The 45,725-nt window shown below is 61.0% G+C and carries 41 protein-coding genes (1 of these 41 cut by a window edge); 25 read left to right on the plus strand and 16 right to left on the minus strand.

All coding sequences use genetic code 11. The features are described 5' to 3' along the window. Together recR and htpG are read left to right on the plus strand one after the other, a co-directional pair. Positions 1-429: the 3' portion of a recombination mediator RecR gene (recR, locus tag NOM67_RS01860; protein ID WP_041210366.1), read on the plus strand. The gene continues 174 nt to the left of window position 1, outside the view; 429 of the gene's 603 nt are visible here — the last part of the coding sequence; its start codon lies beyond the left edge, outside the window; its stop codon occupies positions 427-429. A 170-nt stretch (positions 430-599) separates the two neighbouring features. Continuing rightward, the gene (htpG, locus tag NOM67_RS01865; protein WP_156852979.1) at positions 600-2,513 is read left to right on the plus strand and encodes a molecular chaperone HtpG; all 1,914 of its coding nucleotides are present in this window, start codon (positions 600-602) and stop codon (positions 2,511-2,513) included. A 105-nt stretch (positions 2,514-2,618) separates the two neighbouring features. Here the strand turns inward: htpG and NOM67_RS01870 are convergent, their stop codons facing one another. From NOM67_RS01870 to pspF, 6 genes are all read right to left on the minus strand, one after another. Next, the gene (locus NOM67_RS01870) at positions 2,619-3,404 is read right to left on the minus strand and encodes an ATP-binding cassette domain-containing protein (RefSeq protein ID WP_033114706.1); all 786 of its coding nucleotides are present in this window, start codon (positions 3,402-3,404) and stop codon (positions 2,619-2,621) included. 32 nt (positions 3,405-3,436) lie between these two features. Then, on the minus strand, positions 3,437-4,435 hold the full coding sequence (locus NOM67_RS01875; RefSeq protein WP_041210364.1) for an oligopeptide/dipeptide ABC transporter ATP-binding protein: 999 nt from the start codon (positions 4,433-4,435) through the stop codon (positions 3,437-3,439). Then, on the minus strand, positions 4,435-5,328 hold the full coding sequence (locus NOM67_RS01880; RefSeq protein ID WP_033114661.1) for an ABC transporter permease subunit: 894 nt from the start codon (positions 5,326-5,328) through the stop codon (positions 4,435-4,437). Before NOM67_RS01880 ends, NOM67_RS01875 begins: the two co-directional genes overlap by 1 nt. 35 nt (positions 5,329-5,363) lie before the next feature. Further along, positions 5,364-6,323: an ABC transporter permease subunit gene (locus NOM67_RS01885; protein ID WP_216994273.1), complete on the minus strand. Its 960-nt coding sequence runs from the start codon at positions 6,321-6,323 to the stop codon at positions 5,364-5,366. Positions 6,324-6,325: 2 nt separating this feature from the next. Continuing rightward, positions 6,326-7,921: an ABC transporter substrate-binding protein SapA gene (gene sapA / locus NOM67_RS01890; protein ID WP_255935102.1), complete on the minus strand. Its 1,596-nt coding sequence runs from the start codon at positions 7,919-7,921 to the stop codon at positions 6,326-6,328. An 83-nt stretch (positions 7,922-8,004) separates the two neighbouring features. Further along, positions 8,005-9,045: a phage shock protein operon transcriptional activator gene (pspF, locus tag NOM67_RS01895; RefSeq protein WP_182925618.1), complete on the minus strand. Its 1,041-nt coding sequence runs from the start codon at positions 9,043-9,045 to the stop codon at positions 8,005-8,007. 196 nt (positions 9,046-9,241) lie between these two features. Here pspF and pspA point away from each other — a divergent pair, with 196 nt between their 5' ends. The 12 genes from pspA to NOM67_RS01955 all read left to right on the plus strand — a co-directional run bounded on the left by pspA (position 9,242) and on the right by NOM67_RS01955 (position 19,101). After that, positions 9,242-9,916 (plus strand): phage shock protein PspA, encoded by a 675-nt coding sequence (gene pspA / locus NOM67_RS01900; RefSeq protein ID WP_071914337.1) that lies wholly within the window; start codon positions 9,242-9,244, stop codon positions 9,914-9,916. A gap of 3 nt (positions 9,917-9,919) precedes the next feature. Continuing rightward, on the plus strand, positions 9,920-10,156 hold the full coding sequence (pspB, locus tag NOM67_RS01905) for an envelope stress response membrane protein PspB (protein WP_041210358.1): 237 nt from the start codon (positions 9,920-9,922) through the stop codon (positions 10,154-10,156). After that, the gene (gene pspC, locus NOM67_RS01910; RefSeq protein ID WP_041210357.1) at positions 10,153-10,557 is read left to right on the plus strand and encodes an envelope stress response membrane protein PspC; all 405 of its coding nucleotides are present in this window, start codon (positions 10,153-10,155) and stop codon (positions 10,555-10,557) included. The genes pspB and pspC overlap by 4 nt, the downstream gene beginning before the upstream one ends. Before the next feature lie 172 nt (positions 10,558-10,729). Continuing rightward, entirely contained in the window at positions 10,730-12,136 is a 1,407-nt protein-coding gene (locus NOM67_RS01915; RefSeq protein WP_255933455.1) for a YcjX family protein, read from the plus strand. Between the two features lie 53 nt (positions 12,137-12,189). Further along, positions 12,190-13,224, plus strand: coding sequence for a YcjF family protein (locus tag NOM67_RS01920; protein WP_255933458.1), 1,035 nt, complete (start codon positions 12,190-12,192; stop codon positions 13,222-13,224). A 391-nt stretch (positions 13,225-13,615) separates the two neighbouring features. Further along, positions 13,616-14,410, plus strand: coding sequence for a phenylalanine 4-monooxygenase (gene phhA, locus NOM67_RS01925; protein WP_255933460.1), 795 nt, complete (start codon positions 13,616-13,618; stop codon positions 14,408-14,410). A 53-nt stretch (positions 14,411-14,463) separates the two neighbouring features. Next, positions 14,464-14,802 carry a 4a-hydroxytetrahydrobiopterin dehydratase gene (locus NOM67_RS01930; protein ID WP_255933462.1) on the plus strand — a complete coding sequence of 113 codons (339 nt, stop codon included), beginning with the start codon at positions 14,464-14,466 and terminating at the stop codon, positions 14,800-14,802. A 28-nt stretch (positions 14,803-14,830) separates the two neighbouring features. Beyond that, positions 14,831-14,923, plus strand: a complete 93-nt coding sequence (locus tag NOM67_RS01935; RefSeq protein WP_268884775.1) for a 4a-hydroxytetrahydrobiopterin dehydratase — start codon at positions 14,831-14,833, stop codon at positions 14,921-14,923. A gap of 134 nt (positions 14,924-15,057) precedes the next feature. After that, on the plus strand, positions 15,058-16,605 hold the full coding sequence (gene tyrR, locus NOM67_RS01940; protein WP_042032033.1) for a transcriptional regulator TyrR: 1,548 nt from the start codon (positions 15,058-15,060) through the stop codon (positions 16,603-16,605). A gap of 182 nt (positions 16,606-16,787) precedes the next feature. Further along, complete coding sequence (locus tag NOM67_RS01945; RefSeq protein WP_203975964.1) at positions 16,788-17,348, plus strand: YfiR family protein; 561 nt, start codon at positions 16,788-16,790, stop codon at positions 17,346-17,348. After that, positions 17,345-18,586, plus strand: coding sequence for a diguanylate cyclase domain-containing protein (locus NOM67_RS01950; RefSeq protein ID WP_209298388.1), 1,242 nt, complete (start codon positions 17,345-17,347; stop codon positions 18,584-18,586). The genes NOM67_RS01945 and NOM67_RS01950 overlap by 4 nt, the downstream gene beginning before the upstream one ends. A gap of 26 nt (positions 18,587-18,612) precedes the next feature. Further along, on the plus strand, positions 18,613-19,101 hold the full coding sequence (locus NOM67_RS01955) for an OmpA family protein (RefSeq protein ID WP_255933477.1): 489 nt from the start codon (positions 18,613-18,615) through the stop codon (positions 19,099-19,101). Between the two features lie 78 nt (positions 19,102-19,179). Here NOM67_RS01955 and NOM67_RS01960 read toward each other — a convergent pair whose 3' ends face one another. Beyond that, positions 19,180-19,914: a TerC family protein gene (locus NOM67_RS01960; RefSeq protein ID WP_255933480.1), complete on the minus strand. Its 735-nt coding sequence runs from the start codon at positions 19,912-19,914 to the stop codon at positions 19,180-19,182. Positions 19,915-20,022: 108 nt separating this feature from the next. Between NOM67_RS01960 and NOM67_RS01965 the strand changes: the two genes are divergently transcribed. The 3 genes from NOM67_RS01965 to NOM67_RS01975 all read left to right on the plus strand — a co-directional run bounded on the left by NOM67_RS01965 (position 20,023) and on the right by NOM67_RS01975 (position 23,278). Then, on the plus strand, positions 20,023-21,138 hold the full coding sequence (locus NOM67_RS01965; RefSeq protein ID WP_255933483.1) for an ATP-NAD kinase family protein: 1,116 nt from the start codon (positions 20,023-20,025) through the stop codon (positions 21,136-21,138). A 99-nt stretch (positions 21,139-21,237) separates the two neighbouring features. Next, on the plus strand, positions 21,238-21,516 hold the full coding sequence (locus NOM67_RS01970) for a YfcL family protein (RefSeq protein ID WP_041210342.1): 279 nt from the start codon (positions 21,238-21,240) through the stop codon (positions 21,514-21,516). Between the two features lie 97 nt (positions 21,517-21,613). Then, complete coding sequence (locus NOM67_RS01975; protein ID WP_042032040.1) at positions 21,614-23,278, plus strand: AMP-binding protein; 1,665 nt, start codon at positions 21,614-21,616, stop codon at positions 23,276-23,278. A gap of 87 nt (positions 23,279-23,365) precedes the next feature. Here NOM67_RS01975 and NOM67_RS01980 read toward each other — a convergent pair whose 3' ends face one another. The 3 genes from NOM67_RS01980 to NOM67_RS01990 form a co-directional block, all read right to left on the minus strand. After that, positions 23,366-24,529, minus strand: a complete 1,164-nt coding sequence (locus NOM67_RS01980; RefSeq protein WP_255933487.1) for a PLP-dependent aspartate aminotransferase family protein — start codon at positions 24,527-24,529, stop codon at positions 23,366-23,368. 139 nt (positions 24,530-24,668) lie between these two features. Next, positions 24,669-25,712, minus strand: coding sequence for an isopenicillin N synthase family oxygenase (locus NOM67_RS01985; protein ID WP_255933490.1), 1,044 nt, complete (start codon positions 25,710-25,712; stop codon positions 24,669-24,671). 444 nt (positions 25,713-26,156) lie between these two features. Next, positions 26,157-26,795: an NAD(P)-dependent oxidoreductase gene (locus tag NOM67_RS01990; protein ID WP_255933492.1), complete on the minus strand. Its 639-nt coding sequence runs from the start codon at positions 26,793-26,795 to the stop codon at positions 26,157-26,159. 101 nt (positions 26,796-26,896) lie between these two features. On the opposite strand from NOM67_RS01990, the gene NOM67_RS01995 reads away from it, so the two are divergent. After that, on the plus strand, positions 26,897-27,781 hold the full coding sequence (locus NOM67_RS01995; RefSeq protein WP_255933494.1) for a LysR family transcriptional regulator: 885 nt from the start codon (positions 26,897-26,899) through the stop codon (positions 27,779-27,781). A 28-nt stretch (positions 27,782-27,809) separates the two neighbouring features. Here NOM67_RS01995 and NOM67_RS02000 read toward each other — a convergent pair whose 3' ends face one another. From NOM67_RS02000 to NOM67_RS02010, 3 genes are read right to left on the minus strand one after another with little or no spacing between them, the layout of a single operon-like run. Next, complete coding sequence (locus NOM67_RS02000; protein WP_255933497.1) at positions 27,810-29,036, minus strand: CynX/NimT family MFS transporter; 1,227 nt, start codon at positions 29,034-29,036, stop codon at positions 27,810-27,812. Beyond that, a complete protein-coding gene (locus NOM67_RS02005) occupies positions 29,033-29,932 on the minus strand; it encodes a pirin family protein (protein ID WP_255933500.1) in 900 nt (299 codons plus the stop codon). The genes NOM67_RS02000 and NOM67_RS02005 overlap by 4 nt, the downstream gene beginning before the upstream one ends. Before the next feature lie 59 nt (positions 29,933-29,991). Beyond that, entirely contained in the window at positions 29,992-30,729 is a 738-nt protein-coding gene (locus NOM67_RS02010) for an isochorismatase family protein (RefSeq protein ID WP_201933720.1), read from the minus strand. Between the two features lie 192 nt (positions 30,730-30,921). On the opposite strand from NOM67_RS02010, the gene NOM67_RS02015 reads away from it, so the two are divergent. Then, positions 30,922-31,857, plus strand: a complete 936-nt coding sequence (locus NOM67_RS02015; RefSeq protein WP_255933504.1) for a LysR substrate-binding domain-containing protein — start codon at positions 30,922-30,924, stop codon at positions 31,855-31,857. Positions 31,858-31,862: 5 nt separating this feature from the next. Here NOM67_RS02015 and NOM67_RS02020 read toward each other — a convergent pair whose 3' ends face one another. Beyond that, the gene (locus tag NOM67_RS02020; protein WP_255933506.1) at positions 31,863-32,771 is read right to left on the minus strand and encodes a LysR substrate-binding domain-containing protein; all 909 of its coding nucleotides are present in this window, start codon (positions 32,769-32,771) and stop codon (positions 31,863-31,865) included. 292 nt (positions 32,772-33,063) lie between these two features. Here NOM67_RS02020 and metE point away from each other — a divergent pair, with 292 nt between their 5' ends. Together metE and NOM67_RS02030 are read left to right on the plus strand one after the other, a co-directional pair. Next, the gene (metE, locus tag NOM67_RS02025; RefSeq protein WP_255933507.1) at positions 33,064-35,328 is read left to right on the plus strand and encodes a 5-methyltetrahydropteroyltriglutamate--homocysteine S-methyltransferase; all 2,265 of its coding nucleotides are present in this window, start codon (positions 33,064-33,066) and stop codon (positions 35,326-35,328) included. Positions 35,329-35,503: 175 nt separating this feature from the next. Beyond that, positions 35,504-36,253 carry an ABC transporter substrate-binding protein gene (locus NOM67_RS02030; RefSeq protein ID WP_255933508.1) on the plus strand — a complete coding sequence of 250 codons (750 nt, stop codon included), beginning with the start codon at positions 35,504-35,506 and terminating at the stop codon, positions 36,251-36,253. 98 nt (positions 36,254-36,351) lie between these two features. Here NOM67_RS02030 and NOM67_RS02035 read toward each other — a convergent pair whose 3' ends face one another. Then, on the minus strand, positions 36,352-37,467 hold the full coding sequence (locus tag NOM67_RS02035; protein WP_255933509.1) for a glycosyltransferase family 9 protein: 1,116 nt from the start codon (positions 37,465-37,467) through the stop codon (positions 36,352-36,354). Positions 37,468-37,537: 70 nt separating this feature from the next. Then, on the minus strand, positions 37,538-38,419 hold the full coding sequence (locus tag NOM67_RS02040) for a LysR family transcriptional regulator (protein ID WP_255933510.1): 882 nt from the start codon (positions 38,417-38,419) through the stop codon (positions 37,538-37,540). 157 nt (positions 38,420-38,576) lie between these two features. On the opposite strand from NOM67_RS02040, the gene NOM67_RS02045 reads away from it, so the two are divergent. From NOM67_RS02045 to pflB, 4 genes are all read left to right on the plus strand, one after another. Further along, complete coding sequence (locus NOM67_RS02045) at positions 38,577-40,010, plus strand: glycoside hydrolase family 1 protein (RefSeq protein WP_255933511.1); 1,434 nt, start codon at positions 38,577-38,579, stop codon at positions 40,008-40,010. 217 nt (positions 40,011-40,227) lie between these two features. Further along, positions 40,228-41,988 (plus strand): 30S ribosomal protein S12 methylthiotransferase accessory factor YcaO, encoded by a 1,761-nt coding sequence (gene ycaO, locus NOM67_RS02050; protein ID WP_255933512.1) that lies wholly within the window; start codon positions 40,228-40,230, stop codon positions 41,986-41,988. A gap of 392 nt (positions 41,989-42,380) precedes the next feature. Next, entirely contained in the window at positions 42,381-43,229 is an 849-nt protein-coding gene (gene focA / locus NOM67_RS02055) for a formate transporter FocA (protein ID WP_041210327.1), read from the plus strand. 46 nt (positions 43,230-43,275) lie between these two features. Then, on the plus strand, positions 43,276-45,558 hold the full coding sequence (pflB, locus tag NOM67_RS02060) for a formate C-acetyltransferase (protein ID WP_033114694.1): 2,283 nt from the start codon (positions 43,276-43,278) through the stop codon (positions 45,556-45,558). Positions 45,559-45,725 lie beyond the last annotated feature (167 nt).

Consider the following 45,725-nt stretch of genomic DNA (forward strand, 5'->3'; position numbering starts at 1 on the left):
CACTGCCGCACCTTTACCGAGAACGATCGCTGCGATATCTGCGCCAATCCCAAGCGGGAAGAGAACGGCCTGCTCTGCGTGGTGGAGAGCCCGGCGGACGTTGCCGCCATCGAGCAGACCGGCCAGTTTTCCGGTCGTTACTTTGTGCTGATGGGCCATCTTTCCCCGCTCGATGGTATTGGCCCGGAGGAGTTGGGGCTCGATATTCTGGAGCGTCGCCTGAAGGATGAGGCGATCAACGAACTGATCCTCGCCACCAACCCCACCATCGAGGGGGATGCCACCGCCTGGTATATCGCCGATATGGCCCGTGCCGCCGGGGTGGAGGTGAGCCGCATCGCCCATGGCGTACCGGTGGGGGGCGAGCTGGAGCTGGTGGATGGCACCACGCTCTCCCACTCCCTGATGGGGCGCCAGCGCCTCAAATAAGGGGAGGGGCGGGATAGGGCTGTATCATTGCGGCTTGATCAGAAAATCGGCAGTTGAATGGAAAAAGGGGGCGAATGAGCAGGATTGCGCATTCGCCCCCTTGATATTTGGATCCCTGTCCCCATCTAGGTTGGGCGTATGTTCAACCCGATGTTTCTGAGGATTGGTCCATGACCCAAAGTGTTCATGCCGAAACCCACGGCTTTCAAACTGAAGTCAAACAACTGCTGAGCCTGATGGCTCACAGCCTCTACTCCAACAAAGAAGTATTCCTGCGCGAGCTGATCTCCAACGCATCTGATGCGGCGGACAAGCTGCGCTTCAAGGCGCTTTCCGATGCCTCTTTGTTCGAAAACGACGGCCAGTTGCGTGTGCGCCTGGTGGTGGACAAAGAGAAGCGTACCCTGACCATCTCCGATAACGGGATCGGTATGACCCGCGATCAGGTGATCGAGCACCTAGGTACCATCGCCAAGTCCGGCACCGCAGAATTCTTCAAAAACCTCTCCGGCGATCAGGGACGTGACTCCCAGCTGATCGGCCAGTTCGGGGTCGGTTTCTACTCCGCCTTTATCGTTGCCGACAAGGTGACCGTGGTTTCCCGCGCCGCCGGTACCGCTCCGGAGCAGGGCGTGCAGTGGGAATCGGAAGGGGAAGGCTCCTTCACCGTGGCTGATGTGACCAAAGCCGGTCGCGGCACTGACGTTATCCTGCACCTGCGTGCCGAAGAGGACGAGTTCCTCGACGACTGGCGTTTGCGCTCCGTGGTGAGCAAATACTCCGACCACATCAGTGTGCCGGTGGAAATGTACAAAGAGGGCACCCCGGATCGCGAAGAGGATGGTGAAACCATCGTCGGCACCCCAGGCGAGTGGGAGCAGGTCAACCGCGCGACTGCACTGTGGACCCGCAACCCGAAAGATATCAAGGACGAGGAGTATCAGGAGTTCTACAAGCACGTCGCCCACGACTTTGAAGATCCGCTGCTCTGGGGTCACAACCGGGTGGAAGGGGCGCAGGAGTACACCAGCCTGCTCTACGTACCGGCCCGCGCACCGTTCGACCTCTACAATCGCGAGCAGAAGCACGGTCTGAAGCTCTACGTACAGCGCGTCTTCATCATGGACGACGCCGAGCAGTTTATGCCGACCTACCTGCGCTTCGTCAAAGGGGTGCTGGACTCCAACGATTTGCCGCTCAACGTCAGCCGTGAAATCCTGCAGGACAACAAGGTGACCGCTTCTCTGCGCAAGGCTTGCTCCAAGCGCGTGCTGACCATGCTCTCCAAGCTGGCGAAAGACGATGCCGAGAAGTATGCCAAGTTCTGGAGCGAGTTCGGCAATGTGCTCAAAGAGGGCCCAGCCGAGGATTACGCCAACCGCGAAGAGATTGCCAAGCTGCTGCGCTTTGCCAGCACCGCTGGCGAGGGCGAAGCCCAGACCGTCTCTCTCGAGGATTACGTTGGTCGCATGAAAGAAGGTCAGCAGAAGATTTACTACATCACTGCCGACTCTTATGCCGCTGCCAAGAACAGCCCGCACCTCGAGATCTTCCGCAAGAAGGGTGTCGAAGTGCTGCTGATGTGGGAGCGGGTGGACGAGTGGCTGATGAGCCACCTGACCGAGTTCGACGGCAAGCAGCTCATCTCCGTCACCCGTGGCGAACTGGATCTCGGCGATCTGGAAGATGAAGCATCCAAGCAGGCGCAGGAAGAGGCCGAAAAAGCCAATGCAGGTCTGGTTGAGCGGGTCAAGAAGAGCCTCGGCGAAGCGGTTAAAGAGGTGCGTGTCACCCATCGTCTGACCGACTCCCCCTCCTGCATCGTGACCGACGCCTACGGCATGAGCACCCAGATGATCAAGCTGATGCGCGCCGCCGGTCAGCCGGTACCGGAGCAGAAGTACATTCTGGAGCTCAACCCCGACCATGCGCTGGTGAAGAAGCTCGACACCATTCAGGATGAAGCTCTGTTCGGCGAGTGGGTCACCCTGCTGCACGAACAGGCCCAGCTGGCCGAACAGGGCGGGCTCAACGATCCGGCGAGCTTCGTCTCCCGCATCAACCGCCTGTTGCTGCAAGCCTAAGCCGCGACTCCGATAACAAAAAGCCCACTGCATGCAGTGGGCTTTTTTGATCCCGCCGTGTGAGAACGATGAAACACCGCGGCAGGGGAGGCGGCCAGCGCCTCTCTATTTGCGATATTCGTTGTTGTAGTTCTGAATGAGGCGGCGGGTCACCTCGTGCTGGGGATCGGCAAACACCTTGAGGGTCTTGCCGCGCTCCACCACGCGCCCTTCATGCATTACCAGCACCTCGTCGCTGATATGGCTGACGATGCCCAGATCGTTGGCCACCAGCACATAGCTCAGCCCCATGGTCTCCTGCATCTCCAGCAGCAGGTTGATGATCTGGGAGCGTACCGAGATATCCAGGGTGGTGAGTGCTTCGTCGGCCACCACGATTTTGGGGTTGAGGATCAGAGCCCTCGCCAGTGCGACCCGCTGCTGCTGACCGGAGGAGAGCATCTGCGGGTAGAAGAGGGCGTGATCGGGCAGCATACCCACCATGCGCAGGGTCTGCACCACCTTCTCGCGGCGCTCCTCTTCGGTCATTTCGGTGTTGAGGCGTAGCGGCGTCTCCAGAATTTGACCAACCCGGATCTTGCGGTTCAGCGAGGTATTGGGATCCTGAAAGATCATCCGCAGCAGCTTGCAGCGGGTCTGGTAATCGCCATGCACCATCAGCTGGCCGTCGATGGCGATGTCACCGCTGGTGGGCTCAATCATGCCGGCCAGAATGCGGGCCAGGGTGCTCTTGCCGGAGCCCGCTTCACCGACGATTGCCAGGGTCTGGCCCACTTCAAGGTCAAACGAGAGGGGCTTGATCGCCTCCACCGCCTGACGACGGAACAGGCCGGTACGGTTCTGGTAGGTTTTGCTCAGACCCCTCACTTGCAGCAGGGAGGGCTCAATCACATGCTCCTCTCTGGCGGGGGCGTTGCTGGTCATCATTTTTTCGGCTCCTCCATGTTCAGCGGGAAGTGGCAGCTGAACTGGTGTCCCTTCACCTTGTTCATCACCGGGGTCTGCACGCACTGCTTCTGGGCATAGGGGCAGCGCGGGCCGAGCCGGCAGCCGATGGGCAGATGTTGCAGCGGCGGGATGACGCCGGGCAGGGTTTCGAGGCGCGACTTGTGGCGCACCAGCTTGTCAAAGTCGGGGATCGACTTGAGCAGCGCATCGGTATAGGGGTGATGCGGCGTCTCGAGGATCTGCTCGCGGGTACCTACTTCCACCATCTGGCCGCAGTACATCACGTTGATGGTGTCGGTCAGGTTGGCAATGGCGGCGATATCGTTGCTGATGATGAGGATGGTGGTGTTGCCCAGCTTGTTCATCTTGTCCAGCAGCCGCAGGATCTGGGAGTGGGTGGTGGACTCCATGGCGCTGGTGGGTTCGTCAGCCACCAGCAGGCGCGGCTGGTTGGCAATCGCCATAGCGATCATCACCTTCTGGCACATGCCATCTGACAGCTCATGGGGATAGGCGCGCATCACCTTGCGGTGATCCTTGACCCCGACCCGGTGCAGCAGGGCAATCGCCCGCTTCTTGCGCCACTGGAAGCGCTGCCAGAACTGCCCCTCGAACGAATCGGTCGGGATCGCCTCTTCCAGCTGGGTGCCAATCTCCTCGGAGGGGTCGAGGCAGCTGATGGGATCCTGAAAGATCATGGCGATCTCGCGGCCCATGATGCGGCGCCGCTCGCGGGGCGCCATGGTCAGCAGATCCATGTCATTGAAGCGCATCCGGTCGGCGCGCACTGTCCAGTTATCCTTTTCGATGCCGACGATCACTTTGGCGATCAGGCTCTTGCCCGAGCCGGATTCGCCGACCAGTCCGCGGATCTCCCCCTCGTTGAGGGTGAGGCTCACCTTGTCTACCGCCTTCACCTTGCCCTGCGGGGTGTCGATCTCGATGGTGAGATTGCGTATATCTAGCAACGGCATCAGTCATTCCCCTCTTTGAGCGCTTCGCGGATGCCCTCACCAACCAGGTTGGTCACCAGCACGCTGAACAGAATGGCGATGCCGGGCAGGGTGACGGTCCAGGGGGCGAGATAGATAAGATCGCTCGAGTCAGCCAGCATGGCGCCCCACTCCGACTGGGGCGTCTGGGCGCCAAGGCCGAGAAAACCGACCGCGGAGATATCGAGGATGGCGGCCGAGAGGGTGCGGGTGGTCTGGGCCACCAGGGTCTCGACGATATTGGGCAAAATGGCCAGCCGCATGATCCGCAAGGGGGGCGAACCATCGAGTCGGCTGGCGATGATGTACTCCTTCTGCATCTCGGCATGCACTGCGTTGTAGGTAGCCCGGATAAACGGCGGGATCAACGCGAGGGTGATGGCGATCAGGGTGTTGCCAAGGCCCGGCCCCATGATTGCGACCATGATGATGGCCATCAGCAGGGAGGGGATGGAGAGCAGGGTATCGAGCAGATGGTGCAATACGCTCGATTTGAGCCCCTTGCTCATGCCGCCGAGGATGCCGATGGCAGAACCGACCACCATGGCGATCACCACCACGATGAGGGCGCAGCCGAAGGTGAGCCGCGCGCCGACCACCAGCCGGGAGAGGATATCCCGTCCCAGATCGTCAGTGCCGAGGAAGAAGTCGATATTGCCGTTGTTGGCCCAGGAGGGGGCCAGCAGCAGATGCTCTGCGTGCTGCTCATCGATGCCGTAGGGCACCACCAGCGGGCCGAACAGGGTGATGATCAGCAGCAGCAAAAAGCCCCACAGGCCTGCCATGGCAAGCGGATTGCGGCTGTAGGAGGCCCACGTCTGCTCCAGCGGCGAGAGGATCTTGAGCTCGGGATAGATGTTCGATTTATCTTGCATAGGGTACCTGGCTCCTGGTCACGCCATGAGCGCGTTCAATCTTGTTTGGCATAGAGCTCTTTGCGCCGTGCCGGATAGATAAGGGTGGTGAGCAGCTCGGTGCTGACACTGATCAGGATGACGAAACTGGCGATGACCAGGGTCGCGCCGCGAATGGCGGCATAATCCTGCAGGGCGATGCTGCTGACCAGCCAGCGGCCGATGCCATGCCACTCGAACACCACCTCGGTGATCATGGCGGAGGTGAGCACACTGCCCAGCTGCAGACCGAGCAATGGCAGTACCGGGGGCAGAGCGTTTTTCAGGCCATGGCGCCAGACAATCTGCCACTTGGAGAGGCCACGGCTGGCTGCCGCTCTGATGTAGTTCTGCTTCATCACGTCGATGAGCGAGCTGCGCACATGGCGGATCACCTCGGTCGTGGGCACCACCGCCAGCACCAGCGAGGGGAGGATGAGGTGGCGCAGGGCATCGTGCAGCGCCGCCTGACGCCAAGGCTCCTGACTCAGCAGCACGTCGATGACGGCGATGCCGGTGATGGGGGGCACGTCATAGAGCAGGCTGATCTGGCCTGACGCCGGCAGCCAGCCGAGATCGAGGGAAAAGAGCATCACCACCAGCAACGCTAGCCAGAACACCGGCACCGCATAGCCGATAAGGCCGGCGGTCATGATGGAGAGATCCAGCGGCTTGCCCTGTGACAGGGCGGCCAGGGTACCGAGCGGGATCCCCACCAGCAGCGAGATGGTGAAAGCGGCCAGACAGAGGATCAGGGTCGCCGGGAAGTAGTGGCGAATTTCGTCCAGCACCGGCAGGCCGGAGACGCTGGAGAGGCCGAGATCCCCGGCCAGAATATGGCGCAGGAAGTCGGGATAGCCGCTCCAGAAACTCAGCTGATGGCCGAGCAGGCGATAGTCCAGCAGGTAGGCGACAAAGGTCAGGGCCAGCAGGGTAATGAGCAGCAGGTTGATGCGACGCAAGGTGTATAAAAGCATGCTTACTCCCGATGAGCCTGATTGAAGGAGGTGCCGCCAAAGGGCATCAGGATCAGCCCCTCAATGTCACTGCGGCTGACCTGGGTGCGCAGGGCATGGGCCAGCGGAATGAGAGGCAGCTGCTCGTTGAGCAGGGTCTGGGCGTAGTAGTAGTTGCGCAGCCGGAAGGCCAGCTGGGGCGTGGTGACCGCATCGTCCAGCAGCTGATCGAAGGCCGGGCTGCACCAGCGGCTGTAGTTGTTGCCACGCTCGACCGCCGAGCAGCTCAGCAGCTGGCGGAAGAAGTTGTCCGGATCGGCGTTGTCGGCAATCCAGCCGGAGAGCAGGCTGTCGTACTGACCGGCGGCCAGGCGTTTCTCGATGACGGGCCACGCCTGCTGGACAATCTTGAGCTTGATACCCACCTTGGCCAGATCGCTTCGCATCAGCTGGGCGGTCTTGAGCGCATCCGGGTTGTAGGGGCGGGCGTCCGGTTGCACCAGCACCTGCATCTCGAATCCCTTCTCGAGCCCTGCTTCCTTAAGCAGCGTGCGGGCCAGCGCCAGATCAGGCTTGCGCATCGGCAGGCTGGGGTTATAGCCCCACGAGAGCGGTGGCAGCAGGCTGTTGGCCGGCAGACCGGTATCGAAATAGACCGCCTGCAACAGGTTGTCGATATTGATGGTGCTGGCGATGGCCTGACGCACCTTGACGTTGTTGAACGGCGGCTTGCGGGTATTGAGGGCCAAAAATGCGACGTTCATCCCCGATTGTACCGAGAGGCTGAGGTCGGGATGCTGCTTGATCACCGAGAGCTGGCTGGCGGCTGGTGTGCTCATCACGTCGCACTCGCCGGTCAGCAGTTTGGCCAGCCGCTTGGAAGAGCGCGGGGTGATGTCATAGACCAGTTGCTCGATCTGGGCCGGGCCGTTCCAGTAGCCGGGATGGCGCAGATAGCGGATGAACTCGTTGTGGCGATACTCTTTGAAGCTGAACGGGCCGGTGCCGATGGGGCGGGTATCGAGCAGCGCCGGGGTTCCCGCCTTGAGCATCTGCTCGGCGTACTCGGCGGAGAGGATCACCGCATAGTCGCTGGCCAGGGTCGCGAGGAAGGAGGCGTTGGGCTGGTTCAGCTCGAACACCACCTGCTGCGGCCCCTTCTTGTAGACCCGCTTGATCAGCTGATCCTGCCCCAGGCTGTAGAAGAAGGGGTAGTCGCCGCCGGAGACGTTGTGATAGGGGTGGTGCTCGTCAAGTTGACGGGCGTAGGTAAAGACCACGTCATCGGCATTGAGGGTGCGGCTTGGCTTGAACCAGGGGGTATGGTGAAAACTCACCCCCTTGCGCAGGGTCAGGGTATAGGTGAGGCCATCCTCGCTCACATGCCAGTTGGTAGCGAGCGCCGGCTCCAAGGCCAGAGTATTGGGGTTGACCTCCAGCAGGCGGTCGTAGAGCGGACGAGCGCTGGCATCCAGCGTAACCCCGGTGTTGGAGACATGGGGGTTGAAGGAGAGGGGAGAGCCCTCAGCGCAGTAGATGAGTCCGGTCTTGGAAGCTTCGGATTGCTTGTTGCAGCCGGTGAGCAGAACCAGCAGACCGAGCAGCAAGGGTGTGAGCATTCTCATTGTTGAACCATGTTTTTGATACGCATCTGTTTTTATATGAATGCGCCAGCACTGTGCTGGCTTTGTTGGTGCCGGTGTTAGTCGGACTCTTTCTGGTCTTGTTCCGTATCGTTGTCGCCATCCTGCAACTGATACTTGCGTAGCATGCCACGAAACTGGTGATAGCTTAAGGCCAGCAGTTGGGCGGCTTTGCGCTGATTATACTGGGATTGCTGCATCGCCTGCTTGAGTAAATTAATCTCGAACTCCGCCACAGCCTGCTTAAGATCGAGCGGCAACGCCCCGGTTGTCGCACCTTGCGGCTCGCTTTTACTCTCCTGACTGCGAGCGGCTACGGGCCGCCAGGGGGAATCAAACGGATTGATCACCAGCTCGGCCAGCGGCAACTGGGGGTTGCCCTGGCGGTAGATGCTGCGCTCCACCACGTTTTTCAGCTCCCGCACGTTGCCAGGCCAGGGGTAATCGAGCAGCAGCTGGGTTGCCTTGCGCGAGAAACCGGCAAAGAGCGGGTAGCCCAGCTCCCGGGTCATGCTGTGGGCGAAGTGCTCCGCCAGCATCAGGATATCTTCCCGCCGCTCCCGCAAGGGGGGGAGGGTAATCACATCAAACGCGAGTCGATCCAGCAGATCGTGGCGAAACTGTCCCTTGTCGGCCAGCGCTGGGAGATCTTCGTTGGTAGCGCAGACCAGCCGCACATCCACCTTGAGGGGCTTGGCCCCACCCACTCGCTCGAACTCGCCATACTCGATGACCCGCAGCAGCTTCTCCTGCACCCGGGCGCTGGTGGTGGCCAGCTCGTCGAGGAAGAGGGTGCCGCCATCGGCCCGCTCGAAGCGGCCTTGATGGCGCTTGGCCGCGCCGGTAAAGGAGCCCGCCTCGTGACCGAACAGCTCGGTCTCCAGCAGGCTCTCGCTCAGAGTGGCGCAGTTGATGGTGACAAAGCTTTGATCCCAGCGCGCCGAGAGATAATGTAGGCGGTGGGCGATGAGCTCCTTGCCCGTTCCCCGCTCACCGATGATCAGCACGGGTTTGCGCAGCGGGGCGAGCCGTGAGGCCTGCTCGATGATCTCGAGGAATGCGTTGGATTCCCCCAGCAGGCTTTCCGTGGCCGTGGTCATAGTGATCCCTGTCGGTTGTTAAAGCTGGTCAATCTTACCAAAAGTTGGTGATTTTTATCACCACCTGCATGGCATCTATTGAAACGGGGCAAAGCAGCCCCATATAAATCAACAAGTTAAATTTCGCTCCAGATTGGCACACAAGTTGCCATTGTCAATGGAGAAACAACGCCATGCCATTAACAGGAGTGCAATCATGAGTATTTTTTCCCGTCTGGCCGACATCATCAATTCCAACCTGACGGCCCTGCTCGACAAGGCAGAAGATCCCCAGAAGATGGTGCGCCTGATCATCCAGGAGATGGAGGACGAGCTGGTCAAGGAGCGCTCCAATCTGGCCCGCTTCCTCGCCAGCCAGAAAGAGATTGGCCGTCAGGTCGCCCGTCATCAGGAGCGGGTCGATGAGTGGCAGGCCAAGGCCGAGCTGGCCCTGACCAAGGGGCGTGAAGATCTGGCCCGCGCCGCCCTTATCGAGAAGAAGAAACAGAGCGAGTTGTCAGAGACCCTCTACCGCGAGCAGCAGGCGGTCGACAGCGGCATCGAGAAGCTGGGTGAAGAGATCCGCCAACTCGAAGCCAAGCTGGAAGATGCCCGTGCCCGCCAGAAAGCGATGGCCATTCGCAGCGAAGCGGCCAGCAGCCGTCTCAACGTGCAGAGCCAGGTTGCCCGTGGTGACAGTCAGGCGGTGGTGAGCAAGTTCGAGCGGATGGAGCGTCGCATCGACGAGATGGAGGCTCGCGCCGATCTGGGTCAGTCCGACAAGGCGCTGGCGCAGCAGTTTGCCGAGCTGGAAGTGGACGATCAGATAAGCCGCGAGCTTGAGGCGATGCGCCAAAAGCTGGGTCAGCGTGACGGCCAGCAGGGGGAGTAAGCGATGGAGAGTCTGCTGGGTGTATTGATGGTTCCCATGGTGGTCTTCATGGTGGTGGTGGCACCCATCTGGCTGGTGCTGCACTACCGGGCCAAGGGGCGCATCGGCGCCGGTCTTGCCGATAGCGAGCGGGAACAGCTGCAAGGGTTGCTGGCCCGTACCGAGAAGATGCAGGAGCGAGTCGGTGCGCTGGAATCGATTCTGGATGCGGAAGTGCCCGGTTGGAGGAACAAGGTATGAGCAGTGTCAATCGTGAGGGGCGCAACCTCTATCGCGATCCCCGGCAGGGCAAGATTGCCGGAGTTTGCGCCGGTTTGGCAGAGTATTTCGGGGTAGAGACCTGGATCGTGCGGCTGCTCGCCATCAGCGGTCTTATCTTCGCCGGGTTTATCACCTTCACCGCTTACATTGCCGCCTGGTTCTTGCTCGACAAAAAGCCGGTCACCCTCTATTCCCACGAGGATGCCGATTTTGCCGAGGTGCGGATGAAGGCGCGCAGCTGGCAGGCGGGGGTCACCCCCCAACAGGCGCTGAGCCGTGTCGCGCAGGAACTGGATGCTCTGGAGCCTCGAGTTCAGCGCATCGAGAAGCTGGTGACCTCGCGCGAGTTCACCCTGCAGCGGGAATTTCGCAAGCTGTAATGCCTGCCGAAAGTGCCTGCCCAAGCACTCAATGTCGATGGTGGAGCCTTCAGTGATGCCCCATCATCGACGCTACTCAGGCTGATTGACCATCCCGATGCGGATAGCCAGTTTGCCTTGTCGCACGGCCAATCACGCCGGATGCAACCACCAAGGGAGAACGGGTCAAGCCTTGATACTCAATAAACTGGAACAGAAGTTGACTCGCCTGCAGAGCAAGGCGAACGACGTGGTGAACCGGGTGCGGGATCGCCATATCCGGCTGGCGGTGACCGGCCTCTCCCGCAGCGGCAAGACGGCGTTTATCACGGCGCTGGTCAATCAGCTGGAACATGCGGCCATTGACGGTCGTTTGCCGTTGTGGGATGCCCTGCGTCAGGGGCGCATCCTCGGTGCCCGCCGGGTGCCGCAGCAAAATGCCCATATCCCCACCTTTGCCTACGAGCGCGGCCTAGACTCCCTGTTTGGCGATCCGCCGGCCTGGCCCGAGCCCACCCGCGGCGTGGCCGAGGTGCGCCTCGAAATTCGTTATCGCACCCGCCACCCCCTGCGCAAGCATCTGGGGGAGATCTCGACCCTCTACGTGGATCTGGTGGACTACCCCGGGGAGTGGCTGCTCGACTTGCCGCTCCTTGAGATGAGCTACGAGCAGTGGAGCGAACAGGTGCGCGAGCAGCTGCGTCGCCCAGAGCTGCAGGCGCTTGCCGCCAGCTGGCTAACCCCCGGGTGGCAGGCAATGCAACCTTTTGCCGAGCGACCGGTGGCTGAACTGGCCGAGCGCTACACCGCCTATCTGCACGCCTGCAAACAGGAGCTGGGACTGCACCTGATCCAGCCCGGCCGCTTCGTCTTGCCGGGGGAGTATGCCGGAGCCCCCATGCTGCAATTTGTCCCCTGGGTGTGGGAGATGCCTGCCGGCGAGCCTGCCGATGGCACCCTCTACGCCACCCTCAGGCAGCGCTTCGAGCAGTACAAGCAGCATCTGGTGCAGGGTTTTTATGAGCAGCACTTTGCTGGCTTCGATCGCCAGATCGTGCTGGTGGATTGCCTGCAGCCCCTCAACGCCGGGGCTGCCAGCTTTGGCGATATGCAGCAGGCCATCGCCCGCATCATGGAGAGCTTTGCCTACGGCAAGAGCAACTGGTGGCGGCGACTCTTCTCGCCGCGTATCGACAAACTGCTGTTTGTGGCGAGCAAGGCCGATCACGTTACCCCCGACCAGCATGGGCCCATGGTCTCCCTGCTCCAGCATCTGGTGCGCAGCGGCCGCGGTCAGGCCCGTTTCGAGGGGATCACCACCGAGTGTCTGGCGCTCGCCGCCATCAAGGCGACCGAGGTGGGCAAGGGGGTGGCCAATGGCCGCGAGTTCCCCGCCATCCGCGGCACCAGCCTGAGCGGTGAATCGCTGCTGCTCTTCCCGGGGGAGGTGCCGCCCCATATTCCGCCAGCGCAGTGGTGGAACAGCCAGGGCTTTGATTTTCAGGCGTTTCGCCCGATGCCCATGAGCGCCCATCAGGCGCTGCCCCATATCCGGCTCGATGCGGCGCTGGAGTTTCTGCTCGGGGATCACCTCGAATAACGGTGTGCGGTCTTGGCACCTGAGCCGAAGGCTGCGCACAGGAGAACAATGCGATGAACGATCAGATAAAAGAGCGGCCACCGCTGCAGGGCAAGGTGATCCTTGAGCCTGCCTTGACGGTGGCCAGTGACGAGCGACCGCCCGCGCCGGCCCAGCGGCTGGAGGAGGCGAGTTTCGAGCGCCTCGACGAGCTGGGCGATTTCACCGAGGTGGAGAGTGCCCTCGTCATCAAACCGCGCCGCCGCCATCGGTTGTTGGCGTGGGGGCTGGGGGCGGTCGGTCTGCTCTCGTTGGGCCAGTATGGCGCCTTCCTTTACGATCAGTTTCTCACCACTCCGCTCTGGGGCAGCGCCTGGCTGGCGGCCTCGGCGCTGGTGGCGGCGGGTACCGCCAGCGTGGTGGGTCGCGAGTGGCTGCGGCTGCGCACCCTCAAGCGGCGTCAGGATGTGCGCTCGCGCGCAGAAGATCTGCTGGCCCATCAGGGAGTCGGGCAGGGGCAAGCCTTCTGCGAAGGGTTGGCGGTCAAAAGTGGCGACAAGGGGCGCGAGGGGTATCAGACCTGGCTGGCCCAGCTCGACGATAGCCATAGCGATCGGGAGGTGCTGACCTTCTACAGCCAGCTGGTGCTCGGCGAGCGCGACAAGCTGGCGCAGGCGCGGGTGGCCAAATGGTCGGGGGAGGCTGCCGTGCTGGTGGCCCTGAGCCCGCTCGCCACCGTCGACATGATGCTGATGCTGTGGCGCAACCTGCGGATGATCGAGGATATCGCCGATGTCTACGCCATTGAACTTGGCTACTGGAGCCGCATACGCCTCATCCGTCAGGTGTTTCGCAACATGCTCTACGCCGGCGCCACCGAGCTGGTGACCGAGGTGGGGATGGACCTGCTGGGGGCCGAGCTTACCGCCAAGCTCTCTGCCCGCGCCGCGCAGGGGGTGGGGGCGGGCCTGCTCACCGCTCGCCTTGGCCTGCGCACCATAGAGGCGTGCCGCCCGCTGCCCTGGTGTGCGGACGAGAAGCCGAAACTGGGCGAGCTGCGCAAGCGGCTGGTGGGTCAGCTGGCCGGTTATCTCAAGGGGACGAGCTAACCCCGGAGCGGGGCTCGGCAGTTGGCGCATCTTGATAGGGACCAGGGCATGCCGAGGGTCTACATTGTTTTACTGGTGAAACGCTCATCCACTTTTTTCGGCGTTTTTTGCAACAATCTGCGCCGGGCGGATGGGCTATCACGGTATAACGCGGGCAACGGGCTTGCTCCACTTTTATCCCGTCTCCTTCAGGGATGAGGCAACGGGTACCAAGGGTTTGGCTCACTCTGAATGAGTCAGCTCGCCATCAGGCGTGAATGTCACATTTTATTTACATCTCTCGCCAGCAGCCGACCACCGGGTCGGCTGCTTTTTTTGTTGCCGGTTCGTTACAGTGATCCTGTGACCCAATGGCAAGGCGCCTCACCCGGCGCAGAGGATGGAACCGCTTATGGCAACCCTTTATACCGCTCACCAGCCGGATGCCCGGGGGATGATCCACTACTCGGCCGAAGAGCACGGCACCTGGCAGATCCTGATCGAACGTCAGCTGGCGGCGCTTGAAGGCAAGGCGTGTGACGAGTATCTGGCGGGCCTTGAAAGACTGACGTTGCCGCGAGATCGCATCCCCCAGCTGGCGGAGCTCAACGAGGTATTGCTGGCGACCACCGGCTGGTCGGTGGCGGCAGTGCCGGCGCTTATCTCGTTTGACCGCTTCTTTGCCCTGCTGGCCAATCGCCAGTTTCCGGTGGCGACCTTTATCCGGCGCCGCGACGAGCTCGACTACCTGCAGGAGCCCGATATCTTTCACGAGATCTTCGGCCACTGCGCCATGCTGACCAACCCTGCTTTTGCCCACTTTACCCACCTCTATGGCCAGCTTGGCCAGCAGGCGAGCAAGGAGGAGCGGGTCTTTCTGGCCCGCCTCTACTGGTTCACCGTGGAGTTTGGCCTCCTGGCCACGGCGGACGGGCTGCGTATATACGGCGGTGGCATTCTCTCCTCCATCGGCGAGACGGCCTATGCCCTTTCCGGCAAGCCGCTGCTGCAACCCTTCGATCTGCTGGAGGTGCTGCGCACCCCCTATCGCATCGACATCATGCAGCCCACCTACTTTGTGCTGCCCGAGCTCGATGCCCTCTACCGGCTGGGTGAGGTGGAGATCATGAACGGGGTGGCGCAGGCGCGCCAGCTTGGCCTGCATGCACCGCGCTTTGAGCCGGTTGCAGGCAAGCAGGCGAGTTGAGTTATCCGTTATTTCACATCAGATATTGCACATTCAGAACAGAGGAGAGACCCATGTCCGTACTGGCCAGCCAGCAGTGTGAAGCGTGCCGCGCCGATGCCCCCAGAGTGAGCGATGAGGAGCTGCGCGAGCTGATGCAGCTTATCCCCGACTGGCAGCCGCTGGTGGTGGCGGGGGCGTTGCAGCTGCGGCGGGAATTTGCCTTTCGCAACTTCAAGGAGGCGCTGGCGTTTACCAATCGCCTGGGGGAGCTGGCGGAGGCGGAGTTCCACCATCCGGCCATTTTGACCGAGTGGGGCAAGGTAACGGTCAGCTGGTGGACCCACAAAATTGGTGGATTACACCGCAACGACTTCATCATGGCGGCACGCACGGATGAGCTGCTGAAGTGAAGACGCCATCACTCACCGAGTAGGCGATATGGTAACGGTCAGCTGGTGGACTCACAAAATAGGTGGATTACACCGCAACGACTTCATCATGGCGGCGCGAACCGACCAGCTACTCAAATAAGCGGCAACAACTGACTCGGGCCTGCCCGGCGAAAGCGGGGCAGGCCCGCATTTTTGTGGGCTAGCGCTCGCACTGGGGGGATCGAGTCTGTATTATCCGCTCATTCATAGAGTTAGCTAGGAAGTGTGTCCCGAATGCGTCTTGAAGTCAGCTGTGAAGACCGCCTGGGCCTGACCCGGGAACTGCTCGACCGCCTGGTGGAGCACAATATCGATCTGCGCGGCATCGAAATCGATACCTCAGGCATCATCTATCTCAACTTTCCCGAGCTGGAGTTCAGCGATTTTCAGCATCTGATGCCGGAGATCCGCCGTATTCCCGGCGTCTATGACGTCAAGACCATCCCCTACATGCCCTCCGAGCGGGAGCACCACGAGATTGAGGCGCTGCTCAAGGCGCTGCCGGATCTGGTCTTCTCGCTCGATGCCAAGGGCAAGGTGACCCAGGCCAACCAGTCGGCCCTCACCACCCTCGGCTTGCCGGTGGAGGAGGTGCGCGGTGTGGCGCTCGGCTCGCTGGTCAAGGGCTTCTCCTTCAGCCGCTGGCTGGAAGCGAGCGACATCCGGCCGCAAACCTGCAAACTCAGCTTCAACGGCGAAGAGTATCTGGCGGATCTGCTGCCGCTCTTTGTCGATGAACAGAAGGGTAAGCAAGCGCTGGCGGGGGCCGTGGTGGTGCTCAAATCGGCCCGCCGGGTTGGTCTGCACTTCAGCGCGCTCCACGCGGTGGAGGCGGAGGGGTTCGAGCATCTGCAGGGTGAGAGCCCCAAGATGAAAGAGGTGCTGGCGCAGGCGCGCAAGCTGGCGATGCAGGATGCGCCGCTGCTCATCGTCGGCGAGACCGGTACCGGCAAGGAGCTGCTGGCCCGCGCCTGTCACGCTGCCAGCCTGCGATCCAGCCACCCCTTCATGGCCCTCAACTGCGCCGCCATGCCGGATAACGTGGCCGAGAGCGAGCTGTTCGGCTATGCCCCCGGCGCCTTTGGCAACAATACCGAGGGCAAGCGCGGCGTGCTGGAGCTGGCGAGCGGCGGCACCCTGATGCTGGACGAGATTGGCGACATGTCGCCCCATCTGCAGACCAAGTTCTTGCGGGTGCTGCAGGATGGCGTGTTCCGCCGGGTCGGTGACGAGCAGGAGGTGAAGGTCAATGTGCGCTTTATCTGCACTACCCAGAAACAGCTGCTCGATCTGGTCAACGATGGCTCCTTCCGCGAGGATCTCTACTACCGTCTCAACGTGTTGAGTCTGGCGCTGCCGCCGCTGCGTGAGCGCAAGGCGGATGTCATGGTGCTGGCCCAGCAGTTTGTCTCGCGCTTTGCCAGCGAACTGCAGCGTCCGCGCCCGCGCTTTACCCGCAACATGGCCGACTATCTGACTGCTTATCGCTGGCCGGGCAACGTGCGCCAGCTGCGCAACTGCCTCTATCGCGCCATGACCCTGCTGGAGGGGGACGAACTTGGCCCCGAGCAGATCGATCTGCCGGTAGCGGCCGATAGCGCGCCGCTTATCGACGAGTGGTTCGAGGGCAACCTCGACGATGCGGTGAAGCGCTTCGAGAGCCAGCTGCTGGCCCGGCTCTATCCGGCGTTTCCCTCGACCCGCCAGCTCGCCAAACGACTGGGTGTGTCGCACACCGCCATCGCCAACAAATTGCGGGAGTACGGGATCAGCAAAAAGTGATATCCTGTCCGTTGAGGTGAACAGAGAGCCCGTTGCAAAACGGGCTCTCTGTTTTTATTTACAGCTCTGTCAGCTGAGTCTCACGTCAAGGCTTGTCAGGCTGTTGTCCGGCCACTTACTATCTGAGTTCATGTACCCGAACCGCGCTGCTGCGGTGTTGTAGAGGCGCCTATCCCCTGATCATGTCGTCACACTTCTCATTCCGACTCGTCGTTGCGTTGCTGGTGCTATTGCCCGGGCTGGCTTGCTCCCGTGCCGCGCTTGCCGACGTTCAGACCACTGCAGAGAGCCGGGCCAATGCGGTCAAGGAGCTGGTGCTCGATATTCTGAGCTACACCCGCTGGCCAAAGGAGCCGCCGGTGCTGCATCTGTGCATCGCCGCGCCTACTGAATATGCCGGTGTGCTCTCCACCATTACCCGGCAGGGCAACGGCCGGCCGGTGCAGGTCAATCGCTATGAGGTGACGGATCCGGCCATTGCCGGCCAGTGCCATGTGCTCTATCTGGGGGTGATGGACGAGTCAACCCGGCTGGCGCTCTTCTCCCGTTTGAAGGGGCATCCCGTTCTCAGCATCAGTGAGCAGAACCCGGAGTGCAGCAGCAGTCCCGTCTTCTGTCTGCAGCCGGACAGCCGTAGCGGGCGGTTGCGTTTCAAAGTGAATCTGGATGCGCTGGCGCTCAGCGGTGTGCGGGTGCACCCGGCCGTGCTCAAGCTGGCCATGGCTGATCGGGGTGTGCCATGACGCCATCGTCCGATCGCCATGACGCGCGGCTGACCCTGCGTCAGAGTCTGGGGCGCACCCATCTGGTGACCGCCTTTACCTCGGCTTGCGTGGCGGGGATCCTGCTGACCCTGACCGCCCTGCTGGTGATGCGTTTTTACGCCGACCACAATCTGGAGCTGGTGGCACGCGCCATCAGTTATACCACCGAGGCGGCCGTGGTGTTTCATGATGAAGAGGCGGCGGGTGAGGCGCTGCGGGCCATTGCCGAGCGCGAGGAGGTGGCCGAGGCGCGCATCTATCTGCCCGATGGCACGCTCTTGACCAGCTGGTCGCGCACCATGAACACCCCGATCGCCGAGCTGGAGGGTTATCTTGCCCAGTTGATCCTGCCCGGGCCGGTGCGTGAACCCATGCTGCGTGGCAGTGAAAAGATCGGCGAGGTCGAGCTGATCGGCCATGGCGAGTCGCTGCTGATCTTCCTGATTGCGGTGCTGCTGGTGATGCTGATTTGTCTGCTCTTGAGCGCCATGGGGGCGCTTTACGTGGCGGGGCGGATGCAGGTCTCCATCATAGGTCCCCTGCGAGAGCTGGCCCGGGTGGCCCACTCGGTGCGCCGCCAGCGCACCTTGGGGATGCGGGCACCGCCCGCCGGGATTGTCGAGCTCAACGAGCTGGGGGATGACTTCAACTCCCTGCTGGACGAGTTGCAGGCGTGGCAAGCCCATCAGGCACGGGAAAATGCCAGTCTGCTTCATCAGGCCACCCACGATGTGTTGACTGGACTGCCCAACAGGGTCTTGTTTGACGCCAGGCTGGCACAGGCGATCACCGAGGCTGAACAGGGTGAGGGGGACTTTGCGCTGCTTTACCTCGATTGCGATCGCTTCAAACAGATTAACGATACCCTGGGCCACAACGCCGGTGACGATGTGCTGATCACCTTGGCAAGGCGGGTGGAGCATCAGCTGCGGCCGCAGGATCTGGTGTGCCGTCTGGGGGGGGATGAGTTCGCCATCCTGCTGAGCCCTGTGCATCTGCAACAGGATGTGGAGGAGGTGATCAACCGCATTCAGCAGGCGATGAGTGAACCCGTGGTATTGCGGGATGGGCAGCAACTGGTGGCAGGGATCAGCATCGGTTATGCCATTCATCAATCCGGGGTCAGTGCCAGCGAGCTGTGCGAGCTGGCAGACAAAGCCATGTATTTGGCAAAACGTGCGCGCCGCGAGGAGGTGGATGCCACCGAACCGGCGTGAATTGATGTCGTTAAGGAGACATAACAATGAAAATATCCCTCTCCCTCAAGACCTTGCTGCTGGGGTTGTTCTTCTCTCTGCTGGCAGGTTGTCAGAGTGCCCCGAAGGGGCTCACCCCTGAGCAGCTGGCGGTATTGAAGGAGCAAGGTTTTTATCTGACCGACGAGGGTTGGACGCTGGATCTGGCCAACCGGGTGTTGTTTGCCAACAACGTCGGGGAGCTCAATCCCCAAACCCGTCAGACCGTGGAAAAGCTGGGCAAAGTCTTGCTTGGGGTAGGGCTCGACAAGGCGCGGGTTGACGGTCACACCGACAACACCGGCGAGAGCAGCTACAACCAACAACTCTCCCTGAAGCGGGCCCAGTCGGTGGCGGATGTGCTTGTCTCGGTCGGGATGAAGTCTGCCAACCTGGAGGTCCGTGGTCGCGGCGAAACCGCGCCGGTAGCGGACAACAAGAGTGCCGCCGGACGGGCCGAAAATCGCCGGGTGGCCATCGTTATCGCCAACCAGTAAGCGACTGTCCTGCCAAGCGTGCCGTGTGCATAGCAAAAGAGCGCCAAAGAGGCGCTCTTTTTGATCCGACCGGCGAGCTTATGATTCGCTCTGCTCGTTGGCGTCGGTGTGCTTGCGCAGGCGGATGTTGATCATCTCCACCACCAGCGAGAAGGCCATGGCGAAGTAGATGTAACCCTTCGGAATGTGCAGATCCATCCCCTCCGCCATCAGGGCGAAGCCGACCAGGGTGAGGAAGGAGAGGGCCAGCATCTTGATGGTAGGATGGTTATCGACGAAATCGCCGATCGCCTTGGCGGCAAACATCATGATGAAGACTGCGATCATGATGGCCAGCACCATGACAGGAACGTGATCGGCCATGCCGACGGCGGTGATCACCGAATCCAGACTAAAGACGATGTCGAGAATGGCGATCTGGATCAGGGTGCTGATAAAACCAGAGGCCGCTCCTGCCACCTTTTCCGGCTCGGCGGCCCCTTCCAGGGTGGCGTGGATCTCGTGGGTACTCTTGGCAATCAGGAACAGCCCCCCCAGCAGCAGGATGAGATCGCGGCCCGAGATGGCCTCGCCCAGCACAGTAAAGAGCGGAGCCGTGAGGCGCATGACCCAGGCCAGCGAGAGCAGCAGCAGGATCCGGGTACCCATGGCGAGGGCCAGACCCAGAATGCGGGCGCGTTGGCGCTGCGCCTCGGGCAGACGGCCGACCAGAATGGAAATAAAAATGATGTTATCGATGCCCAGCACGATCTCGAGCAGGGTCAGGGTGGCGAGCGCTACCCAGGCAGAGGGATCCAGAACCCATTCCAGCATGATTGAACCTTGGTTGAAAAAAAGAAGCGGAACATTTTAGCAGGGGGGAACCGCTTGTCCCAGTGGGGCGAAAAGATAAAAATGGTGGCCATCGCAAGGGAGGCGTGCATGTTTCGATTAGGGCTCATCATAAATCCGGTCGCCGGAATTGGCGGCGCAGTGGCGCTCAAGGGGAGTGACGGCGTAGTGGCCGAGGCGCTGGCTCGCGGCGCCGTGCCCAAAGCACAGGAGCGCACCCGTCAGGCTCTGCTGCCGCTGTGCGAATTGACCGCGCCGTTCGAGCTGCTGACGGTAGCTGGCGACATGGGGGAGCAGGTGGTGCGTGAACTGGGCTTGCCGCACCGCATCGTCTATCAACCAGCCGGGGAGCGTACCTCTGCCGCCGATACCCGCTATGCGGCAGAGCGGATGCGGGATGCGGGCGTCGATCTGCTGCTGTTTGCCGGTGGCGATGGCACGGCGCGGGACATCTGTGCCGCGGTGGGGGAGTCCTGCCATGTGTTGGGGATCCCGGCTGGCTGCAAGATCCACTCCGGCGTCTACGGGGTGACCCCGACCGCCAGCGGGCGGGTGGCGGCGCGGATGATCGCCGGTGAATTGCTCAGTCTTATCGATGCCGAGGTGCGCGATATCGACGAGGAGGCGTTTCGTGCAGGCAAGGTGCGGGCTCGCCATTATGGCCAGCTGCTGGTGCCCGGCGATCTGCGGTACGTGCAGGCGGTCAAGCAGGGGGGGCGGGAGTCCGAAGAGCTGGTGCTGGCGGATCTGGCAGCCGGTGTGGTCGAGCAGATGGAGCCAGATACCCTCTATCTGATGGGCTCTGGCAGCACGGTGGCAGCCTGCATGGCAGAGCTCGGTCTGGAAAATACGCTGCTTGGTGTGGATCTGGTGGAAAATGGCAGGCTTATCGGGCAGGATCTCAGCGCCGCCGAGATCCTGACCCGGATCCGTGGCCGTCGCTGCCGGCTGATCATTACCCTGATTGGCGGACAGGGACATCTGTTCGGGCGCGGAAATCAGCAATTGAGTCCTGAGGTGATTCGGAGTGTCGGGCTGGAGAACATCCAGGTGCTGGCAACCAAGAGCAAGCTGGCTTCCCTGCAGGGGAGACCACTCCTGGTCGATACCGATGAGCCTGAATTGAACCGGGCGTTGAGTGGTTATCTGCGCATAACCACGGGATACAAGGATCAGGTCATCTACCCGGTGGCCAGCCCGGAATAGGACGCCATGGACGCTGCTGGCCTGGCGCCAGAGAGCTGCATTCAATCCGAGTGCGGTTCCATACCCCCGAATTATTTGCCGCAAATGAGGCTGCGTTACATGACGATTCACGATTTTGAGCACAAGTTGTTGGGACTGATCGACGGCATGGTTGCTACTGCGAGCGAAGATGAACTCTTTGCCGGTGGTTACCTGCGAGGCCATATTTCGCTGGCGGTCGCCCGTGCCGAGCTGGAGGGCAAGACCCTGGTGCGGGATGTCAAAAGCTATGTGTTGCGCAGCCTCAACGAGGCGATTTTGCAAGGCGAGCTCTCCGAGCAGGACGAGCAGCTGGTGCAAGCGATGTGGATTCGTTTGCAACAACAGGCAGAAGCTTGATCGGATACACATTTCAAACTGAAGTTTGAGTTTATTCTTCCCTGAAGTTAGTGAAAGGTTAATAATAAGTTTCGCCTTTTGTTTCAGGGATTAAACTATGGCTTCAGCCTCACGTATTGCCAAAAAACTGCCGCTCGAGATGCTCTATCACTGGGAGCGGCAGTGTCCTGATCGAACCTATCTGCGTCAAACCATCAACCGCGAATATGTCGATTTCACCTGGGGTGAAGTGGCAGATGAAGCGCGGCGCATGGTGACGGCCCTGCGTCATCTGGGGCTGGTTGCCGGCGATAAAGTGGCGCTGCTCTCCAAGAATTGCGCCCAGTGGTTTATCGCCGATCTGGCGATGCAGATGGGGCAGTACGTGAGCGTGCCCATCTACCCGACAGCCAACGTAGATACCATCGAATATGTGCTGCGCCACAGCGAGGCCAAGGCGATCTTCGTTGGCAAGCTTGATGACTGGAAGAGTCAGGAGGCGGGGGTACCTGCCGATCTGCTGCGTATCGCCTTTCCCTACGACACCATGCCAGCCAGCTACCAGTGGGATGATCTGCTGGAAACACACGAGCCCATTCCCGACAGCCCGGTGCAGGAGCCCGATTCCCTGCTGAGCCTGGTCTATACCTCCGGCAGTACCGGTAAGCCGAAAGGGGCCATGTTGACCGTCGAGCGTTATGCGTGGTCGTGCGAGAAGCTGGTGGAGACGGTGAACCTGACCCAGGCTGATCGCGGTTTCTCCTACCTGCCGCTGGCCCACATCACCGAGCGGGTCTACATCTACGGCGGCAGCCTGTTTGGCGGCGCCACCATCGCCTTCCCCGAATCCCTCGACACCTTCGTCGAGGACGTCAAGCGCTGCCGTCCTACCGTATTTATCTCGGTACCGCGGCTGTGGGCCATGTTCCGCATCAAGATCCACGAGAAGCTGCCCCAGAAGAAACTCGAACTGTTGCTCAAGATCCCGCTGGTCTCCAGCCTTATCAAGAGCAAGCTGAAAAAGGGGTTGGGGCTGGATCAGGCGCGGGTATTGGGCTGCGGTTCTGCACCTGTCTCCCCTGCGCTGCTTGAGTGGTACCTGAGCATCGGTCTCAAGGTGACTGAAGCGTGGGGCATGACCGAGAACCACGCGTTTTCGACCATCAATTACCCGTTCCGCGCCGACAAGATCGGTACCGTCGGCAAGGCGGGGCCCGGGGTGACCATCAAGATCTCCGACGAGGGAGAGATCCTCTGTCGCTGCGAGGGGATGATGGTGGGTTATTACAAGGATCCCGAGCATAGTGCCGAGGCCATCGATGCCGAGGGGTGGCTCCATACCGGCGACATGGGCAAGCTGGACAAGGAGGGTTATCTCACCATCACCGGCCGGATGAAGGATGTGTTCAAGACCGCCAAGGGCAAGTATGTGGCGCCGGTGCCCATCGAAGGGATGCTGGGGCAGGAGCCCATCATTGAACAGCTCTGTGTGATTGGTTACGGCATGCCCCAGCCTGTCGCGCTGGTGCAGCTGGCCGAGAGCGCAGCCAAAGGAAATCGGGATGAGGTCGTGGCCAGACTGGAGGCTGCGCGGGTGCGGGTCAACGACCAACTGGAGTCCCACGCCAAGATCCGCGGCATTCTGGTGGTGAAAACCCCCTGGAATATCGAGAACGGTGTGCTGACTCCCACCATGAAGATCAAGCGCCACCTGCTGGAGCAAAAATATGCCCATGTCGGGGAGCGCTGGCCCTCATCGCAAGTGGTGGTGTGGGAGGAGTAAATCCCGCATTTTCCACATCGCGATGAACAACAACGGCCCTTGATGGGCCGTTGTTGTGTCTGGGGGTTATCACTCGCAGCTATGTGGCTAGATCTGCGCCAGCGCAGCTGCCAGATCGGCGATCAGGTCGTCCGCATCTTCCACCCCGATACTGAAGCGGATGAGGTCGTCATTGACCCCGGCGGCGAGACGGCTCGCCTCGTCCATGGCGGCGTGAGTGGTACTGGCCGGATGGCAGGCAAGACTCTCCAAATCGCCCAAGCTCACCGCCTGCACGAACAGTTGCAGGTTGTCGAGCAGGGTGGCGCAGCGTGCAAACCCTCCTTCAAGTTCAATGCTCACCATGCCACCAAAGCCGCTGGCGAAGGCGCCGAGGGCATCGTGGCCCGGATGGCTGGCAAGCCCCGGGTAGATCACCTTCTTCACCGCCGGATGGGCGGCCAGAAACTCGGCCACTTTTTGGGCATTGTGCAGATGGGCATCCATCCGCAGCGGCAGGGTCTTGACCCCGCGCTGCAGCAGGTAGGCCTCCTGCGGGCCGATGGGGGAGCCGATATGTTTGAGGGCCACGGTGCGGATCGATTTCATCAGGGCGTGAGAACCTGCCACCACCCCGGCGATGATGTCGCCGTGGCCGCCCAGATATTTGGTGCCGCTGTGCATCACCACATCGACCCCGAGTTCCAGCGGGCGCAGCAGGTAGGGGGTGAGGAAGGTGTTGTCACACACGGTGATGGCACCCACCTTGCGGGCTGCTTCTACCACCAGCCGCGGATCCACCACCTTGAGGGTGGGGTTGGTCAGGGTTTCGAACAGTACCACCTTGGTGGCGGGGCGGATGTTGGCCAGCAGATCCCGATCGCTCTTGTAGGCGGTGACCTTGATGCCGGCGCGGCTGAAGGTTTGCTTGAGGAAGGCATCGGTGCCGCCGTAGAGCGGGCCGATATAGGCCACCTCATCACCGCTGTCGGCCAGGGCATACATGATGGCGCTCACCGCTGCCATACCGCTCGCCACTACCAGCGCTTCGTCGGCCCCTTCTAGCGCCGCCAGCTTCTGCTCCAGCTCGGCGGTGGTGGGATTGCCAAAGCGACTGTAGATAAAGCCGGGGGCTTGACCTGCAAAGCGCTCCTTGCCCGCCTGGGCGTTGAAGTAGCTGAAGGTGCTGCTCTGGTAGAGCGGGGTGGTGAGGGCGCCGGTCTGGGGGTCGATCCGCTGGCCGCTGTGTACGCTCATGGTCTTGAATTTCATCGTGTTGCTCCGTGATGGCCAGGCTCTGGCCATGACTGGTTGTGTTTTGTTGTTCGTTACATGTTGTGTTTTGTCTGGGCGGGTATATCCATGCTGCTTGTGGCTTATGCATATACCCGCCTAGGGATCTTTGCGCTGCTCAGGCCGGTACCGCTTCGCTTTCAGTGCGTGGAAGGCGAGCGGGTTCGACCGGCCCATAGTGACGCGCCGCCACATCCGGGTGGGAGCGCAGCCGCCCCTTGAGTACGTTCTCCCCTACCTGATAGAAGAGCGGGTTGGTCGGGTCACTCTCCGGCCCTTTCGCCTGCGCGGCCAGCTCGGGGGAGAGGCTGAGCAGCGGCACGGTGGCATCGAGCCGCGCCGCCATAAAGAAGGCGCAGGAGAGGCGCGAGACGCCGGGCGGCGGGCTCACCACCCGATGCAGGGTCGCCTTGAGATAGCCGTTGGAGGCCAGCTCCAGCAGCTCGCCGATATTGACCACCAGCGCCCCCGGCAGGGGCGGTGCGGAGATCCAGCCGTCGGCCGTCTCGACCTCAAGCCCCGAGTGATTGTCCTGCATCACCAGCGTCAGGTAGCCGGGATCCTTGTGGGCGCCAACCCCCTGACTGCTGCCGCCCGCCTCTTGCCCCGGGTAGTGAATGAGCTTCATGTGCTGATAGGGGGCGCCGCGAATACTGTCGTCAAACACTTGGGACGGTTGCTCCAGCACCTCGGCAAAAGCGGCCAGCAGGGTGAGGGTGATATCGCTCAGCCGATCCTGCCACGCCAGCAGATGGGCTTTCATCTCTGGCAGGGCGGTCGGCCACTGGTTGGGGCCGATCAGCCGCTGCCAGGGTTCACGGACCAGGGCCGCAGGCAGGGCTTGCGCCTCGTTCATGATATCGAACTGCTCTCGCAGGTCCGGCCGCGCTCGGGTCAGCTCGGCACCGACCCGGTTATAGCCGCGAAAGTGGGGGCTGTTGACCATCTGCACCGCCAGCTTCTCCTGCTCCGGCAGGGCAAAGAAGCGCTCTGCCAGCGCCAGGGTTTCCCGCTGCTCGGCGTCACTCAGGCCATGTCCTGTCAGATAGAAAAAGCCGACGTCGCGGGCGGCCGCGGCCAGCCGGGCCAGCATAGGGCGACGCACCTCGGGTGCCCCGTTGAGGGCAGCCAGATCGATGATCGGCAGTGGTGAATGTTCCATGTGCACCTCCTCACTCTTTCGTTATCTCTGGCGCCATCTCTTCTGCTGTCTCTGGTGCGGGCAGGCTTGATGAGCGGCAAACGGGATGGCGCGACAGTGTGGCGGTATGCGCTGCGGTGTGGCGCCATCTGGGATGAAGGGGATGCTACTGTTCGGTGTTATAAGACGGAAACAACAAATTATTCTTAGTTATATACAAAATTCGAAATGGAATTCGGTGCATTATGGGCTGACGGGTTTTTGCGCAGCCATTGCGGGGCAAAGGGGAAATGTTGAGGGGGAGAGTGATAAGCAGAGGCAAGCTACCAGCGGCAATAATGACCAAAACAGAAAATGGCCAAAATAGAAGGGAGGCGGATGCCTCCCTTCTGTTTACGCGGGTTATTACCTGACTGAGAGGCAGGCGAGTGGCCGCGCATTCTGGCCTTAACCGGTTGTAGGCTCTCAGTAACCCAGGGTAAAGCGCTGGCGCAGGTGAGTCGGTTTTTCCACCTCGTTCAGCACGCCGTCGGCCAGATCACCGACGGTGATCCCGGCAGGCTGTTCGCCACTAAAGAGCACCTGATCGCCACCAATCCGATAGCCGCCGCGCTTCTCGCCCGGCTCCAGGAACACCGGGGGAGAGACAAAGCGCCAGTCGAGGGCGGTTTCACGGCGCAGGGCGGTGAGACCGTCGCGGGCCGCCAGCGCCCCCTGTTTCCACTCGGCCGGAAACTCCGGGGTATCCACCAGTTGTACGCCGGGGGCGACCTCCAGACTGCCGGCGCCACCTACTACCAGCAGCCAGCTGTTGGCCGCTTTGGCTGCTGCGACAATCGCGTTGGCGCCCTTGAGGTACTGGTCGTAGATATCCGGTGTGGTCCAGCCCGGGTTGTAGGCGCTGATCACCCGATCGTGCCCCTTGAGCACCTCGGCCAATGCCTGCGGGTTTTGGGCATCCACCGCCACTGCGGTGACCTGCAGATGGGCGGCCACCTTGCTGACATCGCGGACGATGGCGGTGACATGATGGCCGCGGCTGACGGCCTCGTTCAGGATGGCTGAACCGACAAAACCGCTGGCACCGATCAGGGCAATCTTCATGGGGAACTCTCCTTCACTGTTGGAATGGGGCTATCCTACGCCGCCATTTATGATTTAATAATCACATCAGAAATGCATTCACTTATAAGCTGGATTTAATAATGGAACAGCTCAGACGTTACGCCATCTTCGCCGCCGTAGTGGAGGCGGGCAGCATGACAGGGGCGGCCAAATCCCTCGGCATGACCCCCTCTGCCGTCAGTCAGCATATCAGCCAGCTGGAGAGCCTGCTCGGGCTGCCCCTGCTCCATCGCTCCACCCGTCGCCTCAGTCTGACCGAGGCGGGAGATGTGGTGTGGCAAGGGTGCCGGGCGCTGCAGCAGACCCTGAGCGAGACCGAGCTGCGTCTCTCGGAGGTGCGCGACGCTCTGCTCGGTGAAGTGCGGATCACCGCCCCGGTGGGGATGGCGGGCCAGCCACTCGCACTGGCATTGTCCCCGCTGTTGCAGGCCCACCCCGGCCTCACTATCCAGATCATCGCCGACGACGAGAAACGAGATCTGATTGCCGAGCGGATCGACGTAGCACTGCGGGTCGGCACCTTGCCCGACTCGACTCTGGTAGCCCGCAAACTGGGGCAAACCCGGATGCTGCTCTGCGCCGCCCCCGCCTATCTGGCGCGCAAGGGGACGCCGCGCACGCCCGCCGATCTGGCCAGCCACGACTGGCTCTGCGGCGACATGCTGGGCAACGGTTTGCTGCTGCTTGACGAGAAGGGGGGCGAACACAGGGTGAGGTTCAAGGCCAAGGTGCTCTGCAACAACGTGCTGCCCCTGCGCCAGTTTGCGCTGGCGGGGCAGGGTATCTCGCTGCAACCGGAGGGAGAAATTGGCGAGGATCTGGCGCAGGGGCGTCTGCTCGAACTGCTGCCCGGTTTTCGGGTGGCGCCGATGGAGATCCACGCCATCACGCCGCAGCGGGAGATCCCGGAGAAGGTGCGGCGGGTGGTGGAGGCGCTGCGCAGCTACTTTGCAGGCGCCTCCTGACACATATCAATGCGGCTTGGCCTGGCTGTCAGTTGGGCTCTTGCCTGCCAACGAGCGGGCGGCGCCACAGATAGAGTCCGATTGTCAGCAGCAAGCCGCCCAGAAAGAGCCAGCGAGCGCTCCCCCATTGGCCGTTGTCCGTCATCAGGGCCGCCAGCAACAGGGGGCCAAGCAGCTGACCGAGGTTGGCGAGCTGGACAAAAAATCCCTGCACGATGGCCAGTTGTACCGGCCCCTGGCTCACTCCCTGTGCTGACGAGAGGATAGCCGGCGGCGCCATGCCACCCGACAGGGAGAGGACGAGGCACAATCCATAGGCCCACCACGGCGACAGGCCGGGCCAGAAGGCGAGCATGCCGCACAGCGCCATCAGACTCAGTGCCCAGCAGATGAGCCGCTCTCGCGCCACGCTCCGGCGCAGCAGCCATGCCCCCATCAGGTTGCCGGGAATATTGGCGACCACCGCCAGTGCCGAGAGCAGGGCGATCTGGCTTTGGCCAATCCCGGGAGTGCCTTGCAACATGGTCGGCAGCCAGACAAAAAGCGCCCAGAGCATCAGGCTGTAGAGCGTGAACGCCAACCCGTAGCGCCAGAGTGCCTTCTGCCAGAGCACCGTGAGTTGGCGCAGCGGGTGGCCCGAGTTGATCGAGTTTTGGGGGGCCCCGACCCGCAGTTTATCTGCCGAACGACTGGCGAGCAGAAGCAGCAGGGCAGAGAGTTGCGGGAACATCAGGATCAGCCAGGCCAGTCGCCAGCCACCTTGCGCCGTGAGCCAGGGAGTGAGCAGCATACCCGCCGCCGCCCCGAGGGGCAGGTTGACTGCCCACAGGCTCAAGGCCAGTCGCTTATCCTCCTCCCGGGTCACCGCCACGATAAAGGCGGGCATGGCCACCGAGACCAGCAAAAAGCCAATCCCCTCGACAATGCGCGACAGCAGCATCATGGCAAGCCCAGTGGCAGGCAGAGCCAACGCCCCGCCTGTGACGATGACCAGCAGCCCGACAACCCCGGTTTGCCGCCCACTCCAACGAGTCAGCAACAGGCCGAGAAAGAGGCTGAAGAGGATCGCCAGCGTATTGAAAGCCGAGGCGAGATAGCTGGCTTCAACCAGTGTCAGCCCCAGCTCGCTGCGCAGTATGCCGAGCACGGCGGGCACTTTGCCAAGGCAGAGGGCGCCGCTGGCACCGGCGAAAATGGCGAGGAAGACCAGAGGCCAGCAGGTTCTTTGTGGCTGGTGGCCAGCGAGCGTGTTCATGGCCGAGATTGGCCGTTGTGCAGCCACTCATCGTTGAGCTGACCAAATTCGCCGCGTTGATAGGCATGCAGCCGATCCGCAATGGCGTCGTGGCTGTTCATCACGAAGGGGCCATGTTTGACCAGGGGTTCATTGAGTGCCTGGCCTGAGAGCACCACGAAGTGGCAGGACTCGGCGGCCTCAAGCTGCAGAGCCACCGCCTCGCCGCCGTCGGCAGGGAGGCTGACTGCCATCCCGTGACCTGCCGGGATGAGGTGCCGCTCTTCCTCAGCCTGAAAAGTCAGCGATCCGGTCAGGGGATAGATCATCGCATTCCAGCCCGCCGCCAGCTGATGGGTGAAGCGGCTGCCGGGCGCGCAATGGCCATCGAGCAGGGTAAAGGGTTGGGGCAGTGCTCCCGATTGTGGCGCCGTGATCCCGTTACTGTGGCCTGCGACCACCCGTACTCGCGCCCCTTCGCCATGAAACTCGGGGATGGTGGCGGCGGTTGCGTGGACGGCAAAAGGCGACGCCATCTTCTGACGGGCAGGCAGGTTGACGAAGATCTGCAGGGCGTGGACATAGGGAGATTCTCCCTCCGGCTGCTCGGTATGCACGGCCCCGCGCCCGGCCGCCAGCCAATGCAGCGCTCCCGGTTCGATGGGGCCCTGATTGCCGAGGGAGTCGTAGTTGACGTGGGGGCTCGTCGAATCTTCGAACAGATAGGTGACGGCAGAGATCCCGGCGTGGGGATGGGGCTCGAAGGTGGGGGCGGTCATCTGGAAGTGATCCACCATCACCACGGGGTCTATCAGACCGTTGAAAAAGTGTTCGCCAAAATGGCGGGCGGCAAAGCCGCAGCCAATGCGCAGCGGTTGGCCCTTGACGGGGTCGGAGAGAGTCAGGCGTCTGGTCATCGATATAACCTCTTGAAGACAAAAGAAGCCTTCGGTCATCTGACCGAAGGCGGGGCGAGTTACGACTTCTTGGCACCCTCTTGCATCTGCCACACCAGGGTGGCGAAAGGCATGTCGAGGGCGCTGTAGACATCGTGTGCCTTGGGGTCGACGTTGCTACGCAGCATCTCGACCGCGGCGGAGGCGTAGTCGGTGACCGGGATACCGGCCCCCAGCAAGCGTTGCAGACCTGTGGTGCGCTTGGCTTCGTTGAAGGTGCCGGAGGCGTCGAGTACCACCCGGGCATCATAGCCGGCAGCCTTGGCAGAGAGGGCCGGGAAGCTGGCGCAGATCTCGAGCGATACCCCGGCGATGATCAGCTGTTTGCGGCCGGTCTTCTCAATGGCGGCGCGCACGGCGGGATCGTCCCAGGCGTTGATGACGGTGCGGTTGATCACCTTCACACCCGGCAGGGCACTGGTCAGTTCAGGCATGGTGGGGCCCCACATGCCATCAGGCATGGTAGCGGTCACGATCACCGGCACGCCGAGGGCGCGGGCGGCGTTGGCCAGCGCCACCACGTTGTGCTTGAGCTCGCCCACCGTGGTGTCGCGCACACCGCTCAGCAAGCCGACCTGATGGTCGACCAGCAGCAGTACCGCATTGTCTCGAGAGAGCATCTCCAGATAGCGGTTGGGTGATACGGTCGGATGGCTGGCAGCCTCGGCGGCCATGGCCGGTGTCGCTGTGGTGGCCAGCGTGGCGGTCAGGGTCGCCAGACCGAGCAGGGTGGCAGAGCAGATTTGTCGCAGTTTCATGGTGAACTCCTTGTGATATCGGAACCGTCAAACGGCCCTTGCTGGTGGGGCGGATTGCCCGTGCAGCAACCATCTGATGGGGACAGGGCCATTATGATGGCTGCAAAAATAGCGACAATCTGGTCAAATAGGTTCTTATCGTTCCATTAATGGAACGATGTGAATGCACCTCACCCTGACCAAGGCTGCCCGATGACACCACTGGAACTTGATTTGAATGATCTCTATCTCTTCACCCATGTGGTGCAGCGACAGGGATTCACTGCCGCCGCGCGGGCGCTTGGCGTGCCCAAGTCGCGGATCTCGCGCCGGATCCGGCTGCTGGAGGAGCGGCTGGACACCCGGCTGCTGCAGCGTACCTCGCGTCAGCTCAGCCTGACCGATGCCGGTGAGGTGCTCTATCGCCACTGTCAGGCGATGCTGGCCGAGGCGCAGGCCGGAGAGGCGGCTGTGCGGCAACGGCAGCAGGAGCCGAGCGGTCTGGTACGGATCAGTTTGCCCATTACCATCGCCGATGCGCTGCTCGCCCGCTTGCTGCCCGCGTTTATGGTGCAATACCCCAAGGTGAGGCTCGCCGTGCAAGCCAGCAACCGGCAGGTGGATCTGCTGGAGGAAGGATTGGATGTGGTGATCCGCGGGGTGGCCTTCGAGCAGCCCTCCTCCAGTCTGGTGCAGGTGCCGCTCTGTACGGTGCAGTGGGGCGTGCTGGCTGCCCCAACGTGGCTCTCTCGCCACGGTGCATTGATGCATCCACGCCAGCTGGAGGGAGAGGATGCCCTGCTCTTCAGCTCGCTGGAGCGTCAGGCCGATCTGTTGCGGCTACGGCACGACAGTGGGGAGAGTGAGGAGGTGGCGGTCAATGTGCTGTTGCGCAGCGACAATATGCAAACCCTCAAGCAGGCGGCGCTGGCGGGGCTAGGAATGGTGGGCTTGCCACTTTACGCCTGCGTGAATGAGTTGGCGGATGGGCGGCTGCAACAACTGTTGCCCGAGTGGCGTCCCAAAGATGGCAAGCTGGTGATGCTCTACCCAGCGCGGCGCGGCCTGTCACCTGCGGTCAGAGCCCTCATCGACTTTATCAAGGCAAAGTTGCCTGCACTGCTGGCAGAGGTCGGCCAGCCTCGCTGAGGGAGCTATCCCTCCATCTTGGTGCGAATGCGCTCGAACAGACTCTGCAGGCAGGCTTGATCCCGATCGGCGGCCCGCACCGCGCCGTACATATGGCGACGAATACCGCTCCCGAGAGGGCGGGCGCAGAGCATCCCCTGTCTGACAAACTCGTCGCTGGCCCAGCGCGGCAGGGCGGCGACGCCGAGGCCGGCAGCCGCCATCTGCAGCATCACCGAGGTGTTGTCCACCGGCTTGCAGCGGGCGGGCTCCACACCGGCGGGTTGCAAAAAGCGGCTGAAGATATCCATGCGGCTACGCTCCACCGGGTAGACCAGCAGCACCTCCGGCTCCAGATCGCCCGGCTCGATGTGGCTCCGGTGGCAGAGGGGGTGATCTGGCGCCATCACCAGAGTCAGATCAAAGGCAAACAGCGGCTCGAAGTGGAGATCGCCACGGGCCTGCACGTCGGAGGTGAGCAGCAGGTCGAGCTGGCCGCCGAGCAGGGCATTGATGGCATCAAAGCCCGGCACCGACTCCACCTCCAGATCCACCCCTGGCCACTGGCGGCGAAATTCCGGCAACAGCGGCAGTAGCCACTGGATGCAGCTGTGGCAATCGAGCGCCAGATGCAGCCTGCCCGCATCGCCGCTCTGCAGGGCCTGCAACTGTTTCTCGGTCTGGGCCAGGGCGGGCAAGACCTGACGGGCGAGGGCGAGCAGCTGGCTGCCTGCCGCGGTCAGCACCAGCGGGCGGCTTTTGCGCAGGTAGAGCTCCAGATTGAGGCGGGTCTCCAGCTCTTTGAGCTGGTGGGAGAGGGCGGACTGGGTGAGGTTGAGGGTCAGCGCCGCACCGGCCAGCGAGCCCTGTTCGGCCAGTGCGGTCAATGTTTTCAAGTGTTTTATCTCTATCCCTGCATTGCTTGGCACTGCCATAAGATGGCTCCTTGTGAGATTGCGTATGGCACTGATAATGCTGTCGGCGCGGCCTGACCTTTAGCCTCAGCCTCCTGCCGTCTTGCTGTTGCGCTTCTTAATACATGCAAGAACGGGCCTCTGTATCCTCGCGGTGAACCTGTTCGGCGGTCAGTTGAGGATTATTTGAGAGCCAGTTGAAGAGGATTCAATAGCCAGCGTCACCTTATCTTGTCATTTTGGATGTGTAAACATCTGGACGGCTAAATCATCCAGTTTCCCATCAGATGAATGAGCATAAGGAAATGAACCTATGACACGAGCACACACCCTGGGCTTCCCCCGTATCGGCGCCAAGCGCGAGCTGAAATTTGCCCTCGAATCCTACTGGCGTGGCGAGACCACTCAGGCCGAACTCGTTGCCGTGGGCAAGACGCTGCGTGAGCGCCATTGGCAGGCCCAGCACGGCGCCGGGGTCAATCTGCTGCCGGTGGGCGACTTTGCCTGGTACGATCAGGTGCTCGGTACAAGCCTGCTGGTGGATGCAGTGCCTGCCCGCCACCGTCATGGCGAGACCGATCTCGACACCCTGTTCCGGGTGGCCCGTGGCCGTGCGCCGACCGGCCCGGCGGCGGCCGCCGCCGAGATGACCAAATGGTTCAACACCAACTATCACTATCTGGTGCCGGAATTCAGCCGTGACCAGCGCTTCAAGCTGGGCTGGAGCCAGCTGTTTGACGAGGTAGAAGAGGCCAAAGCACTGGGGCTGCCGGTCAAGGCGGTGCTGCTGGGACCGGTCTCCTACCTCTGGCTCGGCAAGGAGAAAGAGAGCGGCTTCTCGCGCCTTGAACTGCTCGATCGCCTGCTCATCGTCTATCAGGAGATCCTGGCCAAGTTGGCCGCCCAGGGAGTGGAGTGGGTACAGATCGATGAACCTGCGCTAACGCTGGACCTGCCGGACGAGTGGCGGCTGGCCTACCTCAACTCCTACGAGCGCCTTGCGGGCCCTTGCAAGCTGCTGCTCACCACCTATTTCGGTTCGGTTGCCCATCAGCGCGACATCATCACCAGCCTGAAAGTGGATGGCTTGCATCTGGATCTGGTGGCCGCCCCCGAGCAGCTGGAGACCCTGGTGCCGCATCTGCCCGCCCAGTGGGTCATCTCCGCCGGGGTGATCAACGGCCGCAACGTCTGGCGTGCCAATCTGGCCAAGCTGGCGCCGACTCTGAAGGCACTGAAAGCCAGACTCGGCGAGCGGCTCTGGGTGGCCTCCTCCTGCTCGCTGCTGCACAGCCCGGTGGATTTGACTCTGGAGCAGGAGCTGGATCCCCAGACCCGCAGCTGGTTCGCCTTCGCCTTGCAAAAATGTTTCGAGCTGGGGCTGCTCAGAGAGTATCTGGATGGGGGCGAGCTCGACAAAATCACCGCCTACAGCCAGCCCATCGTCGATCGGGAGTCTGACAGCCGGGTGCACAAGAAGGCGGTGCAGTCACGACTCGCCAGCCTCACCAACAGCGATTTTGATCGCCACAGCCCCTATCCGGTCAGGGCCGAGCTGCAGCGCTCGGATCTCAAGCTGCCGCTGCTGCCGACCACCACCATCGGCTCCTTCCCGCAGACCTCGCAGATCCGGGTGTTGCGGCAGGATTGGCGCGCCGGTCGCATCGATGACAGCGCCTACGAGGCGGGCATTCAGGCCGAGATCCGCGATGCCATCGCGCGTCAGGAGGCCATCGGGCTGGATGTGCTGGTGCACGGCGAGGCCGAGCGCAACGACATGGTGGAGTATTTCGGTGAACTGCTGGATGGCTTTGCCATCACCCGCTTCGGTTGGGTACAGAGCTATGGCTCCCGCTGCGTCAAGCCGCCGGTGATCACCCGTGACATCGACCGCCCGACCCCCATGACCCTGGCGTGGACAAAGTTTGCCCAGAGCCTGACCGACCAGCCGGTGAAGGGGATGCTGACTGGCCCTGTGACCATCCTCTGCTGGTCCTTCCCGCGCGAAGACGTGAGCCGCGAGCAATCTGCCCTGCAAATCGGGCTGGCCATTCGCGACGAGGTGGCAGATCTGGAAGCCGCCGGCATCAAGATCATCCAGATCGACGAACCGGCGATCCGCGAAGGCTTGCCCCTGCGCAAGCAGGATCACCAGGCCTATCTCGACTGGGCGGTGCGGGCCTTCCGTCTGAGCGCAAGCCCGGTGGCTGACAGCACCCAGATCCACACCCACATGTGCTACAGCGACTTCAACCTCATCATCGAGGCGGTAGCGGCGCTGGATGCGGACGTGATCACCATCGAGACCAGCCGCAGCCAGATGCAGCTGCTCGAAGCGTTTGAACGCTTCAACTACCCCAACGAGATTGGCCCGGGCGTCTACGACATCCACTCGCCGAACGTGCCGAGCCAGAGCTGGATTGAGGGGTTGCTGCGCAAGGCCGCCAAACAGATCCCGGCCGAGCGGCTCTGGGTCAACCCGGATTGCGGCCTCAAGACCCGCGGCTGGGAAGAGACGGAAGCCGCCCTCAAGGTGATGGTCGATGCCACCAAGGCGCTGCGGGCCGAGCTGGCGTAACCGGCAAGCCGTGACCGCCATCGGTAAGGTTGCGTGCTGACAAACGAACGAGAGAGGGGAAGCCACTGCTTCCCCTCTCTTTTTTCGTTGGCCACTTTTCCACTGGATCCTGAACCTTGCCGCAGCCCGCTTTGCACTAGGCTCAGAGTTGGCAGAAGTGGATGGAGTCGCGGCCATGAGAGTCAGTCTGGGGAGTGCAATCCTGTGGGGATTGCTGATGTGGCAGAGTGCATGGGCGGCGCCAGCGGCCGAGTTGAAGATGGTCTACTTTGACGACTTTGCCCCATATTCGTGGCGTGACGAACAGGGCAGGATGCGCGGGCTGATGATCGACGTGATGGATCGGGTAGCGGCGCAGATGGAACTGCGGGTGCACCACGAAGGCTATCCGTGGCAACGGGCGCAAAAACTGGTGCGGATGGCGCAGGCCGATGGCTTCGTGACCATCGCCACCCGTGAGCGGCGCAGCTATACCCTGATTGTGGAAGAGCCGGTTACCACCACAGTGCTAACCATTTTTACCCAGCGTGCCCATCCCCGCATGGCGGAGTTTCAGCGTGCCAGCCGCTTGAGCGACTTCAAATCGCTTACCTTTCTCGACTATTTCGGTAACGGCTGGGGCAAGGAGAACCTGGCGGGCTTCACCGTTCATCACACCATCAATGTCGATAATGTCTTCAAAATGCTGGCGGCGGGGCGGGGGGATCTGATGGTGACAGATCCACTGGTCGCACGTTTCAAACTCAACAAGCTGGGGCTGGCCAATCAGGTGGTTGAAGTGCCACTAGTGCTTGAGTCGACACCGTTTAACCTCTGCATCGGCAAACACTCCCGCTTCAATACCCGGATCACCGAGTTCAACAGAGCTTTGCTGCAGTTGCGACAAAGTGGCGAGCTGGCGCGTATTGAAGCCCGCTATCGTTGAACCCTGATGACACAAGTCGTAGCAACCTGGGGGCTAGAAACGAAAGAGGGAAGGCGCAAGCCTTCCCTCTTTATTTGCATCAACAACAAGCGCCGCATTCAGCACGCTTGCTGCAGATTGAGTTGCTGGGGGACGGATTGTTCGATAAACATTGGCGCGGGCGACAGTGATGGGCGCTCACGCTCCAGCACCCGACTTAGCCACTGGTGATTAAGGGCGATCTGGTCGCGATCAGTCACCACCAGATTGTGGTGCTGGACACCGAGGCAGCCGTAGTGGCGCGGATCAGTCTGGGTAAAGAGGCCAAGACAAGGAACACCACTGGCAGCGGCCAGATGCAGCGGCCCGGTATCGCAGCTGACAAAGAGGGAAAGTCCGGCGGTGACGGCCGCAAATTCGCACAGACTGGTGAGCGAGAGGGTGGCATCGCCGACCAGAGGCAGTGGCGCTGCCGGGTCGTTGAACTGGAGCATCACAGCGTCGGGAGCTTGCCGGCGCAATTGGGCCAGCAGTCGTTGCCATTGGATGGGGGAGAGCCCCTTGCCTTTGCGGGCGCCGGTAAAAAAGCCGATAAGCGGTTGCCCCGGGTGCGCTCTGGCCAGCACCGCCAGCTGGGGATGCCTGGTCGCCATGGGCAGCCCCAGTGCTATCTGCTGCTCGGGGCCCGCATCCACTCCCAGCAGGCGTAGCGGGCGGTAGGCGTAGTGGCGATCTTCTTCGATGGGTTCCGGACGGGCGAAGATCGCATCCCCTTTGGCATCGTCAAATCCCCGTTTTTCGCAGCCGCGCACCCAGGCGGCCAGCAGGTGGTCGGTGCTGGAGGCAAACGGCACATATACCCGATCGTAACGCTGCTGGCGCAGTTGCCAAAGGGCGGGCAGGGCGCTGATCAACCCTTTCCCCTGCAATCTGATCAGATGAATGCGGTGCAGGTTGAGGGCAGTAAACAGGGGGAGCAGTGGCCCCTTGCTGCAAACCAGCTCGATCTCGGCGCCGGGGTGGGACTTTTGTACTTGCTGCAGGAAGGGGAGCAAAAAGAGGTTGTTGCCAATCCGGTTGTTGCTGCGAACCACAAGAATGCGGCGAGGTGGCGCTTCACCGGGTGGCAGCAGGGAGCCTCGGGCCAGCCAGGCGAGGAGCGAGCGCTCGATGCCGGATGTCCATTGGCGACGCTGACCGTCAAAGCGGCGCAGTATGTCTCTAACTTTTTTCATGGGGGCGTACTCGGGCTGAGAAGAATGCCCCCCAAATAGACACAGGGATTCTTAAGAAATTATTAATTTTTTAATCAGAAAGGAGATTTTCCCCCGTTATGTGATCGGTAACCGTCTGCCAGAAGGCATCAGCCAGTGGCGAGTGACTATTTGGGGGACGGATGAGGCCAATCGCCCAGCACGCCTCGCTCTCCGTTAAAGGCAGGGTGATCACATCCGGGTGCTCTATGGTGGTGGAGGAGGGCACCAGAGTCCAGGCGATCTCTGCGGCGGCGGTAGCGACGCCCGCTGCAAAGTCGTTTACGTACTGGATCCCCTGAAAGCGCAGCCCGCTCTGGGCCAGATAGTTCATCAGGTGATCGTAAAACGACGGCGCCTTGTCCCGGCGCAGGATTGCCAGCGGCTTATCCACCAGATCTGCCAATTTCCTCACCTCCCGATAGCTGGCGGGCAGCACGGCGACGAAGTGGGCTCGCTCGACCGGCATGGCGTGCCACCCCTTGGGGGCGGGCAGGCGGCAAAAACCGAGATCCAGCTTGCCCTCGCTCAGCGCCAGCAACTGGTGGTGGGTGGAGAGATCGTTGAGCTCAATGGTCACCTGCGGTCGCTCGGCGCGAAAGCGGGCGATGACCGCAGGCACCAGAAGCTTGGTGGCCACGCCAAAACCGATACGCAGGGTGCCTACGTTGCCCGCCAGCACATCGCGGGCGGTGCGGGAGAGCTGCTCGCTCTGGATAACCAGGGTGCGGGCATCCTCATAAAGGGCTCGCCCCAGCACAGTGAGGCGGGTGGTGCTGGCGTTGCGCTCGAACAATTCGCCGCCGAGTTCCTCCTCCAGCCGCCTTATCTGCTTGCTCAGCGCTGACTGGGTGACATGCTGGCGCACCGCCGCCTGGCCGAAGTGCAGTACCTCCCCCAGAGTGACAAAGGCTTTCAGATCCCGTAGCTCCACAGTGGCTCCTTTCATTCCTGTCGGGAATGTTGAGTGGTCATATTTGTCATTGGACGGAATTCTAGAACTGTTCGATGCTATTGCCAATTCAATTGGGTGCCGCCAGCCGGCGCAATCTAGGTGGCCATGCCCACCGCCGCAGAAGGAGCAACACCAGATGCATCATCACAAGTTCAACGACTTCCCGAGCGATTTTCTGTGGGGCGCCGCCTCCGCAGCCTATCAGGTGGAGGGGGGCTGGAATGCCGATGGCAAGGGGCCCTCGGTGTGGGATCTCTTCACCAAGCTGCCGGGCAAGACCTTTGAGGGGAGCAACGGCGATGTGGCGGTGGATCACTACCACCGCATGGAGGAGGACGTGGCGCTGATGGCCGAGATGGGACTCAAGGCCTATCGCTTCTCGGTGAGCTGGCCGCGCATCTACCCCGCCGGTCGGGGGGAGGTGAACGAGGCGGGTCTGGCCTTCTACGAAAAACTCATCGACACCCTCTTGGCCCACCAGATTGAGCCGGTGCTGACCCTTTACCACTGGGATCTGCCGCAGGCGCTGCAGGATGAGTACGGCGGCTGGGAAGACCGACGCATTATCGAGGATTTCGAGCGCTACTGCGTAACCCTCTATCAGCGCTTTGCTGGCAAGGTGAAGTACTGGGTATCGCTTAACGAGCAGAATTACAACCTGACCAACGCCTATCAGCTCGGCACCCATCCGCCCGCCGTGCAGGATCGCAAGCGCTTCTTCGCCGCCAACCATATCGCCTTTCTGGCCAATGCTCGGGTGATCAAGGCGTTTCGCCAGCATGTGCCGAACGGCCTCATCGGCCCGAGCTTTGCCTATTCCCCTGCCTATCCGGCATCGTGCGACCCGAAAGATATGCTGGCTTACGAGAATGCCGAGGAGTTCAACAACCTCTGGTGGCTGGATGCCTACTGCTTTGGCCGTTATCCGCAGGCGGCGCTCGCTTACTTGCGGGAAAACGGTGAGGCGCCCGAGATCCTGCCGGGCGATATGGAGTTGCTGCGCGAAGGGACGCCCGACTACATTGGCGTCAACTACTACTACACCCTGACCTACACCGATAACCCCTTGGGCGGTCAGACCCTGCAGCGGATCAACACCACCGGCAAGAAGGGCACCACGCCGTCCAGCGGTATTCCCGGCCTCTACAAGACGGCGCCCAATCCGCACCTTGAGACCAGCAACTGGGACTGGGCCATCGACCCGACCGGGATGCGCATCGCCCTGCGCCGCCTCTCTTCCCGTTACGGTTTGCCGCTGATGATCACCGAGAACGGCCTTGGCGAGTTCGACAAGCTGGAGGCGGGCGACAAGGTGAACGATAAGTACCGCATCGATTATCTGCGCAGCCACGTGAAGGCGTGCCAGGAGGCGATGCAGGACGGGGTGGAACTGCTTGGCTACTGTGCCTGGTCGTTCACCGACATCCTGAGCTGGCTCAACGGCTATCAGAAGCGTTACGGCTTCGTCTATGTGGAGCGTGACGAGCAGGGGGGCTCCCTTCGCCGGATCAAGAAAGCGAGTTTCCACTGGTACAGCCAGGTGATCGCCAGCCAGGGCAAGCAGCTCTGACGATGTATCGTTTTGCGTAACAAGCGGGCCCGGGCAATCCCCGGGCCCGTTTGCTTTGGTTCTCATCTTTGGCCGAGAGAGGAGAGGGCGCTGGGGTCTGCGGGCGCTGGAAGTGGGGCGCATTGCTTAGCGTTTGCTGATTTTTGTCCTGCCAAAGCCGGCGACCCCTGCTATTATCTGCGGCCAAACATGAGCCAATAAAAATCAGGATATCGTGATGACTGACCACACTTTTATTCCCGGCAAGGACGCGGCGCTGGAAGACTCCATCGAACGCTTCCAGACCAAGCTGCAAGCCCTGGGCTTTGATATTGAAGAGGCCTCCTGGCTCAACCCCGTGCCGAACGTCTGGTCGGTGCATATTCGGGACAAGGAGTGCTCCCTCTGCTTTACCAACGGTAAGGGGGCCAGCAAGAAGGCGGCTCTTGCCTCCGCTCTGGGTGAGTATTTCGAGCGTCTCTCCACCAACTACTTCTTCGCCGACTTCTATCTGGGCGAGCAGGTAGCCAACGGCGATTTCGTTCACTACCCGAACGAGAAGTGGTTCCCCATCGAAGGGGAGCAACTGCCAGCCGGTCTGCTCGACAGCTTCACCCGCAAGTTCTACAACCCGGATGGCGAAGTGACCGCCGAGATGCTGGTGGATCTGCAATCTGGCAACGAGGAGCGCGGCATCGTCGCCCTGCCGTTCGAGCGCCAGTCCGATCACGAGACCGTCTACATCCCGATGAACATCATCGGCAACCTCTACGTCTCCAACGGCATGAGCGCCGGCAACACCAAGACCGAAGCGCGTACTCAGGCGCTCTCCGAGGTGTTTGAGCGCCACGTGAAAAACAGGATCATCGCCGAGGCGCTGAGCCTGCCGCAGATCCCGAACGACGTGATTGCCCGTTATCCGGGGATTGCCGCCTCCATCGCGGCGCTGGAAGCGGAAGGTTTCCCGATTTACAGCTTCGATGCCTCCCTGGGCGGCCGCTATCCGGTCATCTGCGTGGTGCTGCTCAACCCGAGCAACGGTACCTGCTTTGCCTCCTTCGGCGCCCATCCGCGCTTTGAAGTGGCCTTCGAACGTACCGTGACTGAGTTGCTGCAGGGCCGTGGTCTCAAGGATCTCGACGTGTTCGTGCCGCCCTCGTTCGACAACGAGCAGGTGGCGGATCACCACAACCTCGAGACCCACTTCATCGACTCTTCCGGCCTTATCAGCTGGGATCTGTTCAAGGAAGAGGCCGACTTCGAGTTTGCCGACTGGGACTTCCGCGGCACTTCGCAGGAGGAGTTCGACCACCTGATCGGCATCTTCCACGAGCTGGAGCAGCCGGTCTATATCGCCGATTACGAGCACCTGGGCGTCTACGCCTGCCGTATTCTGGTGCCCGGCATGTCCGACATCTATCCGGCCGAAGACCTGCTGCTGGCCAACAACACCATGGGTGCCCATCTGCGCGAGACCATCCTGGCGCTGCCATCACTTGATTGGGATGCCGAGCAGTATATGGCGTTGTTTGATCAACTGGATGAAGAGGGGCACGACGAGCGTACCCGCGTGCGTGAGCTGCTGGGCATCGCTGCCGCCAAGGGCACCGCGCTGCACACCCTGCGCGTCGGTGAGCTGAAAGCCATGCTGGCGCTGGCTGCCGGTGAGCTGGAGACTGCTCTCGATCTCATCGATTGGACCATGGAGTTCAACCAGTCGGTGTTCCCGGCCGAACGTGCCAGCTACTATCGTGCCCTGCGCGCCTGCGTCGAGCTTTTCCTCGACGAGGAGCGCGACCCCGAGCAGTATCGCGGTGTCTTTACCCGCATGTATGGCGAAGAGACGCTGACACAGGCCTGGGCCAACGCCAGTGGCGAAGCTCGTTTCCACGGGCTGGAGGCGGCCGACTTGTCGCTTGCCCAATTCCCGCTGCACCAGAAGCTGCTGGCGGCTTACGAGAAGCTGCAAAAGGCCAAGCGTGCCCATCAGTGGTCATAAAGATACATTGACAATGTGTGAGTAAAGGAGGGGCCGGTTGGCCCCTTCTGTTTGATGCAGATAAGCGATGTCGTTGTTATTCAAAGATGAAATAAAAAACAAAAAATACCTCTAAGGGGGTTGCAGGCAGGGCAGGGGGCATGCTTGGGAACTGCAAAGATATCTTGCCAATGCATGGTTTGTGTGGCGAACTATAAATTCTTTAAAATCATTATATTAAAAATCTAACACTTCTGTTTCAGCTGAAACCTGGTGTAAACTGGCGTAGCCATGCGGCTCAAATATTTGTAGTAAAATTACAATCGCACACTGATAAATTTGATCGATGTCAATTTTGGCCATTTGGCCCTTTGTTATGATTTCAACAGGCAAAACATTCAGGTAGATCATAATTGAAAGCTGAATCCCCATTCGATTGTCTCAAGCCCGAAGCCATCGCTGCACTGGCTGAAGACATCACCTACGCCAAGGCTACCAAGCCGGCATACAAGGTCATTCCACTGGCCATTACCGCAGGCGCTTTCATCGCCATCGCATTTATCTTCTACATCACAGTGACTACCGGAACCGGTTCCATGCCTTGGGGTATGGCCAAGCTGGTTGGCGGTCTCTGCTTCTCTCTCGGACTTATTCTCTGCGTACTGCTCGGTGCCGAGCTGTTCACCTCCACCACCCTGACGCTGGTAGCCAAAGCGGCCAACCGGATCAGCTGGGCCCAGCTGCTAAAGAACTGGGGGCTGGTCTACTTCGGCAACCTGATTGGCGGTCTGCTGATGGTGGCGTTGATCATCGTTTCTGCCGAGTACACGGCAGCAGACGGTCAGTGGGGCCTTAACGCACTCAAAGTGGCTCAGCACAAAATTCACCACACCTTCTTCGAAGCAGTGGCGCTCGGTATCCTATGTAACCTGATGGTATGTCTGGCTGCATGGATGGCATTCGGTGCCCGCAGCGCGACTGACAAGGTAGTGGTTATGCTGCTGCCGGTTGCCATGTTCGTTGCCTCAGGTTTCGAGCACAGCATCGCAAACATGTTTATGATTCCGGTTGGCATCGCTATCCATAGCGTGGCTGGCCCGGAGTTTTGGCAGGCCATCGGCCAGGATCCGGCAACCTTTGCTGACCTGACCGTATCCAACTTCGTCCTACACAACCTCATCCCCGTGACCATCGGCAATATCATCGGTGGTGGCGTGATGGTTGGTCTGACTTACTGGTTTATCTTCCGTCGTCATCATTAAGGATGATTGCGGGATACTACATCAATACCGTGTGAGGTAATGAAAAATGGCAGAACTTAACGAACAGTTCCAAAAAGCATGGGAAGGCTTCGCGGCCGGTGAATGGCAGACCTCTGTCAACACCCGTGACTTCATCCAGAAGAACTACACCCCGTATGAAGGTGACGAGTCCTTCCTGGCTGGCGCGACCGAAGCGACCACCAAGCTGTGGGACAAGGTCATGGAAGGCATCAAAATCGAGAACCGCACTCACGCGCCGGTCGATTTTGATACTGACCTGCCCTCCACCATTACCGCACACGATGCCGGTTATATCGATCAGAGCCTGGAGCAGATCGTTGGTCTGCAGACTGACAAGCCGCTGAAGCGCGCCATCATCGCCAACGGCGGTATCAAGATGGTTAAAACTTCTTGCGAAGTGTACGGTCGTCAACTGGACCCGATGGTCGAGAAGATCTTCACCGAGTACCGCAAGACTCACAACCAGGGCGTGTTTGACGTTTACACCAAAGACATCCTGAACTGCCGTAAGTCTGGTGTTATCACCGGTCTGCCGGATGCCTACGGCCGTGGCCGTATCATCGGTGACTACCGTCGTGTTGCCCTGTACGGTATCGACTTCCTGATGGCCGACAAACTGGCCCAGTTCAAGTCCCTGCAAGCTGACCTGGAAAACGGCGTCAACCTGGAAGCTACCATCCGTCTGCGCGAAGAGATCTCCGAGCAGCACCGTGCCCTGGCACAGATGAAGGTGATGGCTGCCAAGTACGGTTGCGATATCTCCGTACCGGCCAAGAACGCCAAAGAAGCCGTACAGTGGACCTACTTCGCCTACCTGGCGGCAGTCAAGTCCCAGAACGGCGCTGCCATGTCCTTCGGTCGTACCTCCAGCTTCCTGGATATCTACATCGAGCGTGACCTGCAGAAAGGCCTGATCACCGAGCAAGAAGCCCAGGAGCTGATGGACCACATGGTCATGAAGCTGCGTATGGTTCGCTTCCTGCGTACCCCGGAATACGATTCACTGTTCTCCGGCGACCCGATGTGGGCTACCGAGACCCTGGCTGGTATGGGCGTTGATGGCCGTACCCTGGTCACCAAGAACAGCTTCCGTATGCTGAACACCCTGTACACCATGGGCCCGTCCCCTGAGCCGAACCTGACCATCCTGTGGTCCGAGAAGCTGCCGGTCGGTTTCAAGAAGTACTGTGCCAAGGTATCCATCGAGACCTCTTCCGTTCAGTACGAGAACGACGATCTGATGCGTCCGGATTTCAACAACGATGACTACGCCATCGCTTGCTGTGTATCCCCGATGATCGTTGGTAAGCAGATGCAGTTCTTCGGTGCTCGTGCCAACCTGGCCAAGACCATGCTGTATGCAATCAACGGCGGTATGGACGAGAAGCTCAAGATCCAGGTCGGTCCGAAAACCGAGATGGTCAAGTCTGAGTACCTCGACTACAACGACGTGATGGATCGTCTGGATCACTTCATGGATTGGCTGGCCAAGCAGTACGTTGCTGCTCTGAACATCATCCACTACATGCACGACAAGTACAGCTACGAAGCCTCTCTGATGGCGCTGCACGACCGTGACGTATATCGCACCATGGCGTGTGGTATCGCGGGTCTGTCCGTAGCTGCTGACTCCCTGTCTGCTATCAAGTACGCCAAGGTCAAGCCGGTTCGTGACGAAGATGGCGTTGCCATCGACTTCGAAATCGACGGCGAATACCCGCAGTTCGGTAACAACGACGCTCGCGTCGATGACATAGCCTGTGACCTGGTTGAGCGCTTCATGAAGAAGATTCAGAAGCTGAACACCTACCGTGGTGCTGTTGCTACCCAGTCTGTTCTGACCATCACCTCCAACGTGGTATATGGCAAGAAGACCGGTAACACCCCGGACGGCCGTCGTGCCGGTGCTCCGTTCGGCCCGGGTGCCAACCCGATGCACGGTCGTGATCAGAAAGGTGCTGTTGCATCCCTGACTTCCGTTGCCAAGCTGCCGTTCGCTTACGCCAAAGATGGTATCTCCTATACCTTCTCCATCGTGCCGAACGCACTGGGTAAAGATATGGAAGCCCAGAAAGCCAACCTGGCTGGCCTGATGGACGGTTACTTCCACCACGAATCCAACGTAGAGGGTGGTCAGCACCTGAACGTTAACGTGATGAACCGTGAAATGCTGCTGGACGCCATGGAAAACCCGGAGAAATATCCGCAGTTGACCATCCGCGTATCCGGTTATGCCGTTCGCTTCAACTCTTTGACCAAAGAGCAACAGCAAGACGTCATCACCCGTACCTTCACCGCCGCTCTGTAATAGAGTCGCAGTGAGCAAAAACCGGCGCCAAGGCGCCGGTTTTTTTATGTCCCCATCTTGCCGGATTGGAGGGTTTTGTTAGTTTGCCTCTGCCTCTGCCTCTGCCTCTGCCTCTGCCTCTGCCTCTGCCTCTGCCTCTGCCTCTGCCTCTGCCTCTGCCTCTGCCT

This window comes from Aeromonas sp. SG16, assembly GCF_024436135.1.
GTDB classification, from domain to species: Bacteria; Pseudomonadota; Gammaproteobacteria; order Enterobacterales; family Aeromonadaceae; genus Aeromonas; species Aeromonas jandaei.

Coding starts and splice junctions, on each gene's coding strand:
- NOM67_RS01945 (WP_203975964.1), top strand. CDS start 16,788: ATGTCGTCACACTTCTCATTCCGACTCGTCGTTGCGTTGCTGGTGCTA.
- NOM67_RS02005 (WP_255933500.1), bottom strand. CDS start 29,932: ATGACCAGACGCCTGACTCTCTCCGACCCCGTCAAGGGCCAACCGCTG.
- pflB (WP_033114694.1), top strand. CDS start 43,276: ATGGCAGAACTTAACGAACAGTTCCAAAAAGCATGGGAAGGCTTCGCG.
- tyrR (WP_042032033.1), top strand. CDS start 15,058: ATGCGTCTTGAAGTCAGCTGTGAAGACCGCCTGGGCCTGACCCGGGAA.
- NOM67_RS01990 (WP_255933492.1), bottom strand. CDS start 26,795: ATGAAGATTGCCCTGATCGGTGCCAGCGGTTTTGTCGGTTCAGCCATC.
- NOM67_RS02030 (WP_255933508.1), top strand. CDS start 35,504: ATGAGAGTCAGTCTGGGGAGTGCAATCCTGTGGGGATTGCTGATGTGG.
- NOM67_RS02015 (WP_255933504.1), top strand. CDS start 30,922: ATGACACCACTGGAACTTGATTTGAATGATCTCTATCTCTTCACCCAT.
- NOM67_RS01980 (WP_255933487.1), bottom strand. CDS start 24,529: ATGAAATTCAAGACCATGAGCGTACACAGCGGCCAGCGGATCGACCCC.
- NOM67_RS01965 (WP_255933483.1), top strand. CDS start 20,023: ATGTTTCGATTAGGGCTCATCATAAATCCGGTCGCCGGAATTGGCGGC.
- NOM67_RS01985 (WP_255933490.1), bottom strand. CDS start 25,712: ATGGAACATTCACCACTGCCGATCATCGATCTGGCTGCCCTCAACGGG.
- htpG (WP_156852979.1), top strand. CDS start 600: ATGACCCAAAGTGTTCATGCCGAAACCCACGGCTTTCAAACTGAAGTC.
- NOM67_RS01975 (WP_042032040.1), top strand. CDS start 21,614: ATGGCTTCAGCCTCACGTATTGCCAAAAAACTGCCGCTCGAGATGCTC.
- NOM67_RS02020 (WP_255933506.1), bottom strand. CDS start 32,771: ATGGCAGTGCCAAGCAATGCAGGGATAGAGATAAAACACTTGAAAACA.
- metE (WP_255933507.1), top strand. CDS start 33,064: ATGACACGAGCACACACCCTGGGCTTCCCCCGTATCGGCGCCAAGCGC.
- NOM67_RS01955 (WP_255933477.1), top strand. CDS start 18,613: ATGAAAATATCCCTCTCCCTCAAGACCTTGCTGCTGGGGTTGTTCTTC.
- NOM67_RS01930 (WP_255933462.1), top strand. CDS start 14,464: ATGTCCGTACTGGCCAGCCAGCAGTGTGAAGCGTGCCGCGCCGATGCC.
- NOM67_RS01875 (WP_041210364.1), bottom strand. CDS start 4,435: ATGCCGTTGCTAGATATACGCAATCTCACCATCGAGATCGACACCCCG.
- NOM67_RS01935 (WP_268884775.1), top strand. CDS start 14,831: ATGGTAACGGTCAGCTGGTGGACTCACAAAATAGGTGGATTACACCGC.
- NOM67_RS01885 (WP_216994273.1), bottom strand. CDS start 6,323: ATGCTTTTATACACCTTGCGTCGCATCAACCTGCTGCTCATTACCCTG.
- pspA (WP_071914337.1), top strand. CDS start 9,242: ATGAGTATTTTTTCCCGTCTGGCCGACATCATCAATTCCAACCTGACG.
- NOM67_RS02045 (WP_255933511.1), top strand. CDS start 38,577: ATGCATCATCACAAGTTCAACGACTTCCCGAGCGATTTTCTGTGGGGC.
- NOM67_RS01920 (WP_255933458.1), top strand. CDS start 12,190: ATGAACGATCAGATAAAAGAGCGGCCACCGCTGCAGGGCAAGGTGATC.
- pspF (WP_182925618.1), bottom strand. CDS start 9,045: ATGACCACGGCCACGGAAAGCCTGCTGGGGGAATCCAACGCATTCCTC.
- NOM67_RS01995 (WP_255933494.1), top strand. CDS start 26,897: ATGGAACAGCTCAGACGTTACGCCATCTTCGCCGCCGTAGTGGAGGCG.
- phhA (WP_255933460.1), top strand. CDS start 13,616: ATGGCAACCCTTTATACCGCTCACCAGCCGGATGCCCGGGGGATGATC.
- ycaO (WP_255933512.1), top strand. CDS start 40,228: ATGACTGACCACACTTTTATTCCCGGCAAGGACGCGGCGCTGGAAGAC.
- sapA (WP_255935102.1), bottom strand. CDS start 7,921: ATGCTCACACCCTTGCTGCTCGGTCTGCTGGTTCTGCTCACCGGCTGC.
- NOM67_RS02010 (WP_201933720.1), bottom strand. CDS start 30,729: ATGAAACTGCGACAAATCTGCTCTGCCACCCTGCTCGGTCTGGCGACC.
- NOM67_RS01970 (WP_041210342.1), top strand. CDS start 21,238: ATGACGATTCACGATTTTGAGCACAAGTTGTTGGGACTGATCGACGGC.
- NOM67_RS01880 (WP_033114661.1), bottom strand. CDS start 5,328: ATGCAAGATAAATCGAACATCTATCCCGAGCTCAAGATCCTCTCGCCG.
- NOM67_RS02000 (WP_255933497.1), bottom strand. CDS start 29,036: ATGAACACGCTCGCTGGCCACCAGCCACAAAGAACCTGCTGGCCTCTG.
- NOM67_RS01960 (WP_255933480.1), bottom strand. CDS start 19,914: ATGCTGGAATGGGTTCTGGATCCCTCTGCCTGGGTAGCGCTCGCCACC.
- NOM67_RS02035 (WP_255933509.1), bottom strand. CDS start 37,467: ATGAAAAAAGTTAGAGACATACTGCGCCGCTTTGACGGTCAGCGTCGC.
- NOM67_RS01950 (WP_209298388.1), top strand. CDS start 17,345: ATGACGCCATCGTCCGATCGCCATGACGCGCGGCTGACCCTGCGTCAG.
- pspC (WP_041210357.1), top strand. CDS start 10,153: ATGAGCAGTGTCAATCGTGAGGGGCGCAACCTCTATCGCGATCCCCGG.
- pspB (WP_041210358.1), top strand. CDS start 9,920: ATGGAGAGTCTGCTGGGTGTATTGATGGTTCCCATGGTGGTCTTCATG.